Annotated in this window: 55 protein-coding genes and 1 pseudogene (1 of these 56 cut by a window edge); 42 read left to right on the top strand and 14 right to left on the bottom strand. The window is 64.8% G+C overall.

From position 1 onward, the window contains the following. Both ligD and V6M49_RS00535 read left to right on the top strand, forming a co-directional pair. Positions 1–263: the final stretch of a non-homologous end-joining DNA ligase gene (gene ligD / locus V6M49_RS00540; RefSeq protein WP_332759423.1), read on the top strand. It extends 982 nt beyond the left edge of the window; the window shows 263 of its 1245 coding nt (coding positions 983–1245); the start codon falls outside the window, past its left edge; the stop codon is at positions 261–263. A 107-nt stretch (positions 264–370) separates the two neighbouring features. Continuing rightward, positions 371–589 (top strand): three-helix bundle dimerization domain-containing protein, encoded by a 219-nt coding sequence (locus V6M49_RS00535; RefSeq protein WP_252598706.1) that lies wholly within the window; start codon positions 371–373, stop codon positions 587–589. Positions 590–1259: 670 nt separating this feature from the next. Here the strand turns inward: V6M49_RS00535 and V6M49_RS00530 are convergent. The 6 genes from V6M49_RS00530 to V6M49_RS00510 all read right to left on the bottom strand — a co-directional run bounded on the left by V6M49_RS00530 (position 1260) and on the right by V6M49_RS00510 (position 4861). Then, positions 1260–1433 (bottom strand): hypothetical protein, encoded by a 174-nt coding sequence (locus tag V6M49_RS00530; protein ID WP_332759422.1) that lies wholly within the window; start codon positions 1431–1433, stop codon positions 1260–1262. 260 nt (positions 1434–1693) lie between these two features. Beyond that, positions 1694–2029, bottom strand: coding sequence for a DUF202 domain-containing protein (locus tag V6M49_RS00525; protein ID WP_332759421.1), 336 nt, complete (start codon positions 2027–2029; stop codon positions 1694–1696). Beyond that, positions 2029–2409 (bottom strand): YidH family protein, encoded by a 381-nt coding sequence (locus tag V6M49_RS00520; protein WP_141140490.1) that lies wholly within the window; start codon positions 2407–2409, stop codon positions 2029–2031. Before V6M49_RS00520 ends, V6M49_RS00525 begins: the two co-directional genes overlap by 1 nt. 89 nt (positions 2410–2498) lie before the next feature. Continuing rightward, positions 2499–2777 carry a carboxypeptidase-like regulatory domain-containing protein gene (locus V6M49_RS19865; RefSeq protein WP_442959679.1) on the bottom strand — a complete coding sequence of 93 codons (279 nt, stop codon included), beginning with the start codon at positions 2775–2777 and terminating at the stop codon, positions 2499–2501. Positions 2778–2884: 107 nt separating this feature from the next. Further along, complete coding sequence (locus V6M49_RS00515) at positions 2885–3958, bottom strand: DNA polymerase IV (protein ID WP_442959678.1); 1074 nt, start codon at positions 3956–3958, stop codon at positions 2885–2887. A gap of 150 nt (positions 3959–4108) precedes the next feature. Next, on the bottom strand, positions 4109–4861 hold the full coding sequence (locus V6M49_RS00510; protein ID WP_332759420.1) for an SAM-dependent methyltransferase: 753 nt from the start codon (positions 4859–4861) through the stop codon (positions 4109–4111). Between the two features lie 312 nt (positions 4862–5173). On the opposite strand from V6M49_RS00510, the gene bioB reads away from it, so the two are divergent. Genes bioB through V6M49_RS00485 form a run of 6 tightly spaced genes read left to right on the top strand, consistent with a single transcriptional unit; the run spans position 5174 to position 10937 of the window. Continuing rightward, the gene (gene bioB, locus V6M49_RS00505) at positions 5174–6199 is read left to right on the top strand and encodes a biotin synthase BioB (RefSeq protein WP_332759419.1); all 1026 of its coding nucleotides are present in this window, start codon (positions 5174–5176) and stop codon (positions 6197–6199) included. Next, positions 6196–6447 (top strand): biotin synthase auxiliary protein BsaP, encoded by a 252-nt coding sequence (gene bsaP / locus V6M49_RS19860; RefSeq protein ID WP_442959677.1) that lies wholly within the window; start codon positions 6196–6198, stop codon positions 6445–6447. Before bioB ends, bsaP begins: the two co-directional genes overlap by 4 nt. After that, complete coding sequence (locus V6M49_RS00500) at positions 6444–7820, top strand: adenosylmethionine--8-amino-7-oxononanoate transaminase (protein WP_332759418.1); 1377 nt, start codon at positions 6444–6446, stop codon at positions 7818–7820. The genes bsaP and V6M49_RS00500 overlap by 4 nt, the downstream gene beginning before the upstream one ends. Positions 7821–7828: 8 nt before the next feature. Further along, positions 7829–9016, top strand: coding sequence for an 8-amino-7-oxononanoate synthase (locus V6M49_RS00495; RefSeq protein WP_442959680.1), 1188 nt, complete (start codon positions 7829–7831; stop codon positions 9014–9016). Then, a complete protein-coding gene (bioD, locus tag V6M49_RS00490; RefSeq protein WP_332759416.1) occupies positions 9013–9690 on the top strand; it encodes a dethiobiotin synthase in 678 nt (225 codons plus the stop codon). Before V6M49_RS00495 ends, bioD begins: the two co-directional genes overlap by 4 nt. Continuing rightward, the gene (locus tag V6M49_RS00485; RefSeq protein ID WP_332759415.1) at positions 9687–10937 is read left to right on the top strand and encodes a cytochrome P450; all 1251 of its coding nucleotides are present in this window, start codon (positions 9687–9689) and stop codon (positions 10935–10937) included. The genes bioD and V6M49_RS00485 overlap by 4 nt, the downstream gene beginning before the upstream one ends. A 227-nt stretch (positions 10938–11164) precedes the next feature. Here the strand turns inward: V6M49_RS00485 and V6M49_RS00480 are convergent, their stop codons facing one another. Next, positions 11165–11368: a hypothetical protein gene (locus V6M49_RS00480; protein ID WP_104061341.1), complete on the bottom strand. Its 204-nt coding sequence runs from the start codon at positions 11366–11368 to the stop codon at positions 11165–11167. Positions 11369–11666: 298 nt separating this feature from the next. On the opposite strand from V6M49_RS00480, the gene V6M49_RS00475 reads away from it, so the two are divergent. The 7 genes from V6M49_RS00475 to V6M49_RS00445 all read left to right on the top strand — a co-directional run bounded on the left by V6M49_RS00475 (position 11667) and on the right by V6M49_RS00445 (position 20097). Further along, positions 11667–12935 (top strand): 3-hydroxyacyl-CoA dehydrogenase family protein, encoded by a 1269-nt coding sequence (locus V6M49_RS00475; RefSeq protein WP_332759414.1) that lies wholly within the window; start codon positions 11667–11669, stop codon positions 12933–12935. Between the two features lie 86 nt (positions 12936–13021). Then, positions 13022–14203 carry an acyl-CoA dehydrogenase family protein gene (locus V6M49_RS00470; RefSeq protein ID WP_332759413.1) on the top strand — a complete coding sequence of 394 codons (1182 nt, stop codon included), beginning with the start codon at positions 13022–13024 and terminating at the stop codon, positions 14201–14203. 9 nt (positions 14204–14212) lie between these two features. Beyond that, on the top strand, positions 14213–15847 hold the full coding sequence (locus V6M49_RS00465; protein ID WP_332759412.1) for an AMP-binding protein: 1635 nt from the start codon (positions 14213–14215) through the stop codon (positions 15845–15847). Continuing rightward, on the top strand, positions 15844–17043 hold the full coding sequence (locus tag V6M49_RS00460) for an acetyl-CoA C-acyltransferase (protein ID WP_332759411.1): 1200 nt from the start codon (positions 15844–15846) through the stop codon (positions 17041–17043). The genes V6M49_RS00465 and V6M49_RS00460 overlap by 4 nt, the downstream gene beginning before the upstream one ends. Further along, positions 17027–17710: a TetR/AcrR family transcriptional regulator gene (locus V6M49_RS00455; RefSeq protein WP_332759410.1), complete on the top strand. Its 684-nt coding sequence runs from the start codon at positions 17027–17029 to the stop codon at positions 17708–17710. Before V6M49_RS00460 ends, V6M49_RS00455 begins: the two co-directional genes overlap by 17 nt. Positions 17711–17765: 55 nt before the next feature. Continuing rightward, positions 17766–18623, top strand: coding sequence for a LuxR C-terminal-related transcriptional regulator (locus tag V6M49_RS00450; RefSeq protein WP_141140477.1), 858 nt, complete (start codon positions 17766–17768; stop codon positions 18621–18623). A gap of 118 nt (positions 18624–18741) precedes the next feature. Further along, a complete protein-coding gene (locus tag V6M49_RS00445; protein WP_332759409.1) occupies positions 18742–20097 on the top strand; it encodes an MFS transporter in 1356 nt (451 codons plus the stop codon). A 236-nt stretch (positions 20098–20333) separates the two neighbouring features. Here the strand turns inward: V6M49_RS00445 and V6M49_RS00440 are convergent, their stop codons facing one another. The 3 genes from V6M49_RS00440 to V6M49_RS00430 all read right to left on the bottom strand — a co-directional run bounded on the left by V6M49_RS00440 (position 20334) and on the right by V6M49_RS00430 (position 24223). Beyond that, positions 20334–20729: a response regulator transcription factor gene (locus tag V6M49_RS00440; RefSeq protein ID WP_332759407.1), complete on the bottom strand. Its 396-nt coding sequence runs from the start codon at positions 20727–20729 to the stop codon at positions 20334–20336. 217 nt (positions 20730–20946) lie between these two features. Continuing rightward, a complete protein-coding gene (locus V6M49_RS00435) occupies positions 20947–22167 on the bottom strand; it encodes an NADP-dependent isocitrate dehydrogenase (RefSeq protein ID WP_332759406.1) in 1221 nt (406 codons plus the stop codon). A 196-nt stretch (positions 22168–22363) separates the two neighbouring features. Further along, positions 22364–24223, bottom strand: coding sequence for a phosphoenolpyruvate carboxykinase (GTP) (locus V6M49_RS00430; protein ID WP_332759405.1), 1860 nt, complete (start codon positions 24221–24223; stop codon positions 22364–22366). Between the two features lie 794 nt (positions 24224–25017). On the opposite strand from V6M49_RS00430, the gene V6M49_RS00425 reads away from it, so the two are divergent. The 13 genes from V6M49_RS00425 to V6M49_RS00365 all read left to right on the top strand — a co-directional run bounded on the left by V6M49_RS00425 (position 25018) and on the right by V6M49_RS00365 (position 40727). Next, the gene (locus tag V6M49_RS00425; protein WP_141140472.1) at positions 25018–25398 is read left to right on the top strand and encodes an ArsR/SmtB family transcription factor; all 381 of its coding nucleotides are present in this window, start codon (positions 25018–25020) and stop codon (positions 25396–25398) included. Beyond that, the gene (locus V6M49_RS00420; RefSeq protein ID WP_246848503.1) at positions 25395–27116 is read left to right on the top strand and encodes a SulP family inorganic anion transporter; all 1722 of its coding nucleotides are present in this window, start codon (positions 25395–25397) and stop codon (positions 27114–27116) included. Before V6M49_RS00425 ends, V6M49_RS00420 begins: the two co-directional genes overlap by 4 nt. Positions 27117–27392: 276 nt before the next feature. Further along, complete coding sequence (locus tag V6M49_RS00415) at positions 27393–28112, top strand: class I SAM-dependent methyltransferase (RefSeq protein ID WP_332759403.1); 720 nt, start codon at positions 27393–27395, stop codon at positions 28110–28112. Further along, the gene (gene ctaD / locus V6M49_RS00410; protein ID WP_141140471.1) at positions 28109–29848 is read left to right on the top strand and encodes an aa3-type cytochrome oxidase subunit I; all 1740 of its coding nucleotides are present in this window, start codon (positions 28109–28111) and stop codon (positions 29846–29848) included. Before V6M49_RS00415 ends, ctaD begins: the two co-directional genes overlap by 4 nt. A gap of 54 nt (positions 29849–29902) precedes the next feature. Next, the gene (locus V6M49_RS00405; RefSeq protein ID WP_141140470.1) at positions 29903–30142 is read left to right on the top strand and encodes a hypothetical protein; all 240 of its coding nucleotides are present in this window, start codon (positions 29903–29905) and stop codon (positions 30140–30142) included. A gap of 21 nt (positions 30143–30163) precedes the next feature. After that, on the top strand, positions 30164–30439 hold the full coding sequence (locus tag V6M49_RS00400) for an ion channel (RefSeq protein WP_141140469.1): 276 nt from the start codon (positions 30164–30166) through the stop codon (positions 30437–30439). A gap of 43 nt (positions 30440–30482) precedes the next feature. Further along, complete coding sequence (locus tag V6M49_RS00395; RefSeq protein ID WP_246848502.1) at positions 30483–31502, top strand: beta-ketoacyl-ACP synthase III; 1020 nt, start codon at positions 30483–30485, stop codon at positions 31500–31502. A gap of 467 nt (positions 31503–31969) precedes the next feature. Beyond that, positions 31970–32395 (top strand): pyridoxamine 5'-phosphate oxidase family protein, encoded by a 426-nt coding sequence (locus V6M49_RS00390; protein WP_141140468.1) that lies wholly within the window; start codon positions 31970–31972, stop codon positions 32393–32395. 252 nt (positions 32396–32647) lie between these two features. Beyond that, positions 32648–36358, top strand: a complete 3711-nt coding sequence (locus V6M49_RS00385) for a nitrate reductase subunit alpha (protein WP_332759400.1) — start codon at positions 32648–32650, stop codon at positions 36356–36358. Continuing rightward, complete coding sequence (gene narH, locus V6M49_RS00380; RefSeq protein ID WP_332759399.1) at positions 36358–38070, top strand: nitrate reductase subunit beta; 1713 nt, start codon at positions 36358–36360, stop codon at positions 38068–38070. Before V6M49_RS00385 ends, narH begins: the two co-directional genes overlap by 1 nt. Continuing rightward, a complete protein-coding gene (gene narJ, locus V6M49_RS00375) occupies positions 38067–38687 on the top strand; it encodes a nitrate reductase molybdenum cofactor assembly chaperone (RefSeq protein WP_332759398.1) in 621 nt (206 codons plus the stop codon). The genes narH and narJ overlap by 4 nt, the downstream gene beginning before the upstream one ends. 2 nt (positions 38688–38689) lie before the next feature. After that, entirely contained in the window at positions 38690–39490 is an 801-nt protein-coding gene (gene narI, locus V6M49_RS00370) for a respiratory nitrate reductase subunit gamma (RefSeq protein ID WP_141140464.1), read from the top strand. 16 nt (positions 39491–39506) lie between these two features. Then, a complete protein-coding gene (locus tag V6M49_RS00365) occupies positions 39507–40727 on the top strand; it encodes an MFS transporter (RefSeq protein WP_332759397.1) in 1221 nt (406 codons plus the stop codon). Positions 40728–41661: 934 nt separating this feature from the next. On the opposite strand, the gene ppk2 is transcribed toward V6M49_RS00365, so the two are convergent. Beyond that, the gene (gene ppk2, locus V6M49_RS00360; RefSeq protein WP_141140462.1) at positions 41662–42597 is read right to left on the bottom strand and encodes a polyphosphate kinase 2; all 936 of its coding nucleotides are present in this window, start codon (positions 42595–42597) and stop codon (positions 41662–41664) included. A 70-nt stretch (positions 42598–42667) separates the two neighbouring features. Between ppk2 and V6M49_RS00355 the strand changes: the two genes are divergently transcribed. The 7 genes from V6M49_RS00355 (at position 42668) to V6M49_RS00325 (ending at position 48693) form a co-directional block, all read left to right on the top strand. Beyond that, positions 42668–43240: a LacI family DNA-binding transcriptional regulator gene (locus tag V6M49_RS00355; RefSeq protein ID WP_332759429.1), complete on the top strand. Its 573-nt coding sequence runs from the start codon at positions 42668–42670 to the stop codon at positions 43238–43240. A gap of 201 nt (positions 43241–43441) precedes the next feature. Beyond that, on the top strand, positions 43442–44518 hold the full coding sequence (locus V6M49_RS00350; RefSeq protein WP_332759396.1) for an alkene reductase: 1077 nt from the start codon (positions 43442–43444) through the stop codon (positions 44516–44518). Between the two features lie 58 nt (positions 44519–44576). Further along, complete coding sequence (locus tag V6M49_RS00345) at positions 44577–45290, top strand: SDR family oxidoreductase (RefSeq protein WP_332759395.1); 714 nt, start codon at positions 44577–44579, stop codon at positions 45288–45290. Positions 45291–45414: 124 nt separating this feature from the next. Then, a complete protein-coding gene (locus tag V6M49_RS00340; protein ID WP_332759428.1) occupies positions 45415–46413 on the top strand; it encodes an NADP-dependent oxidoreductase in 999 nt (332 codons plus the stop codon). Positions 46414–46461: 48 nt separating this feature from the next. Further along, complete coding sequence (locus V6M49_RS00335; RefSeq protein ID WP_332759394.1) at positions 46462–47328, top strand: alpha/beta fold hydrolase; 867 nt, start codon at positions 46462–46464, stop codon at positions 47326–47328. A 28-nt stretch (positions 47329–47356) separates the two neighbouring features. Beyond that, a complete protein-coding gene (locus tag V6M49_RS00330) occupies positions 47357–48007 on the top strand; it encodes a strictosidine synthase (RefSeq protein ID WP_332759393.1) in 651 nt (216 codons plus the stop codon). An 83-nt stretch (positions 48008–48090) separates the two neighbouring features. Further along, positions 48091–48693, top strand: coding sequence for a TetR/AcrR family transcriptional regulator (locus V6M49_RS00325; RefSeq protein ID WP_332759392.1), 603 nt, complete (start codon positions 48091–48093; stop codon positions 48691–48693). 300 nt (positions 48694–48993) lie between these two features. On the opposite strand, the gene V6M49_RS00320 is transcribed toward V6M49_RS00325, so the two are convergent. After that, positions 48994–49374 carry a hypothetical protein gene (locus V6M49_RS00320; protein WP_332759391.1) on the bottom strand — a complete coding sequence of 127 codons (381 nt, stop codon included), beginning with the start codon at positions 49372–49374 and terminating at the stop codon, positions 48994–48996. Between the two features lie 197 nt (positions 49375–49571). Here V6M49_RS00320 and V6M49_RS00315 point away from each other — a divergent pair, with 197 nt between their 5' ends. After that, positions 49572–50213 (top strand): NADPH-dependent F420 reductase, encoded by a 642-nt coding sequence (locus V6M49_RS00315; protein WP_332759390.1) that lies wholly within the window; start codon positions 49572–49574, stop codon positions 50211–50213. On the opposite strand, the gene V6M49_RS00310 is transcribed toward V6M49_RS00315, so the two are convergent. Beyond that, a complete protein-coding gene (locus V6M49_RS00310) occupies positions 50210–50509 on the bottom strand; it encodes a hypothetical protein (protein WP_442959675.1) in 300 nt (99 codons plus the stop codon). The genes V6M49_RS00315 and V6M49_RS00310 overlap by 4 nt on opposite strands. A 44-nt stretch (positions 50510–50553) precedes the next feature. Between V6M49_RS00310 and V6M49_RS00305 the strand changes: the two are divergent. After that, positions 50554–51106: pseudogene (locus V6M49_RS00305) on the top strand (response regulator); the annotation flags it as partial. Positions 51107–51109: 3 nt separating this feature from the next. Here the strand turns inward: V6M49_RS00305 and V6M49_RS00300 are convergent. Further along, complete coding sequence (locus V6M49_RS00300) at positions 51110–52828, bottom strand: sensor histidine kinase (protein ID WP_332759389.1); 1719 nt, start codon at positions 52826–52828, stop codon at positions 51110–51112. A gap of 227 nt (positions 52829–53055) precedes the next feature. On the opposite strand from V6M49_RS00300, the gene V6M49_RS19855 reads away from it, so the two are divergent. The 5 genes from V6M49_RS19855 to V6M49_RS00275 all read left to right on the top strand — a co-directional run. Beyond that, on the top strand, positions 53056–54528 hold the full coding sequence (locus tag V6M49_RS19855; protein ID WP_442959674.1) for a pyridoxamine 5'-phosphate oxidase family protein: 1473 nt from the start codon (positions 53056–53058) through the stop codon (positions 54526–54528). Between the two features lie 6 nt (positions 54529–54534). Continuing rightward, on the top strand, positions 54535–55539 hold the full coding sequence (locus V6M49_RS00290; protein WP_332759388.1) for a zinc-dependent alcohol dehydrogenase family protein: 1005 nt from the start codon (positions 54535–54537) through the stop codon (positions 55537–55539). A 78-nt stretch (positions 55540–55617) separates the two neighbouring features. Continuing rightward, positions 55618–56085 (top strand): universal stress protein, encoded by a 468-nt coding sequence (locus tag V6M49_RS00285; RefSeq protein WP_332759387.1) that lies wholly within the window; start codon positions 55618–55620, stop codon positions 56083–56085. Further along, positions 56063–56572, top strand: a complete 510-nt coding sequence (locus V6M49_RS00280; RefSeq protein WP_332759386.1) for a universal stress protein — start codon at positions 56063–56065, stop codon at positions 56570–56572. Before V6M49_RS00285 ends, V6M49_RS00280 begins: the two co-directional genes overlap by 23 nt. After that, a partial coding sequence (locus V6M49_RS00275; RefSeq protein ID WP_332759384.1) for a universal stress protein occupies positions 56569–56860 on the top strand: 292 nt, incomplete at its 3' end. The genes V6M49_RS00280 and V6M49_RS00275, both read left to right, overlap by 4 nt.

Genomic DNA, 56860 nt, shown 5'->3' with positions numbered 1-56860 from the left:
TCATCGAGGTTGCCCGCACCAGGACCAAGCCCGAGGCCCTCGCGGCACTCGATGAGTGGAAGTCCCGGCACGTGGACCTCGTCCCGGCCCTGCACCCCGCCGACGTGCTCGTCGACGGAATGCGCGGATCAAGCTCGCTCTGGTACCGGGTGCGGGTGAACCTGCAGCACGTCCCCGACTCGGAGCGTCCGCCACAGGAGGGGCTCATCGCCAACTACGACCCGTGGGCCGGCAAGGAGTGGCCCGGGCGCCCGGGATCCTGACACCGCAACGGAAACCGGACGTGCGCGCGCCGAGCGGGTCTTCAGCGCTCCCCCCATCCCAGCAAAATGTGATAGACGCCACACGTCTCCGGTATCAAACTAGTTGGATGGAAGATACGGAGAAGCACGACACCATCGCCAAAGTCAGCGACCTGCTCGCCGCACGCTATCCCGACGCACCCCGGCCGCTGGTTGTCCGGGTCGTCACAGAGGAGTACGAAACACTGGATGCCGGCCGGATCCGGACCTACATCCCGACCCTTGTCGAACACGGCGCCAGGAACAAACTCCACCGCCAGTTCTCCCGGCGGAACAGGGAAACCTGACGTCCCGCCGAACCTCGTCCTCAGCTGGTCAGGGTCGCGCCATCTCGCTCGCAGGTCCCTGATCGCCTCCGCTGACCGATGATCCCACCGGCCGCGCAACATGCCATGGCGGGACGAGCCGGGTGGACCCGCGGGCTAACGCTTTCGCCCACCGCGATCGTCAGTACGACTTCCTGATCGTGTCCCAGCGGGAGGTGGCTGTTATGGCGCCATCCCCAACAGTGGCGGTAGCTTTGGATTACTTTTCCTTCGAAGCAGCCGAGCTACCGGAGGTACCTCCGATGGATGGCTTGTCGACGTCAATGGTTCTGATCGCCTTGAAATTGTCCTCGGAATCAGGCTCGGCCCCAGCCTGTTGGCGTGGATCCACCCGCCCAGTTCACGGATACGCTCGCCGATTTCGGGCTGGCCATGCTCTTCTTCGTTGCCGGTAACGAGATAGATTTCGCCCGCATCCGCGGCCGGCCCGCCAACCGTGCGTCTGCTGGCTGGGTCAATTCCCTGGCGGCAGGCATTGGCGCTGGCCTATTCGGTGCGGGTGGGGAGTTCGGTCCCCTCGTTGCGATCTCGCTGTTCTTTAGCGGCCGGCAGCTGGGCCCGGCAACAGCGGTACTTCTCGGGTTTGTCCTCCTGACCGGCCTGGCGATCTATCTCGGGTCGCGCACGGCGCTCACTGCTCCACTCCCAGGTCACCAGGACCCTCCACACCAGCGGCCAGTTCGCCGTCCGGTCCATCATCTTCATCCTCACTGTGCTCGTTGTGCTCAGCATGGTCCTGGGACTCGAAATGCTGCTGGGTGCATTCGCGGAATGCTATCGGTGCTCCTGTTTCCGCTGCTCGCACTCCGCCAGCATCAACGCAAACCATCGGAGACGTCGGCCCGGCAGAAGGAAAGCCCCTGGGAGACCGGACGAGGCGGGACTCGCGGCTCAGCGTGCGCCAGGCCAGCCGGTATAGGCCTCCGCCACGTAGGCCTTGCCGTGCCGCCGTCCGCGGCGTCAATGCCACAGTGGAAATGGCGAACGACGGCGGCAGCCGCCACGGCGCGGATCTCACCAGAGTTGTCGGCTGAGTCCCCGGGATGAGGATCCTGACTCTGGACGCTAGCCCGTGAGCAGGATGATCAGGCCCAGGATCCCCATCAGCACAACGGAGCCGCTGGTCCAGAAGACGGCAGCCACATCTGAGTGAAACCGTTCCGCCGCGATGCCCCTCACGCGCGCGGAATAGCGGCCGCGCTGTGTGGCGTAAATGCTGACCGCGATAGTGCCCGCCACCCCGATGAGAATCAGAATCCAGAAACCGTAATGAGGCAGCCAGCGCAGGAAAACCAGCGCGGCGGCAAAAAGAGCCGTGCTGGTCCGGCCCCAGGAAAGCACCGTGCGCTCGGGTTGGAGCCCGGGGTCTTGGTGCGTGGGAGCAGCCGGAGCTCCTGGCATCAGTTCAGCGCGATCAGGATGATCACGACGGCTGCAGTGACTGCGCCGCCCAGGCCGAGGAGGGGAACAATAATCGGCAGGGGAAGTGGTTTTCCGTGCCGCATGCTCGACTCGATGGAGACCCACCGCACTGCGGCGCCGGCACTGATCAGCATCCCGGTAGCCACCAGGAACATTGCCAGTGCTTTGCGCAAGGGTTCGGGGAAGGCCTCAATCGCGAAGGCTTCCAGCGCCAGCCCGCCGGCGAGGAAGGCCAGGGCCGTGCGGACCCAAGCCAGGAAGGTCCGCTCGTTGGCCAGAGTGAACCGCGGGTCCGGCTCTTCGCCGCCGGGCAGCACTCTGCGGGCCAACCAGCCGCGTCCTTGATCCGGCTCGGTCATCGTTCTCCTTACGGTGCGGGTTTCCCCATCGTATGCCGCCGGAATAGCTTGCTTCGGTGCCGACAGCTGCCGGCCCTGCCGGATCAGGCCTAGCGAATCCCGCTGTCAACAACCAGCGTGATGTGAACGGGCCTGTCCGAGATGACCACAAGCTCGGTAGCCGTCGAAGCGTAACCGCCGGCGTTGGTCGCCTTGATCACATAACGACCGTCAGGCAGCGTCAGATGGAAGGCACCGGTGCTATCGGTTTGTGTTGAGCCCCGGACGGCGTCCCCGTCCAAGGCCACAACCGCGGCCCCTGATACTGGGCGCGGTGGACACTCCTGGCCAACACGTTCGACGGGACAGACGGGGGCGGTCAGGACCACCCCGGCAACTTCCCCGGAATGCCCCGTGACCGGACCGCTTGGACTGGTGCACCCGCACAACCACAGGACGGCGGCCAACAAAACCCAGACGGAACACTTCACCTCACTCACCAACCGCCTCGTGTAGGCGTATGTCCCTTTCGGGCATCGTCCGGCATGGCCATTTCGGCCCGCAGGCCGAGGAGTCGGATCGGACGGCCCGCTTCGATTCCTGCTGCGAGGTCCAAAGCCCTCGCGAGGATTTCCTCCCGGTCGAATGTCTCGGGAATCTTCCGCCCGTGGTTCTTGGTCTCGAACGGCGCGTACCGAACCTTCAGAGTCAGCCCAACCACGGGGCGTCCTTCAGCCACAACATCCTCAAGGACGCGCGCTGTCAGCTCCCTCACGGCGTCGTACACCTGGGCGGGCTCGGTGAGGTCCCGCTGGAAGGTGGTCTCCCGGCTGTGCCCGCGGGCAACCCACGGAGTATCGTCCACAACGCTGGCGCCGTCCCCGCGTCCGAGCTCCGCGTACCAAGGACCCATCCTGGGGCCAAACTCCGGAACCAGGTTCTGGGGGTCGGACGCGGCGAGCTCGGCCACTGTATTGATGCCGAGCTTGGCCAGCCGGCCCGACACCTTGGTTCCGACACCCCACAAGTCCTTGGTGGGCCGACTGCCCATAACGTCGAGCCAGTTCCCGGCAGTGAGACGGAAGACGCCGGCCGGCTTGCCGAAACCGGTGGCGACCTTGGCTCGGACCAACGTGTCACCGATGCCCACGCTGCAATGCAGCCGCGTTCGCTCCAGGACAGCGGCCTGCACCTGCCGGGCGTAGGCTTCCGGATTCTCTGTCTCAGTGCCCATAAAGGCTTCATCCCAACCCAGCACCTGCACGGTGGCGCCGGGCTGCGCTCGCAGGGTGGCCATCACCGTTTCAGACGCCGCGAGGTAAGCCTCCTGATCGACGGGCAGGATCACAGCGTCGGGCACTTTCCGGGCCGCAATGCGTAAGGGCATTCCGGAACCCACACCGAACGCCCTGGCCTCGTAGGATGCGGTCGACACCACCGCTCGTTCCGTGGGGTCCCCCCGACCGCCGACAATGATCGGCTTCCCCGCAAGCTCCGGCCGCCGGAGCACTTCGACCGCCGCGATGAACTGGTCGAGATCGACATGCAGCACCCACCGGATTCCGCTCACGCCACCAGTCTGCCCTAAACATCCCTGCCAAGCATGGGTCACCACCGGGCGTGGCCTCTGATGCCATCGCCAAACAAGCAGTCAGCTAAACCAGGGAATCGTCGACAACAAAGATTGACCTCGGCATTACAGGGGTCTTTCGGCGTCTGATCACCCGTCCTTGGCAAGAACGAAGGTGACGAAGCCCATAACGTCCCGGTGGCCTCGCAACCACATCATTCTTGCCTTATCCAACTCGTCCCGAATTTCTGTCGCCGCCTCGTGCTCGGGGTGAGTCACAAGCCACTGCTCCCGATTTCGGAGATGGCCGCACTCGAATTCTTCCCATTCTTGACTGGTTGAGGTCCGCAGATCCAGAACGCGCCACCCAGCGCTGGTGACCTTGTCGACAAGGTCGGGAAGGAGTAAAGCATCATCCACTGTTGTCCCTGGCCACATGTGAGCCAACTGATTATCCGTTGGGACAACAGACCAGATCTCGGCACCAAAAACTAGACGTCCGGAAGGGGCGGTCGAGTTGCGAAGACGGGACAGGGCTTCGCTGATCGTCCCAAAAGCTTGGTACGAACCTACGTTGAGCACGAGGTCAGCGCTCTCCGCGCAGTCGGCAGACGATTCCGCCTGGAATAGGGCCCGGTCAGCAAGCCCCCGTTGCTCGGCTGCCATGCGTGCCTGCTCAATGTAGGACTCATTAATGTCAATGCCCGTGCCGCTGGTATTCGGCATCGCCTCAAGAATGTCCATGAGCATTCCACCCCATCCGCACCCATGATCCAAGACCGTTCGTGGTCGATTAGTTGCGAGATCGTTGATCAAGCGGTCGAAGGACTGCCGTCCGATCGGCGAATTGGTTCTGAGAACGGACGCTCCGCCACGGGCAGGTGGCGTGTTGGGATCAGTCATGACGCTCAACCTAACATCCGATTGGTAAACATCAATCGCTCTCGCGCACTACCCGGCTCCAATTTCCCTATCGCGACTAATCAGAGTGCACGTCCTGCTACGGCCCAGCCCGGACCGATCTGCCACCATCACCACATTGCCCGGCTGCAGGTAGTCAAAGACATTCCGTCCAGCGTCCCCTCTCTTGGGCATTGGTCCTTCTAACTTCAGCTTCACCACTTTGTCGAAACCCAACAAAATCTCGCTTGTAACTGGGAACTAGCGTTTCTTCCGAGGCATTATCCGCAGCTATACACCCCCAAAGGACTATCGATGACGATGCAGCCAGAGCTCCAGGCCAACCCCGGCCCCATCCTCGAGACCGCCCGGAAGCAGGTTCTGGAGCAGGGCATCGGCCTCTCCGAAAGCCAACTGGTGGAAATCCTCAGGCTGCCGGACCAGGATCTGCCCGCGACCCTGCAGCTGGCCCACGAGGTCCGGCTCAAGCACTGCGGCGAGGACGTCGAAGTCGAGGGCATCATCTCCATCAAGACCGGCGGCTGCCCCGAGGACTGCCACTTCTGCAGCCAGTCCGGCCTGTTCGACTCCCCCGTCCGCGGCGTCTGGCTCGACATCCCCGAACTCGTCAAAGCCGCGAAGGAAACCGCCGCGACGGGAGCCACCGAGTTCTGCATCGTCGCCGCCGTCCGCGGCCCCGACATCAAGCTCATGAACCAGATCAAGTTCGCGATCGACCGGATCAACGAAGCCGTGGACATCAACATCGCCTGCTCCCTGGGCATGCTCACCCAGCGCCAGGTGGACCAGCTCGCCAGCTGGGGCGTGCACCGCTACAACCACAACCTCGAAACCGCTCGCAGCTACTTCCCCGAGGTCGTCACTACCCACAGCTACGAGGAGCGCCTCGACACCTGCAACATGGTTAAAGACGCCGGCATGGAGCTGTGCTGCGGCGCCTTGATCGGCATGGGCGAAAGTCTTGAACAGCGCGCGGAACTCGCCGCCCAGCTCGCGGCCCTGGAACCCCACGAAGTCCCGCTGAACTTCCTCAACCCCCGCCCTGGAACCCCGCTGGAAAACCAGGGCATCATGGACGGCAAGGACGCCCTCCGCGCGATCGCCGCGTTCCGGCTGGCGATGCCCCGGACCGTGCTGCGCTACGCCGGCGGACGGGAGCTGACCCTCGGCGACCTCGGAACCAAGGCAGGACTCATGGGCGGCATCAACGCCGTCATCGTCGGCAACTACTTGACCACTTTGGGCCGCCCGGCAGACGCCGACCTGAACCTGCTCGTCGAGCTGAACATGCCCATCAAGGAACTCCAGAAGACACTATGAACGGGGTTTCGACGAGGTTAACCACCGGCGATCCAGCAACCGCAACCACGGTTGAGTTCTGCGGGCACTGTGGTGAACCGTCCGACGGCGGCGCCAGCCCGGCGTCGGGCGTTCACCGCCGTTGCGGCGAGCATCTCGCGATGGAGCCGCCGCGGTACTGCGCCGCCTGCCGGCGCCGCATGAAAGTCCAGGTGACTCCGTTGGGCTGGACCGCGGAATGCTCCCGCCACGGGGTGCTTGCACCATGACGACAGCTTCGGCGCAGCCGGGCCTGATCCAGCGGGACCGCGCACGGTTGTGGCACCCTTACGCGCCGGCGTCCCCGGACCTTCCGCTGTGGGAGGTCGAGGCGGCCGACGGCGTGCGGCTGCGGCTTAGGGCCGAGGACGGCACCCGCCATGAGGTGGTTGATGCGATGTCCTCGTGGTGGTCGGTGATCCACGGCTACCGCAACCCGGTGCTGGACGCCGCTGCGCGGAGGCAGCTGGAGAGGTTCAGCCATGTGATGTTCGGCGGACTCACGCACGCCCCGGCGGTGGAACTGGCCGAGCGGCTGGTGGACATGGCCCCTTCCGTGCCAGGGAGGCCGGGTTTGGAGCGGGTGTTCCTTGCGGATTCGGGTTCGGTGGCCGTGGAGGTTGCGCTGAAGCTGGCGGTGCAGTTCCAGACCGCGTCCGGGCACCCCCGGAGGCAGCGGTTCCTGAGCCTCCGCGGCGGGTACCACGGCGACACGTTCGCGGCGATGGGGGTCTGTGATCCTGTGGACGGGATGCACTCCGCGTTCCCGGGCCTGCTGGCGGGCAACGTGTTTGCGCCGCGTCCCCCGGCGGCCGCCTCCGCGACCCCGGAAACCGTGCGTGCGTGGGCGTCCGAACTCGGGGGCATCGCGGCTGCGCATTCCGGGGAGCTGGCCGCGGTCATCGTCGAACCGGTCCTGCAGGGTGCCGGCGGGATGCACGCCTACCCGGCCGAATGCCTGACAGTACTGCGGGAGGTGGCGGACCGGCATGGCCTGCTGCTCATCTTCGATGAGATCGCCACCGGATTCGGGCGCACAGGTGAGCTGTTCGCGGCCGATCATGCCGGCGTCGTACCGGACATCATGTGCGTGGGCAAGGCCCTGACCGGCGGGTACCTGACTCTCGCCGCCATGCTCTGCACGGCAGACGTGGCCGCGACGGTCTCCGACGGCCGGGCCGGTGCGCTGCTGCACGGCCCCACGTTTATGGGCAACCCGCTGGCATGTGCGGTTGCCAACGCCAGCCTCGGCATCATCGGCGACGGCGGCTGGCGGCCCGACGTCGCCCGGATCGGCGCCGGCCTCGAATCAGGGCTCGCCCCCGCCCTGGAACTTGAGGCCGTGCAGGACGTCCGCACCATCGGCGCCGTCGGAGTCATCGAGCTGCACAACGCCGTCGACGTCACCGCGGTCACCACCGCGGCCATCCGGCACGGGGTCTGGGTCCGGCCGTTCCGGAACCTCGTCTACACCATGCCCCCGTACATCAGCACCGCGGCGGATGTTGAGCAGATCACCGCGGGCATGACGGCGGCCGTCGCCGAAGTGCACGGGCGCGTCGTACATGAGCGCGTCCCCGCACGGTCCCGAGGCGAGGCATGAGTAACTCGATGACACAGTGGCTCGAGCGGCAGGCCGCGGTCCGGGACCGTCGGGGCCTGGTCCGCCGCCCGCTCCCCCGTGCCGCGGACGAACGGTTCATCGACCTGGCCAGCAACGACTATCTGGGCCTCACGGCGGACCCTCGGGTTGCCGAGGCCGCTGCGGCCGCCGCTTCGGTGTGGGGTGCGGGCGCCACGTCCTCCCGTCTGGTGGCCGGAACCACCCGGCTGCATCTGGACCTCGAGCAGGAACTGGCCGCGCTGGCGGGGATGGAGGCGGCGCTGGTGTTCTCCTCCGGCTACCTCGCCAACATCGGTGTGATCACGGCGCTCGGCGGCCCCGGGACCCTGATCGTCGCGGACGAACACTGCCACGCCTCGATGATCGACGGTTTCCGGCTCAGCCGCTCCCGCACCGAATCGTTCACCCACAACAGCGTGGAGGACGCCGGCCGGCTGCTCGCCGACCGGCAGGAGCCGCGGGCACTGATCGCCGTCGAATCCCTCTACAGCGTCCTGGGCGACGAGGCCCCGCTCGCTGCCCTGCTGGCCCTGGCCGAGGACCACGACGCCGTGCTGCTCATCGACGAGGCCCACAGCCTCGGGGTCACCGGCACCGGCACGTTCCAGGGCCGCGGCGCGGTGGCCGGAACCTTCCTTGCCGGGCATCCGAATGTGGTCGTGACCGCGACGCTGTCCAAGGCCCTGGGCAGCCAGGGCGGAGCCGTCCTGGGATCTGCCCTGCTGCGGGAACACCTGCTCAACCGGGCCCGGAGCTTCATCTTCGACACCGGGCTCGCGCCCGCATCCGCCGCCGCAGCCCTCGCGGCGGTGCGGATCATCCGGGACGAGCCGTGGCGGGCGGAATCCGTCCGAAGCAACGCGGCAGCGCTGGCCGCCGGACTCGCCCCGGCCCTTGCAGCCCGTGGCGCCGCCGTCGAGCAGACAGCGGCCGACCGGTCCGCCGTCGAGCAAACGGCGGGGGCCGTCCAGTCCATCGCCATGCCGTCCGCCGCATCAGCCCTGGCAGCTGCCGAGGCCGCTCGCACCGCCGGTGTCCGGATCGGGTGCTTCCGCCCGCCGTCCGTTCCGGACGGGATTTCACGGCTGCGGCTCACCGCCCGTGCCACCCTTACCCGCGCGGACATCGACGACAGCTGCGCAGTGCTGCGTGGCATTTTGGAGGAACTTCTATGAACCTGCCCGGCATCATCCTGGTCACTGGTACGGACACCGGTGTCGGCAAGACAATGACGACGGCGGCCCTCGCCGCCGTCCTCCACGGAACGGGGCGCAGCGTCGCAGTGTACAAACCGTGCCAGTCAGGCGCAGCCGACGGCGATTCCGACGCTGCCGAGATTGTCCGGCTCGCCGGCGCCGTGACAGCAGAAACCGGAGTTGTCCTGCAGGAGCCGCTGGCCCCCGTCGCCGCTGCCGCCCTCGACGGAACGCCGCTCCCAACGCTGGCTGCGCACGCCAAGAAGGTCCACGAGCTCGCAGCGTCCCACGACCACGTCCTGGTTGAGGGCGCGGGCGGCCTGCTGGTGGAGCTGGATTCCGACGGCGGCACCCTGGCGGAGCTTGGATCACTCCTCGCGGCCGCATTTGTCCTCGTCGCCCGGCCGGGGCTCGGTACCCTGAACCACACCGCCCTGACCCTCGAAGCGCTGGACGCGCGGGACCTGCAGGTCATCGGCGTCGTGCTCGGCAGCTGGCCACGCAACCCGGACGTTGTGCACCACAGCAACCGGCACGTGCTCGGATCGCTGGGGGTGCCCTTGCTCGGCGCCCTTCCCGAGCAGGCGGCGGATCTGTCCCCGGCGGATTTCCGCGCCGGTGCAGCTGCCTGGCTGAACGGCCTGCCCGCATGAACCCGGCGATGATGACCGCCCGCCCCGTTGAGCCGCTGGTGCCCGGTCCGGGACAGACTGAGAGCCCAGGACAGGCCGGCGGCGCCAGCTGCCCGTACCTCGTGGTGCGGGACCCGGACGCGGTCCGTGAGGTGCTGCACCGTCCTGCCGACTTCAGCCCCGGCAATGCGCTGGTCGCGGTCACGCCCCTGGAAGGACCGGCCCTGCGGGTGCTGCAGCGCGTGGGCTTTGCGTTGCCGCCTGTGCTGGCGAGCAACGACACGGGCACGCACGCCGGGATCCGCAAGGTCGTGGCGGGCTATTTCACCCCCGCCACAGTCGCCGCCATGGAACCACGGATCCGGGAACTGGCCCAGGAAGCGGCACGGAACGCCGCGGACCAACTCGACTCTTCCGGCCAGGCGGAACTCGTTCAGGCGGTCGCGGCTTTTCCCCCAGCAGTCGTCATGCTCGAACTCCTCGGACTGCCTGTCCGGGACCTTGCTGACCTCAAGCGGTGGGGCCTGGACTCCATGGAGCTGTTCTGGGGCTGGCCGGATGAAGACCGGCAACTCGAACTGGCCCACAGCGCCGCCGATTTCTACGTCTGGCTTCGGCAGCTCGTTGCGGAATCCAGGGCGGCCCCCGGACAGAACCTGTTCAAATCCCTGGCCGACCACGGCCTGTCGACGACTGAAATCTGCTCGCTGGGCTACTTCCTGCTGATCGCCGGACAGGAAACAACCACCCAACTGATCAGCACCACGCTGTTCCGGCTCCTGGAAGGGTCCGCGCCCGTGGGCTGGAAGGACGCGGCCACCGACGCCGGTTCCAGGGCCATGGTCAGACACGTGCTGGCCACCGAATCATCCGTCCCCACGTGGCGCCGGGTGGCAGCCCACAGCACGAACCTCGGCGAAGTTCTGATCCCTGCCGGCACCGAAATCCTCCTCGAACTGAGCGGCAACCACATCACCTCACCGGCCAGGCATGAACGCCAGTCCTCGGCTCCAGGGACGGCTCCGCAGGCGGATCTGCGGGGGTCCTCTGCGTCCCCGGGCCTGGTGTTTGGATCAGGCATCCACCGCTGCCTCGGCGCCAAGCTCGCCGAACTGGAGGCCGCCATAGTTGTCCAGGAGACCGCCACTGCACTGCCAGACGTACACCTGCAGGACCACCAGCCCGATTGGATCCAGCTCCTGTCCTTCCAGGCACCCCGGACCGTCAGGGTGGCGAACAATCCAGGTAACTCTGCGCGTTATTCGTAAGATGTTCCTGCCCCGTGCTGCTTCTAGACGGCACTGTTGACGCGACAGGTGATGCAGGTTACCCGGCGGAATGCGTCCCTCGAGTCCGTAGAGTCCAGGAGTGTGGTGTGAGCGTCGGGCCGGTGGAACAGCCGGAGGTGACTTCCGTCGGTTATTAGGGTATGCGGTTGGCGGCCACCCGACGTTGTCCAGGGAGAGGGCCCGGGACCGTTGCTGTCCTTTCGCTGCTAACTGACAGGCGCCACGACGTCCTCAAGCATCGACCTGTCGAAAAAACGGACCTCGCCAGTTGCCTCGAAGAACACCGGAACCACTGACGTGTTCGGGTCTTTGGACGTTTCGTAGATGTCAGGTCCGCTTCCATGCTTCCGGGCGATTGTTCCAACCAGCCCGGTACCGCGAACGCGGACGGTCCGATATTTGTAGCTCATGTTGACCCCTTCGTCGACTAGGGCAACCCTACTCCTGAGACGTATTCGCAGGATCCATAGGAGCAGTCGAGGCACAGGAATCGCCAAATTCATTCTGCTCATCCGTCGATCCTGATCTGGATTTTCACCCAGCTGGTGTTCGTGCCCTTTAGCATTCTCCAAGCGGCCTACTTTGCCGCCGGGGATGGCTGAACTTGGCTTCCTCCTGCTGCGGACCTAGCCCTTACCAAGGCCACAAACACCTAGTGAACCTGAGTATCAGTTGACTTGACACTCAGTCTCACTGTAGAACGGTGACATGGTTCCTGACAATGTCGTAGAAACTGCCTCACTCACGGGCGCTGCCGTCGACGCCGGCAAGTCGCCCGGAAAATCGGCGCAGGCGTATGCCGCGGCCCTACTGGACACCCAACGGCAGCGGCCGGCGGGCGCACCCAGCGCCGATCCGCGCCCCGTCCGAAGCGTTGGCCTAATCGGGGCCGGGCTCATGGCGAGCCAGCTTGCCCTTGTTTTTGCCAAACAGCTCGGCGTTCCGGTCCTGATCACGGATCTTTCCCAGGCAAAGGTGGATGGCGCGCTTGGCTGGATCGCCGGGCACTTGGAGAAGCTGGTGAGCCGGGGGCAACTCAGCGAAATGGCGGCCCGCGACCTGGGCAGTCTTGTCCGCGGCACCGTGGATAAGCGCGAGTACCGGGACTGCGATGTGGTCATCGAGGCGGTGTTCGAGGAGTTGGCCGTCAAACGCGCCGTCTTCGCGGAGATCGAGCCACTGCTGCGCACTGATGCGCTGCTCCTGACGAATACGTCGTCCCTATCCGTCGCGGCGATGGGCCACGGCCTCGCCCATCCGGAACGCCTGGTGGGACTGCATTTCTTCAATCCGGTGGCTGTGCTGCCGCTCGTGGAAATCATCAGCACTGAAAACAACGACGACGTCAGCGTCGCCACCGCTTGTTCGCTTGCCCGGCTTCTGGGCAAGCGTGCGGTCCTGGTTACGGACACGCCGGGCTTTGTGGTGAACCGGATCCTGACGCGGCTGTTCTGCGAACTGCTGCAGGTCATTGATGACGGGACGGATATCGAACTGGCGGACCATGCCTTCGACCCGCTCGGGCTACCCATGACTCCGCTGACGCTGCTGGGTTTCATCGGACCCGCCGTCCAGCTGCACATCTGCGAGACCATGCACGCCGCCTACCCTGACCGGTTTTATGTCAGCAGCAGCCTGGCAGCCATTGCGGATGCCCGGCTGCGCGGCTACCTGGCTAAGTCCGGCAGGGTGCTTCCCGAGGCGGCCGCCCTGCTGCCGTCTGCCGATGCCGGAGGTTCAGTGCCGGCACGGGACGCGGAGGCCATCAGGGCACGGATACTTGACGCCCTGGCCGAGGAGGTGGGCCTGATGCTCGCCGAACAGGTGGTGGCCGGTCCGGCGGAAGTGGATTTGTGCATGCTGCTGGGCGCCAACTTCCCCCAGCGTCTGGGGGGCCTCACCCCGCTGCTAGACCAAAGCGGCGCCTCCCGGCGTGTGTGGGGTAGGGATTTCCACCCCGGGTCCGGCTTCGCCTGATAGCCCGGGACGCGCGGCCCGCCTCAAACAAGCGGCGCCACGTCCGCGCCATTTCTCAATTCCTCCCCAAAAAAGGATGTAAGCCCATGCCCGACTATGACGTCGCTGAACCGCTGGACACGGACTACTACTCCGTGTTCGCCAACATTTCCGCACCCGACCGCGAAGCGTGGAGGCGTGCCCGGGATTTCACCGCGGAGGCCCTGCCGCAGATGAACGACTACTGGGAACGGGCCGAGTTCCCCGCCCACCTGGCGAAGCGGATGGGCACCATGAACCTCCTGGCCGATGGCATTGACGTACAGGGCCTGGAGCCCATGTCCGCGCTGGCAGCCGGCCTGGTCAACATGGAGGTCTCCCGCGGGGACGGTTCCCTGGGCACTGTCATCGCAGTGCAGGGCGGCCTGGTACTGCGGTCGATTGCCCTTTTTGGCTCCGACACCCAGCGCCGGACCTGGCTCGGTCCGCTTGCCCGAGGCGAAAAGCTCGGCGCCTTCGCCCTGACGGAACCGGACCACGGATCCGATTCGGTGGCACTGGAAACCACCGCCTCGCTCGACGGGGAGGACTACGTCCTCAATGGCGAGAAGAAGTGGATCGGCAACGGCTCCGTAGGCGATGTCACGGTGGTCTGGGCACGCGATGACGACGGCGATGTCCGCGGTTTCCTGGTGGAACAGGACCGGGAGGGTTACGAGGCCGAAACCATCACCGGAAAGGCCTCGCTGCGCGCAATCCACCAGGCCCGGATCAAGCTCAACAACGTCCGCATTCCAAAGGCCAATCTTCTCCCCGGTGCCCGCACTTTCAAGGACACGTCCGAAATCCTTGTTGCCACGCGTTTGGGGGTGGCCTGGTCCGCTCTCGGCCACGCCACCGCCGTCTACGAAGCCGCGTTGAACTATGCCACGCAGCGGACACAGTTCGGCAAGCCGCTGGCAAAGTTCCAACTTGTCCAGGAGCGACTGGCGTACATGCTCTCGGAGCTGACCAGCATGCAGCTGCACTGTTTCCACCTCGCGGGGCTTGATGCGGCCGGCGAGATGCGCCCCACCCAGGCCTCGATGGCGAAGTACCACAACACCCGCAAGGCCCGCGAGCTGGCGTCCATTGCCCGCGACATGTTGGGTGGCAACGGCATCCTGCTGGAAAACCACGTGATCCGGCACCTTCTCGACATCGAATCCATCCATACCTACGAAGGCACGCAGAGCATTCAGACCCTATTGATCGGCCGCGATGTCACCGGACAAAGCGCCTTCGCCTAAGGATTCGCCATGACCACAATTGAGCTTCCCAATGAAACCCCACTGAGCCCCCTGCGGTTCCTGCAGCGCTCCGCCGAGGTGTTCGGACAGAAAACGGCGATCATCCACGGTGACCGCTCCTATACTTACCTGGACTTCGCTGCCGAAGCCCAGGGGCTGGCCAAAGCGATCAAGAGCAGGATCCAGCCCGGTGACCGGGTGGCCTTCCTGTGTCCTAATGTGCCGGAACTGCTGATTGCCCATTACGCCGTCCCCCTGGCCGGCGGCGTCCTGGTGGCCCTGAACTCGCGGATGTCCGCCCGGGAACTCCAATACATCCTGGAGCATTCCGAAGCCAGGCTGCTGTTTGCCGATTCGGAACTGCTGGCCACCGTGGCGGGAATGGACCTGGGCCTGACACAACTGGCTGAGGTGATCGAAGTGCCTGACAGCACCATCCCGTATCCGGAGGTCCCGGCAGGCATCGGCACGACGCAGTACGCAGACTTCCTCGCCGCGTCCGGACACCAGGACGCAGATCTTCCGTGGAGCGTAGAGGACGAACACGCCCCGATCACGCTCAACTACACCTCCGGCACGACGGGCAAGCCCAAGGGCGTGCTGTATTCGCATCGCGGTGCCTACCTGAACTCGCTCGGGGAAACCTTCCACAATCACTTCACCGGCGACACGCGCTACCTCTGGACCCTTCCGATGTTCCACTGCAACGGTTGGTGCACCACTTGGGCCGTGACGGCGGCCGCAGGCGTCCACATCTGCCTGCGAGCAGTGCGCGCCGACGCCGTCTGGGACGCCATCGACACTCTCGGAGTCACCAACCTCTGTGGCGCCCCCACGGTTTGCAGCATCATTGCCGGCGCACCCCAGGCCCACGAGCTGAAGGTGCCGCTGCGCATCACGACGGCGGGCGCACCGCCGTCGCCCGCGATCATCACGTCCCTGGAGTCAATCGGGATCAGCGTGGTCCACGTTTATGGGTTGACCGAGGTGTACGGCCCGTACACGATCTGTGAGCATCAAACAGAGTGGGATGATCTTTCCGCCCAGGACAGGGCCGTCAAGATCTCCCGCCAGGGGGTGGGGATGCTGCAGGCCGAGACGGCGCGCATCGTGGACCTGGACATGCTCGATGTCCCGGCCGACGGCGCAACGCTGGGCGAAATCGTGCTTCGGGGCAACAACGTGATGCTCGGTTACTTCAAGGATCCCGAGGCCACGGCCGACGCCTTCCGCGGCGGCTGGTTCCATACCGGCGACCTCGGCGTGATGCATCCCGACGGCTACATCCAGCTCAAGGACCGGGCCAAGGACATCATCATCTCCGGCGGAGAAAACATCTCCACAATTGAGGTGGAGCAAGCCATCATGAGCCATCCGGCAGTGCTGAACGTGGCCGTGATCGGCGTCGCGCACGAGAAATGGGGCGAACGCCCGGTGGCCTTTGTCATCCGCAGCAGCTCCAGCTCGGTCACGGCCGAGGAGATCCGCTCGCACGTCAAGGGCCTGCTCTCAGGATTCAAGGTTCCGGACAGGATACTTTTCCCCGAAGAGCTCCCCCACAACTCCACCGGCAAAGTCCTGAAGTCGCGCCTACGTGCCCTGGACCTCAGTGCCCCCGCCCCCAGCAAGGAACCCACCAAATGAGTAGCCAGGACATAGTTGTTGTGGGCGCGGCCCGCACCCCTCAAGGAAAGCTGATGGGCCAGCTGGCTTCACAAAGCGCTGTGCAGCTGGGCGCCGCGGCCATCGCCGCGGCCCTGGAGCGCTCCGGGATCGGACCGGCGTCCGTCGACGCGGTCATTGTGGGTCAGGTCCTGACGGCCGGCGCGGGCCAGAACCCCGCGCGGCAAAGCGCCGTCGCGGCAGGAATACCGCTCAGCGCCCCCGCCGTCACGGTGAACAAGGTCTGCCTCTCCGGGCTGAGTGCCATCATCCAGGGCGTCCGGTTGCTCAAACTGGGCGAGGCGGATGTGGTGGTCGCCGGCGGCCAGGAATCCATGAGCCAGGCGCCGCACCTGCTCACCGGCTCGCGCGCCGGCTACCTCTACGGCGGCATCACGGCCGTGGACTCGGCCGGCCATGATGGGCTCACGGATGCCTTTGACCAGGAGCTCATGGGCATTGCCACGGACCGCGCCAACGCGGACCTTCAGCTCTCCCGCGAGGTGCAGGACACTATCGCGGCGCTGTCCCACCAGCGGGCAGCCGCGGCCCGGGCAGGGGGAATGTTCAGCGCCGAGATTGCCCCCATTTCGGTGCCACAGAAGCGCGGCGCGCCCGTACTGGTAAGCGATGACGAGGGCGTCCGCCCGCAATCCACGCAGGAGGTGCTGGCCGCGCTGAAGCCGGCCTTCACCGCGGAGGGAACAGTCACCGCCGGAAATGCTTCACCGCTGAGCGACGGCGCCGCCGCCGTCGTGCTGGTGACCCGCGCGTACGCCGATGCCCACGGGCTCGAGGTGCTGGCCGTCGTCGGGCCCGCCGGGCAGATCGCCGGGCCCGACACAACACTGCCGGACAAGCCGGCACAGGCAATCACCGCGGCCCTGGCCCGCGCCGGCTGGACGGCCGGGGATCTTGACTTTGTGGAGATCAACGAGGCCTTCGCCTCGGTGGTGGCCCACTCCGCAGCAGCCCTGGGCGTCGGTTTGGACAAGGTGAACGTCAACGGCGGAGCCATCGCGATCGGACATCCGATCGGCGCCTCCGGAGCCCGGCTGGTGGTCTCGGCCGTCCATGAGCTGATGCGGCGCGGGAGCGGCAAATCCGCCGTCGCGCTTTGTGGCGGCGGCGGACAGGGTGACGCGCTGCTACTGTACCGGGATGGCATCAGTGGCTAATTTCCGTTCCGGCGTGGCCGAGGCCGCGCTGGATCTGTTCACCGACAATGGCTACGACCCGACCAGCGTGGACGATATTGCCCTCGCTGCCGGAATCTCCCGCAGCACCTTCTTCCGTCAGTTCCGCGCCAAGGAAGACGTGATCTTTGCGGACCACGAAGCCCTGCTCGCCGAGCTGACGGTCTACCTGGCAGCCAGCCATCCCGATCCGTGGGAGGCTGTGTGCCAGGCTGCAGAGCTGGTCTTCGTGAAATTTTCCGAACGCCGGAAGCTGTCCCAAAAGCGCTACCACGTGGTGCAGGCGGTGCCCGCGCTGCGGGACCGGGAAACGATCATGGTGTCCCGCTATGAACGGCTTTTCTCGGACTACCTTCGCCAGGCACTGCCGGGCATATCAACTCTTGATGCAATCCGGTTCGCCGCGGCTGTCACCTCAACCCATAACTATGTGCTGCGCGAAATGATGCTGGACTCCGCCCGCGGTTCCCTCCAGAACCTGGAACACGAACTGCTGGCGGTGCGCCGTATGTTCGGGGTACTGCCGCAGGGCGACCCCGCATCCGTCCCGGCGGGGGACGACCTGGTTGTGGCCGTTTTTCCCCGCTCGATACCCACTGCTGAGCTGGCGCGTCGCATCCAGGACAAGCTCGACGGCCGCTCCGTCTAGCCTGCTCCACCCAGCTGCTCAGTCCAACTGCTCCATCTAACCGGAGAAGGGCCCTATGACAGGGCATGACAACGACGTCTACCGTCCGAGCGACCGCGACCTGCTGAAGCGGGCGATCCGGGAAACCGCAGCCCGGACTGGCTCGGCCGTGTTCTTCGCTGGCCTCGTCAATCGCACCGAGCTCACCATCACCGAGTTCCTCGGCACGACGACGCACGGTCTGAAGAACCTCAGCGTGCAGCCCGGCGAGGGCGTGGGCGGGCGGGCCCTCTCCCAGGCGCGCACGGTCGGGGTGGCCGATTACTTCGACTCCGACAGCATCACTCATCATCACGACGACGCCGTACGCATCGAGGGGCTGCGGACCATGGTGGCGCTCCCCATCCTCGTGGACGGCCGCGCCCGGTGTGTCCTCTACGCGGCAACCCGGGAGCGCACATCGATCGGCGAGTGCGTGGTGACGGAACTCAGCGCTGGCGCCTCGAGGATCTCGCGGGAACTGGCCATTCGGGACGAGGTGGACCACCGGGTCGCGATTCTCCGAGTCGTCCAAAGCCTGGCCGCGGAGCCACCGGACCGGAACCTCATCGAGACCGTCCGGCTCGCGCATGCCGAGCTCCTCTCGGTGGCCAGCACCACGACTGATCCCGAGCTCGCCCAGCGCATCCTCGCCGTGACCGCACGGCTCGAGGGCTCCGACGCGGCGCCGGCCGGCGTCCCGCACCTCACCCGACGGGAGACGGATGTGCTCGCCCAAGTGGCGCTCGGCTGTTCCTATGCCGAAACCGGCAAACGGCTCTCACTCAAGGCAGTCACCGTGAAGAGCTACATGCAGACGATCATGGCGAAACTGGACGGGCACAGCCGTGCGGAGGCCGTAGTGGCCGCACGCCGGCTCCGCCTTTTGCCCTGACCGGTGGCGCGAAAACACCTCCATCGGGAGGTGGTGGCGAACGCACGGCGCTGGCACGATGACATCTTCGCGTCGAAACAAACCTCGTTTCGACGACCGATGTCAAAGGAGATATCGCATGCTCGAAAGCCTCGCACCGGTTGCGAACCGGTCCGGTCCGCGCCCCACCTCGATGGCCAGGGTCGCCGTCGCCAGCTCGATGGGCAGCATCATCGAGTTCTACGACTTCCTCATCTACGGTACGGCTGCGGCCCTCGTCTTCCCCCAGGTCTTCTTCCCGGCGCTCGGCCCGGCCGCCGGCACCCTCGCCTCATTCGGAACCTTTGCCGTGGCCTTCGTCTCGCGCCCCCTTGGTGCCGTCCTGTTCGGCCACTTCGGTGACAGGCTGGGGCGCAAGAAAACGCTCGTCAGCACACTGCTCATCATGGGCATCGCGACCGTCACCATCGGGCTGCTGCCCGACGCCAGCGTAATCGGGATCGCCGCGCCGATCATCCTCGTTGTTCTCCGCTTTCTTCAGGGATTCGCTGTCGGCGGCGAATGGGCCGGCGCGGCACTGATGGCCGCCGAGTACGCCCCGCCCAAACACCGGGGCCTCTTCGCAGCCTTCCCCCAACTGGGCCCGTCGATTGGCTTCGCCCTCGCGAGTGCAACCTTCCTCATCATCAATCTGTCACTCGGCGACAAGTCGGAGGCATTCCTCACGTTCGGCTGGCGCATTCCGTTCATCGGAAGTGCCGTGCTCGTTATGATCGGTCTCTACATCCGCCTCAAGATCGAAGAGACTCCGGTCTTCAAGGAGGCCAGCAACTCGAGCGCCGTCCCGGCCGGGCCCCGCAAGCTGCCCGTGTGGGAGTCGGTGCGAAACCAGCCACGCCAGATCCTCCTGGGCGGCGCCTCCACCATGATGCTCTTCGCCTTCTTCTACATCGGCACAGCCTTTCTCAGCAGCTATGGCACAAGTGCCGAGGGCCTTGGCCACAGCCGGCCCACCATCCTCTCGCTGGGAATCGTCGGCGCGATGTTCTTCGCAGCAGGAACTATTGGCAGCGCAATGCTCTCCGACCGGATCGGCCGCCGAGCCGTGATCGTTGGCTCGTGCGTCGTGGCGATCCCCTGGTCGCTCCTGCTCTTCCCGATCCTCGACATCGGCACCACCTGGTCGTTTGCAGTCGGGCTGTCCGGCACGCTGCTGATCGTCGCCGGCATCTACGGTCCGGTGGGCGCCTTCCTGCCGGAGCTCTTCGCCACCCGCTACCGCTACACGGGTGCCGGAATGGCCTACAACCTCGGAGCGCTCGTCGGCGGCGGCATCACACCGCTGGTGGCGGCATCGCTCGGCGCCAGCCTGGGAAGTCCCGCCATCGGGCTGCTTCTGGCCGGCGTGAGCCTGGTGAGCCTCTTCGCCACGTTCGGCCTCCCGGAAACCCGTGGCATCGACCTCGCAACCTCCGGAACCGCCGCCGCAAAGTGACCGCAGCGGGCGCCCTTTTCACCAGATTCGTCGGCATCGACGAACTCGATTTTCCTGCTCCCGGCCCAGGGTGTGCGCATTGTGCACAATACAGCTCAGTCAGCTGGGTGTTGACTGTGCGCAGTGCGTGCAGCCCTGACCTTGCGCTTTACGAACAGGCACTGCCTCCTTTTTGCAAAGCCGTCGAAGAGTACGCCGAGGGGCCAATATCCTTCCACGAGCACAAGCTCGCTCAGTCAAGGAGTCAACAAAACCGGGGCAGTCCCTTCCACCGGGCAGAGCAGGTCGACTAGTTCTCTGAGCTGTTTCGGCAGGAACGGTTTGGCCAGGTAGGCGGCTGCGCCAGAGGCCATGCCGGCCATCTCGTCGTCGGGCTCGGCGCGGGCCGTGATGAAGAGCATCGGGGCTTCTGACAGGTCCCGGATCCGGTGTGCCACCTCGTGGCCATCGATGTCAGGCAGCCCGAGATCCAGCGTCACCAGCACCGGATGCAGGGTCCTGGCAGCGGCTAGGCCCTCTGCTCCCGAAGCGACAGCATGGACGTCGAACCCCATCTGGGTCAGAATGACGCAGATCAAACTTCGAATGTCCTGGTCATCTTCGATGACCAGGACAACTCCTCGTGATTTCATGGCATCTCCCGGTGCTGTCTGCGAAGTGTAGGACCGAAGCCGCCGCTGCACGTCCTAGGCCCGCCTAAGCCCACACTCACAGACAACTTCGGAATGATTCAATGCTGTTGCGCCGGTGATGTAGGCCCAGTTTAGCGCCGGGTTTGACCTGTGGAGCTTATTTCGTGCAGCCGGCGGATACGGAGCAGCAGCACCGAACGGGCAAACTCCTCCGGGGCTAGCCCAGGCTTGTTTTGAGGTTGTCGTCCAGAGCTGCGAGGAAGTCCTCGGTGGTAAGCCATTTCTGGTGCGGGCCCACCAGAAGCGCGAGGTCCTTAGTCATCTTGCCGGATTCGACCGTCTTAATGACGACGTCTTCGAGGGTGCCGGCAAAGTCTATGACGGCGGGGGTGCCGTCCAGTTTGCCGCGGTGCATGATGCCCCGGGTCCAGGCGAAGATCGAGGCGATCGGGTTGGTCGAGGTCGGCTTGCCTTGCTGGTGCTGACGGTAGTGGCGGGTGACGGTGCCGTGCGCGGCTTCGGCCTCTACGGTCTTGCCGTCCGGGGTCATCAGCACGGAGGTCATGAGACCGAGCGAGCCGTAGCCCTGGGCGATGGTATCCGATTGGACGTCGCCGTCGTAGTTCTTGCAGGCCCAGACGTAGCCGCCGTCCCACTTCATCGCCGATGCCACCATGTCATCGATCAGGCGGTGTTCGTAGCTGATGCCGGCTGCTACGAACTGATCCTTGAACTCGGCGTCGAACACTTCCTGGAACACGTCCTTGAACTGGCCGTCGTAGGCCTTCAGGATCGTGTTCTTGGTGGAGAGGTACACCGGGTAGTTCCGCTGCAGCCCGTAAGCGAAGGAGGCACGGGCGAAGTCGCGGATGGAGTCGTTGAAGTTATACATGCCCATGGCCACGCCACCGCCGTCGGGGTATACGACCACCGTCTGCTTGATCTCTTCGCCGCCGCCGGAGGGTGTGAAGGTCATGGTCAGCGTGCCCGGACCCGGGACCTTGAAGTTGGTGGCCATGTACTGGTCGCCGAAGGCATGGCGGCCAATGATGATCGGCTTGTTCCAGCCCGGGACCAGACGGGGGATGTTCGAGATGATGATCGGCTCGCGGAAGACCACCCCGCCCAGGATGTTGCGGATGGTTCCGTTCGGGGAAGCCCACATCTTCTTCAGGCCGAATTCCTCGACCCGGGCCTCGTCGGGGGTGATCGTGGCGCACTTGACGCCCACATTGTGTTCCTTGATGGCGTTTGCGGCGTCGATCGTGACCTGGTCATCGGTGGCGTCGCGGTTCTGGATGGACAAGTCGAAGTACTTCAGGTCCACGTCCAGGTGCGGGAGGATGAGGCGGTCCTTGATGAACTGCCAGATGATGCGGGTCATCTCGTCGCCGTCAAGCTCCACAATGGAGCCAACAACCTTGATCTTTTCGTTCATACCGTCTCCTTGATTCATGGGCATATTGACCCACACCGATGGTGGTCTCTGACATCTGAAGCCCTCGCGGTGGGTCTGACGTCGCGGGCCGGCGCGGATGACGCCGGATCACCTGGTTCTTTCCGGTTACACGCTGGCAGGCGAAGCCGGAAGTGGTGCCCGGTGCGCGGAGGGCACCGGGCACCACGTCTGGCACCTATCGGGAGCTGATGCGCGGCGTCCCCCGTCGGGCGGCGAAGCGGTTTTTTAGGCGTTGCAGCTCGGCCGGCAGTTCGGGGGGCAAAGAGTCGCCGAACCGGGCATACCACTGGTCGATGCTGTCAATTTCCTGGGCCCATTCCTGCGAATCGACCGCCGACGCGGCCCGGAGGTGTCCGGGTGTGATGTCGAGGCCTTCGATATCGAGGCAATCCAGCGCTGGGACGAAACCGATTGGGGTTTCAATGGCGGCAGCTGTCCCCTCGAGCCGTTCAATGGCCCATTTCAGGACACGGGAGTTGTCTCCGAATCCAGGCCAGAGGAAACTACCGTCGCTGTCGCGGCGGAACCAGTTGACCAGGAAGATCCGGGGCAGTCTGGCGGGATTGGCCGTCCGGCCGATCTCCAGCCAGTGTTTGAGGTAGTCCCCGGCGTCGTAGCCGATGAAGGGGAGCATCGCCATCGGATCGCGGCGGACTACCCCGACCTGACCGGCCGCTGCTGCTGTCGTCTCGGAGGAGAGAGTTGATCCCATGAAGACGCCCCCCGTCCAGTCCCTGGACTCGGTGACGAGGGGGATGGTTGTCTTCCGGCGGCCACCGAAGAAGATGGCGGAGAGCCGCACGCCTTCGGGTTGGTAGTATTCCTCGGCCAGGATACTGACCTGGCTGATGGGGGTGCAGAACCGTGAGTTGGGGTGCGCTGCGGGCCGGCCGGAGGCGGGGGTCCAGTCCTGTCCGGTCCAGTCGGTCAGGTGCTCCGGGGTCTCCCGGGTCATGCCTTCCCACCAGACGCCGCCGTCATCGGTGAGGGCGACGTTGGTGAAGATAGTGTTGCCCTTGGCGATGGCGTCCATCGCGTTGGGGTTGGTGTGCCAGCCGGTGCCCGGTGCGACGCCGAAGAGGCCCGCCTCCGGGTTGGTGGCGCGCAGTTCCCCGTCCTTGCCCGGACGTATCCAGGCGATGTCATCCCCGAGGGTTTCCACCGTCCAGCCCTCCACGGTGGGGTTGAGCAAGGCGAGGTTGGTTTTACCGCAGGCCGAGGGGAAGGCGGCGGAGATGTAGTAGACCTTCCGTGCCGGGCTGGTGAGTTTGAGGATGAGCATGTGTTCCGCGAGCCAGCCCTCCTGACGGGACATCGCGGAGGCGATGCGCAGCGAGTAGCATTTCTTGCCCAGCAGCGCGTTGCCCCCGTATCCGGAACCGTAGGACCAGATGGACTTTTCCTCAGGAAAGTGGACGATCCATTTATCGTCATTGGAGGGCCAGCTGACATCCTGTTGACCTGGCTCCAGCGGTGCGCCGACGGAGTGCAGTGCTGGGACAAAATCCGCGTCCAGTTCGACCATTTTGGCCAGGACATCGTTACCGGTGTGGGCCATGATGCGCATGGACGCGACGACGTAGGCGCTGTCGGTGATCTCCACCCCGAATTTGGGGTCCTCCGCGTCCAGGTGGCCCATCACAAAAGGAATCACGTACATGGTGCGCCCCCGCATGGCCCCGCGGAAGAGCCCGTGCAGGTTCTCCTTCATCCGTGCCGGCTCCATCCAGTTGTTGGTGAAGCCCGCGTCGCGTTCGTGTTCGGAACAAATGTAGGTCTGCTCCTCGACCCGGGCGACGTCCTTGGGGTCGGAGAAGGCGGCAAACGAGCTGGGAAACCTGTCTTCGTCCAGGCGGACCAGGGTTCCGGCCGCAACGAGCCCGTCGGTGATCGTGCGGTATTCGGCATCTGAGCCGTTGACCCAGTGGATGCTGTCCGGCCGGGTCAGGCCGGCAACTTCGCTGACCCAGTCCGAGAGGCGGGCAAGGGCGGCCGGGGCGGTATCCGTGACGGTGGACTGTGTGGAATTTGGCAAGGTTCTCTTCCTTCCCCCGCGCTTTGTACCGTTGGCGGGGACGATCCTAGAAGGTCATGGAGTAGTTCATCGGAGCACCGCAGTCAGGGGCAGATGAGAGTCCAGGAGCGGCTGCGAATCCTTCGAAGGTTGGCCACATGCCTTCAGGCACTTAACTATTTGATGGTTTCATCATTTTATATAATAGTCCATATGGGGACGCCGGTTCTCCTGAATCCGGCGTTCCGGGGCGCCGTCATGCCGCCCCGTGACGCATCGCCAAGTGAAAGCGACTGTTCCGATGGACCGAATTCCCGTCGGTACCTTGGTGAAAGAGATTGCATAGTCTCGGACGGTGCCCGCGCCCGGGTTGTGCCTAAAAATCCGCGGGGCGTCCGCTCATCACCCGAGGCCTCCCGGCGTCACCAGGGGCAGCGATACCGCGGTCCTCACCGAACCCGGCCAGGGAGGCCCGCGGGAAGAGCGCCGTGACGAACACACCCGCAGGACGGGGCGCCGCGGCGGCGCAGAGTGCGGGTGCTGGTCCCAAATTCGCAGGTCGTCAGGCCGGTGCCGCGCCCCACGGATACTGACCGTGACGTGCCTGGTCGCGGTCCGGTCCGCGTCGCCTGCGCGGAGCCCGACCAGGCAGCTCCCCCCGCCGGCCGGCGCGTTCCGCAGTGTGAAACGGGAGCGGACCGGTCCGTGGAAACCGGACCTGGCGGGGACGAAATGCTCCGACCCCTGTTATATTGGATGATGGATCTATAAAGTAGTCAAGCAAGCGTTTATTGTGATCGGCCGGGGAGGCAGACATGGAAGAATTCTCGGATTTCCGGGCACCGTTGTACGAGGTGAAGGCCAACCTTTTCAAGGGCTTGGCGCACCCGGTCCGGATCCGCGTGCTGGAGCTCTTGTGTGAGGCTCCGGAGGTGTCGGTGACGGAGCTGTTGGCGGCGACGGGCCTGGAGGCCTCGCATCTGTCCCAGCACCTGTCTGTGTTGCGCCGGTACCATCTGGTCCGGGGGGAGCGGCGGGCGCTGCAGATGTTCTATTCGTTGGCGTACCCGCAGGTCGCCGACCTGCTGTCCGTGGCGAGGTTGCTGCTCAACGACATCCTGCACGCTACCCGTGAGCAGCTCGAACATTCAGCCGCCACGTCCCCTCTGACTGCGGCAGCCGGAAGTTCAAAATGAAGGCACTGACGGCGGCGCGCGCGCTGCTGCCGGGGTGGAAGGACTATGCAGATCTGCCCCGCACCTGGAAAGGCGACCTGATCGCCGGGGTCACCGTGGGTATCGTCGCCCTGCCGCTGGCACTGGCCTTCGGGGTCAGCTCCGGCGCCGGAGCGGCCAGCGGACTGATCACCGCCGTCATCGCCGGCATAGTTGCCGCCGTCTTCGGCGGTTCCAACATCCAGGTTTCCGGCCCCACCGGGGCGATGGTCGTGGTCCTGGGCCCGGTCATCGCCACGCACGGCGGCGGGGCCCTGGCAGCCGTGGCGGTCCTCGCCGGGGTCATCGTCGTCGCCGCCGGGGTGCTGAAGCTCGGCAGAGTCGTGACGTTGCTGCCGTGGCCTGTCATCGAGGGCTTCACCCTCGGGATTGCGATGATCATTTTCCTCCAGCAAGTCCCGGCCGCTTTCGGCGTCAAAGCCGGCCCGAGCAGCAACGCCGCTGTTTCGGCCGTCCAGGGACTCGCAACAACGTCCCCAGCCGCACTCCTGGCCCCAGTGGCACTGGTGGCACTGGTCGCGGTGATAATGATTGCTTCACCCCGGATCCACCCGCAGATCCCCGGTTCCCTCGTCGCCATAGTCGTGGCGAGCATCGCCGCCCAGGTACTCGACCTGCCCGTGGCCCGGATCGGCGCCCTGCCCGACACCCTGCCGGCCCCTGTCATCCCCGCTCTGGACTGGGGCACCATGACCGCCCTGGCCGCACCGGCGGCGACCATCGCGGCGCTGGCGGCGATCGAGTCGCTGCTCTCGGCCCGGGTTGCCGCGTCGATCTCCGATACCGGCCCCTACGACGCCGACCGTGAGCTCCTGGGCCAGGGCCTCGCCTCTGTGGCATCCGGGTTTTTCGGCGGCATGCCGGCCACCGGGGCCATCGCCCGCACCGCGGTGAACATCCGCTCCGGCGGCCGGACCCGGCTGGCTGCCATCACGCACGCCCTGGTGCTGCTGGCTGTGGTCTATCTGGCCACTGGTCCGGTCTCGAGGATCCCGCTGGCGGCGCTGGCCGGGGTTCTAATGGTCACCGCCACCCGCATGGTCTCCCTCGGCACGCTGCGCAGCGTGATCGGCTCAACCCGGGCCGACACCGTAGTGTTCTTCGTCACTGCCCTGATCACCGTGTCCTTCGACCTGATCGAGGCAGTGGCAATCGGCATCGCCGTCGCTTCCTTCTTCGCCCTGCGCGCCCTGGTCAAGTCCAGCGGCGTGCATCGCGAAGAGATCCCCGGCCCCGCCCGGGACGGGGATGAGCACATCGCTGTCTTCCGCCTCGATGGGGCCCTGTTTTTCGCCGCAGCCGAGCGCGTCCTGGACCGGGTCAGTACGATCCGAAACGTCGATGTCGTCATCATCCGCATGTCCCAGCTCCAAGTCCTGGACGCGACCGGGGCCCGGGTCATCACCGACATCGTCAATGCCCTCGAACGCCGCGGCATTACCGTGCTGATCAAAGGCATCCAGGACCGCCACCTGGCCTTGGTCACCCGGGTCGGCGTCCTGGAATCCCTGCGCCACCACAAACACCTCTTCGCGGACCTGCCCCCGGCCGTGGAACACGCCCGCAGCCACGTTGCCCGCGCCCAGGCCGAACGCGCCGGACAAAACCCCGGACAGGACGCCGCGCCTGGCGCCGGCACGGCGGAGGCCACCGGCATGCCCACGGCGCGCAATGAATGATATGGAGCACCCATTGCCGTCAACAGCGCCCGTGCAATCCCGGCCGGAACGGGACCGCATGCCGCAGTACCTCATGGTTTTCGGACTGGCGGCCCTTCTTCTGCTCGACGGCCCGGCACTCGTCACAGTGCCCGGGAGCCCGGCATGGATGGCAGGGGTTGTACTGACCGGCCCGATCGTCGGCATCCCCGTAGGGATCGCCGTTTTCCGACTCCACAACCGGGCGGGCCGCCGCTCAGACGGAACAGCCGCCCGGCGTCCGAATGGGAGCCGGCCATGAGTGTGGACGGCATGCCGTTGCCGGCGTGGAAGCACGCAGGGCGGGGCCGGCCCGGCTACCCCGCCGACGCCCCGGCCTGGAACCGCTGGTACGCCGAAACGGACTACGGCTGGGCCCCTGCCAGCTCGTCGGTGCGCTCAGAACTCAACGGACTGGCCCCGGGACGGGCGCTGGACCTGGGGGCCGGGGACGGGCGCCACGCGGTGTGGCTGGCCGGCCGCGGCTGGCGCGTGCAGGCCATGGACTTTTCGTCCGAGGCCCTGGCGATCGGACGCGAACGTGCCTTCGCCGAGGGCGTGACCGGCCTGATCACCTGGTCGGTGGCCGACGTCACCGCCCACACCCCTGACCCGGGGAGCCTGGACCTGGTCCTGGCCGCCTTCCTTCACCTGCCCGGACCGGAGCTCGAAGGAACCATCGCCCGCAGCGCTCGGAGCCTGGTCCCCGGGGGGCTGTTCCTGTACATCGGCCACGCCCCGGCGGACCCCCGCGAAAGCGCCTCCGTGCCACGGACCGCAGCCGTGCTGCACGACAGCGCCCGCGTGGCCGCCTGGGCCCGGAGGGCCGGACTGTACGTTGAATCAGCCGGAACCCGGTCCCGGCCCGTTCCCGGTTCCCGCCGCCCCGCGCTGGACTGCGTCGTTCTGGCCCGCTGCCCGCCCCCTCCAGACCCGTCTCCGTCCACCGAACACTCTCACCGCGAGGTCCCGTCATGACAGCACGCACCAGCACCGCCACGGTCCCTGTTTCTGTGGTTCCCAGGTCCAAGGGCAAGATTGTCGTCAGCTGGATCACGACCACAGATCACAAGACCATCGGGTACATGTACCTCATCGCGTCCTTCACATTCTTCTGCCTGGGCGGTGTAATGGCCCTGCTGATCCGGGCCGAGCTCTTCGAGCCCGGGATGCAGATCCTGCAGACCAAGGAACAGTACAACCAGCTGTTCACCATGCACGGCACGATCATGCTCCTGATGTTCGCCACGCCCCTCTTCGCCGGGTTCGCCAACGTCATGATGCCCCTGCAGATCGGCGCCCCCGACGTCGCGTTCCCGCGGCTGAACGCCCTGGCCTTCTGGTTCTTCCTCTTCGGTTCCCTCATCGCCGTGTCCGGCTTCATCACACCCCAGGGCGCAGCGTCGTTCGGCTGGTTCGCTTACGCGCCGCTGTCCAACACCACGTTCAGCCCGGGGGTCGGTGGTGACCTATGGGTCTTCGGCCTTGCCCTGTCCGGCTTCGGCACCATCCTTGGTGCGGTGAACTTCATCACTACCATCATCTGTATGCGCGCACCGGGCATGACCATGTGGCGGATGCCAATCTTCACCTGGAACACGCTGGTCACGGCCATCCTGATCCTGATGGCCTTCCCGCCCCTGGCCGCGGCCCTGTTCGCGCTGGGCGCCGATCGCCGCTTCGGCGCGCACATCTTCGACCCCGAAAACGGCGGACCTGTACTGTGGCAGCACCTGTTCTGGTTCTTCGGCCATCCCGAGGTCTACATCATCGCGCTGCCGTTCTTCGGCATCGTCTCCGAGATCTTCCCGGTCTTCAGCCGTAAGCCGATCTTCGGCTACAAGGGCATCGTCTACGCGACCATCTCCATCGCCGCCCTGTCCGTGACTGTGTGGGCACACCACATGTACGTGACCGGCTCGGTGCTGCTGCCGTTCTTCGCCTTCATGACCATGCTCATCGCCGTACCTACAGGCGTGAAGTTCTTCAACTGGATCGGCACCATGTGGGGCGGCTCGCTGACCTTCGAAACGCCCATGCTCTGGAGCCTGGGCTTCATCGTCACATTCCTCTTCGGCGGCCTGACCGGCATCATCCTGGCCTCCCCGCCACTGAACTTCCATGTCTCCGACACGTACTTCGTGGTGGCACACTTCCACTACACCGTCTTCGGCACCGTCGTCTTCGCCATGTTCGCCGGCTTCTACTTCTGGTGGCCCAAGTGGACCGGCAAGATGCTCAACGAGCGCCTCGGAAAGATCCACTTCTGGATGCTCTTCCTGGGCTTCCACGGCACCTTCCTCATCCAGCACTGGCTCGGCGTCGAGGGCATGCCCAGGCGCTACGCAGACTACCTTCCGCAGGACAACTTCGCCGTGATGAACCAGTTCTCCACCGCCTCTTCCTTCCTCCTTGGCGCGTCCTTGATCCCGTTCTTCTGGAATATCCACATCACCTGGCGCCGCGGGGAAAACGTGGAGGTGGATGATCCGTGGGGCTTCGGCGCCTCCCTGGAGTGGGCCACGTCCTGCCCGCCGCCGCGCCACAACTTCACGTCCCTGCCGCGAATCCGCTCCGAACGCCCGGCCCTTGACCTGCACCACCCTGAACTGGCCCCTCGGACACACGACACCGCCCGGACGCCGGCCGCGGCCGCCCTGGGTGCCGCAGATATCGGAGAACGGGATGTCCCTTCCCCCGACATCAAAGTCTGACCTTCTCCCGGCCTCTGCCATATCCCCGACCCGCCCGCCCACAGGAGGACAGCCATGGACAAATACCTGAGGAACATCTGGTCCGCTTCGGCGGAGCTGGAAATGATCCAGTTCCAGACCGACCAGGCCCACGACGGGCTCGTCCAGGCCATGTGCGAGGCGATGGCGGCACGGATGTCCCCCGCCGACGTCGCAGCGGCTGCCAACATGAGCCTGAGCGAACTGTTCGACACGCTCCGCAGGCGCAGCACCGTTCCCTCCGCGGAGAACAACCATGCGGTACACGACTCGTAAGCCCGGTCCCCTGCGCCTGGCGTGGAGCAAAACACCCCCGGAGCGAACATCACCACTTTCGGCGAAGCCCTCTGGTGGGCCGTGGCCACTATCACGACGGTCGGCGACAGCAATTTCTACCTCGTCACGGAGCTTGGCCGGTTTGTCGCCGCTGAAACCGCCGCCGCCGAAGCCCCTCACGAAGAACTCACCCGGCTCACCGCCCGCATCAAAGAACTAACAGCCTGCATCTACCAGCTCAATGCCCCTTCCCTGGGGCATGCCGGCGCCGAACACGTTCCCACTCACCGGCGCTGACGGGCCCGTCATGCCATACCGCACCCAGACCCAGGAGCCACCCATGAACCCGTCCCTGCCCCGCAGTATGCCGGACCCGCCTGTCCGCGGATCCCGTGTCGTCGGCGTCGGATCCTACCAACCGGCCAGGATCCTGACGAACAGTGAGCTGAGCCTGATGGTGGACACCAGTGACGATTGGATCCGCAGCAGGACGGGCATCGAAACGCGCCGCATCGCCGATGCCGAATCCGTGGCCGACATGGCCATCCGGGCCGGACAGGACGCCCTTCAGCACGCCGGGATGGACGCCGGGAACCTGGACCTGATCATCGTTGCCACCGTCACGGCCAAGGACCGCTCCCCCAGCACCGCAGGCCGGGTCTCAGCCAGCATCGGCGCCGGCTCGCCAGCCGTTTTCGACGTCAACGCCGCCTGTTCCGGTTTCACCCATGCGATGGCCATCGCCGATCAGGCGATCAGGGCCGGGTCCGCGACCACGGCGCTGGTCATCGGAGCGGAAAAACTCAGCGCCTTCACTGACTGGGCCGACCGGAGCACCTGCGTCCTGGTCGGAGACGGTGCCGGCGCGGCACTCCTGACTGCCACCGACGAACCCGGGGTAGGGCCGGTCCACTGGGGCTCAATACCTGCCCTCGCACAGGCAGTCAGAATAGAAGAACCCTCCCTGCACCTGGAACAGGAGGGCCTCACTGTCTACCGCTGGGCCATCACACAGGCAGCGCAACTGGCACGCCGCACCTGCGAACTGGCAGGAATCCGCCCTCAGGACCTCGCCGCGTTCATTCCGCACCAGGCGAATCTGCGGATCATCGAACCCCTTGCTGACCAGCTCGGCATCCCCCGGGCAATTACCGCCCGCGACGTGATCCACTCCGGAAACACCTCATCAGCCAGCATCCCGATCGCACTTGCCAAACTCGTCCGCTCCGGGGAAGTCCCCCCGGACAGCCCGGCCCTGCTCTTCGGATTCGGCGGCGGTTTCGCCTTCGCCGGCCAGGTCATCCGCACCCCTCGGAACACCGCAGCTGCTCCCCCGGCAGGCGACCCGGACCTCTCCTGACCGCCGAGAACAGTGCCGGGGCAGGACCATCGGCACTCACGGCCAAACGAAGTACCGAAACTTTTATGGGCACGGCGACGATTCAGGACGAGGAAGAAACAGAATCATCAGGAAACGAAGCCAGCCCTTCAACGACACCCGTACCGGGCATCATATGATTCTGGCCCGCCTGCCTTCCGTTCGCGAGGGGGCTCGGGTACTTCGGGACAATGAAAGGTTCAGGCCAACGCACACGGCCGGTTCCGCAGCGAAACCCTGCCGCAGGTCCTGAGCCTACGGCCGGACGGTGCCGTGGTGGACATCCGACTGGAGGACGTACCGAAGTCGAATTCTGCCGCTGTCAGTTTCCGAAGTCGCCTGCACTCGGACGGGGCAATGAATGGCACGGCCGACTCGCGCGGCGCCTTGGGGAATGTAACCAGGAAAATCCCTTACATTTTTCTACGAACCGTAGAAAGATGGGGGACATGTTGTTCATACACGATGACCCGATCCTTATCCTTGACGAAGAGCAGTCCTGGAAGCTCCTCGAACACACCCAGCATGGGCGCATTGTTCTGACCGCCGCAGGCGAGACCGATATATTCCCGATCAACTACCGCGCCCACGACGGCGTCCTGCTGCTGCGCACTGCCCCGGGCACTAAGCTCGCCGAACTCACTATCAATGAGAACGTGCTCCTCGAAGCCGACGGCATCACCAGCGAGGAAGCCTGGAGCGTAGTGGTCAAGGGAACGGCCCGCGCGCTTACCCTGGGCCAGGAGATCGCCGATGCGGAGGCACTGAACCTGAAGACGTGGGTGCCCACGTTCAAAGACTTCTATGTCGAAATCAAACCGTCGCGGATCAGCGGGCGGCACTTCAACTTTGGCGAGCAGCCGGAACGGTTCTAACGCATTCCGACTAGACTGCATCGCACCCGGCCTCGGCGTACCTGGCCAATAGAGGCGGGGAAACGCTAGCCAAATCTGTGGTCATCTTGGCCCTCCGTCGGCAGACCTCAGCAAACGCGAAATCATCAGGTGCCGCTCAAGCTCCGAGCTATGTTGTCTACAGAACGTTTGTATGCCGGTTGACCATCAACGGGAGCAACGCGACATGCATCCCCCTAGCGCGGGACGCAGCCTTTCACTTAGTGTGTGCGCATGGCTGCCGGACCTTTTGTAGCGGGGCTCGATGGGCCCGCCTCGGATGCAATGTTGAAGCTGGGCCGTTTTTTTACGAAATGGGACCAGACCGACGATGGCAGGGCTGTGTTCCGGGAGGGTGGCCGCAAGGGCGATATTTTCTACCGCGACCGGTGGAGCCACGACAAGGTGGTCCGCTCCACGCACGGGGTGAACTGCACAGGCTCCTGTTCCTGGAAGGTGTATGTCAAGGACGGCATCATCACGTGGGAATCCCAGCAGACGGACTACCCCTCGGTGGGGCCGGACAGTCCGGAATACGAGCCGAGGGGCTGTCCGCGCGGGGCGGCATTTTCCTGGTACACCTACTCGCCCACGCGCGTCCGGTTCCCGTACGCCCGCGGCGTGCTGGTGGAGATGTACCGCGAGGCGAAGGCCCGGCTGGGCGATCCGGTGTTGGCCTTCGCCGAGATTGCCGGTGACCCGGGAAAGCGGCGCCGCTACCAGCAGGCCCGCGGCAAGGGCGGCCTGGTGCGGGTGTCCTGGCAGGAAGCGATCGAAATCGCGGCCGCCGCGCACGTGAACACGATCAAGGCCTACGGCCCGGACCGCTGCGCCGGCTTCTCGCCTATCCCGGCGATGTCCATGGTCTCGCACGCTGTGGGGACCCGTTTCATTCAGCTGATCGGCGGGGTGATGACGTCCTTCTACGACTGGTACGCCGACCTGCCCGTGGCCAGCCCGCAGGTCTTCGGCGACCAGACCGACGTCCCGGAATCAGGCGACTGGTGGGACGCGGGCTACCTCATGATGTGGGGCTCCAACGTCCCGGTGACCCGGACCCCGGACGCGCACTGGATGGCCGAGGTGCGCTACCGCGGCACCAAGGTGGTGACCATCAGCCCGGACTACGCCGACAACACGAAGTTCGCCGACGAATGGCTCCCCGCGCAAGCCGGAACGGACGCCGCACTGGCGATGGCCATGGGGCACGTCATGCTCAAGGAATTCTTCATCGACCGTGACGTGCCCTTCTTTTCCGACTACGTTCGCCAGTACACTGACCTGCCCTTTCTGGTCCGGCTGGAAAGGCGCGACGACGGTTCCCTCACGCCGTCGAAATTCCTCACCGCCAAGGACCTCACCCTGGAGTCCGGGGCCGAGGACGCGGCGTTCCGCACCGTGCTGTTCGACAAGAAGACCGGGCTCCCCGCCGTGCCCAACGGCTCGATGGGCTTCCGCTACTCGGGCAGCGGCGAGGGCAAATGGAACCTGGACCTCGAGGGGATCGAGCCCGCACTGTCGCTGCGCGAGGTCTCCGGGGAAAGCGCGGAGATCCTGCTGCCCTGCTTCGAAGACGCCGGCGGGGCCGGTAGCGTACTGAGGCGCGGAGTGCCGGTCCTCGAGGTCGATGGCCGGCTGGTCACCACCGTGTTCGACCTCATGCTGGCCCAGTACGGCGTCGGCCGCGAAGGGCTCCCGGGTGACTGGGCCACGGGTTACGAGGACGCCTCGACGCCCTACACTCCGGCATGGCAGGAGGAGATCACGTCCGTCCCGGCGCAGGCCTGCATCCGGGTGGCCCGCGAGTTTGCCCGGAACGCAGAGCAGTCCAAGGGCCGCTCCATGATCATCATGGGCGCCGGGATCTGCCAGTGGTTCCACGGCGACACGACCTACCGGGCGGTCCTGGCCCTCGTGATGCTGACCGGCTGCATGGGCCGCAACGGCGGCGGCTGGGCGCACTACGTGGGCCAGGAAAAGACCCGGCCGGCCACAGGCTGGGTGTCGCTGGCGAATGCCCTGGACTGGTCCCGGCCGCCGCGGACCATGATCGGCACCGGGTACTGGTACATGCACACGGACCAGTGGCGCCAGGACGGCTACTCCGCGGACGCCCTGAAGTCACCGCTCTCCACCGGAGCCCTGGACGGGATGCACACCGCGGACGCGCTGGCCCAGTCCGCGCGGCTCGGTTGGATGCCCTTCTATCCTCAGTTCGACCGGAACCCGCTGGACCTCGCGGACGAGGCGGAAGCCGCAGTCGCTGCCGGCACCGCGAAGGACACCCCCAGCTACATCGCGGACGCGCTGAAAAACCGCACACTGAATCCAGCGATCGAAGACGTCGATGCCCCGGAGAACTGGCCGCGGACGCTGGTGCTGTGGCGCTCCAACCTGTTCGGCTCCTCCGCCAAGGGCAATGAGTACTTCCTCCGCAACCTGCTGGGAACCCATAACAATGTCCTGAAAGACCACGCCGAAGGGCTTAAGCCCAAGGACGTGAAATGGCATGAGCAGGCGCCGGAAGGAAAGCTGGACCTGCTGGTCTCCGCGGACTTCCGGATGACCTCCACCACACTGCTGTCCGACGTCGTGTTCCCGGCCGCCACCTGGTACGAGAAGCACGATCTGTCCTCCACCGACATGCACCCTTTCGTGCACGCCTTCAGCCCCGCGATCGACCCGCCCTGGGAAACCAAGACGGATTTCGACACTTTCCACCTGCTGGCCCAGGAGTTCTCCCGCCTGGCGAAAACCCACCTGGGCGTCCGCCGGGACCTGGTCAGCGTGCCGCTGCAGCACGACACCCCCGGCCAGCTCGCCCAGCCCGGCGGGATAGTCCGGGACTGGCGGGACACGTCCATCGCCGCGGTTCCCGGTCAGAACATGCCCATCTTTTCCATGGTCGAGCGCGACTACACCGCCATCGCGGACAAGCTCGCCGCCGTCGGGCCGCTCGCCGACAAACTGGGCTTCACGGTCAAGAACGTCACCTACAAACTCGCCGGCCCGTTGGAGAGGCTCAGCCGCTCCAACGGTGTGATGCTCGGCGGCGCCGCGGACGGCCGCCCAGCGATCGACACCGACGCGAAAATGGCCGAGGCCATTCTGGCCTTCTCCGGCACCACCAACGGCGCCCTGTCCGTGCAGGGCTTCAAGGACTTGGAAGTCCGCACCGGCCGGAAACTGGCGGACCTGTCCGAAGGCTCCGAAGAAAAGTTCATCACCTTCGCCCAGACCCAGGCCGGTCCCGTACCGGTGATCACCTCGCCGGAATGGTCCGGTTCCGAAACGGGGGGCCGCCGCTACGCCCCGTTCACCATCAACGTCGAGCGACTCAAGCCCTGGCACACCCTGACCGGGCGGATGCACTTCTTCCTGGACCACGACTGGATGATCGATATCGGCGAGGCCCTGCCGATATACCGGCCACCGCTGGACATGCACCGCCTCTTCGGTGAGCCGAAGCTCGGCCAGGACGGGGCCATGGAGGTGGTGGTCCGCTACCTGACACCGCACTCCAAGTGGTCCATCCACTCCGAATACCAGGACAACCTGCTGATGCTTTCACTGTCCCGCGGCGGGCCCACGGTCTGGATGAGCCCCTCCGACGCGGCCGCCATCCAGGTCAAGGACAACGACTGGGTGGAGTGCGTGAACATCAACGGCGTCCTCGTGGCCCGGGCGATCGTCAGCCACCGGATGCCCGCCGGTGTGGTCTACGTCCACCACGCGCAGGAACGCACCATCGACGTGCCGAAGTCCGAGGCGACTGGCCGGCGCGGCGGTATCCACAACTCCGTAACCAGGCTGCTGGTCAAACCCTCGCACCTGATCGGCGGCTACGCCCAGCTGGCCTACGCGTTCAACTACCTTGGCCCCACCGGAAACCAGCGCGACATGGTTGCCACCGTCCGCCGTCGTTCACAGGAGGTGCAGTACTGATGCGTGTTATGGCTCAAATGGGCATGGTCATGAACCTGGACAAATGCATCGGCTGCCACACCTGTTCCGTGACCTGCAAACAGGCCTGGACCAACCGCGCGGGCACCGAATACGTCTGGTTCAACAACGTCGAAACGCGCCCCGGGCAGGGGTACCCGCGCCGCTACGAGGACCAGGAGAAATGGCAGGGCGGCTGGGAGCTGAACAAGCGCGGCAAGCTGGTGCTCAAGGCCGGCGGCCGGGTGAAGAAGCTCCTGGGAATCTTCGCCAGCCCGATCCAGCCCGAGCTCAAGGACTACTACGAGCCCTGGACCTACGACTACAAGACCCTTGTGGACGCGCCGCTGGGCGACGACTTCCCGGTGGCGCGGCCCAAGTCCCTGATCACCGGGGAGGACACCAAAATCACGTGGTCCGCGAACTGGGACGATGATTTGGGCGGCTCCGCCGAATACGGCCACCTGGACCCGATCGTGGAAAAGGTCCGCCGCGAGTCCGAGGACAAGATCAAGTTCGCGTACGAGCAGACCTTCATGTTCTATCTCCCGCGGATCTGCGAGCATTGCCTGAACCCGTCCTGCATGGCCTCCTGCCCCTCCGGCGCCATCTACAAACGGGTGGAGGACGGGATTGTCCTGGTGGACCAGGACAAGTGCCGCGGCTGGCGGCAGTGCGTCACAGGGTGCCCCTACAAGAAGATCTACTTCAACCACAAGACGGGCAAAGCCGAAAAGTGCACCTTCTGCTACCCACGGGTGGAGGTGGGGCTGCCGACGGTCTGCTCGGAGACCTGCGTGGGGAGGCTGCGGTATCTGGGGTTGTTCCTGTACGACGCCGATGCCGTCACCGCTGCGGCGTCCGTCACTGACCCCCAGGAGCTTTACGACGCCCAGATGGACGTACTGCTGGATCCGAACGATCCCGCGGTCCAGGCCGAGGCTCGGGCCCACGGCATCCCGGAGGACTGGATCGATGCCGCCCGGCGCTCGCCGGTCTACGCCCTGGCCAAGGTCTACAAAGTGGCACTTCCGCTGCACCCCGAATACCGGACCATGCCCATGGTCTGGTACGTGCCGCCGCTTTCGCCGGTGGTGGACCTGCTGCGGGACCAGGGGCACGACGGCGAGGATCACGGCAATCTGTTCGGCGCCATCGACGCGCTGCGGATCCCGGTGGAGTACCTCGCGGAACTTTTCACCGCCGGGGACGCGGACCGGGTCACAGCAGTGCTGAAGAAGCTCGCGGCCATGCGCTCCTTCATGCGCGGCATCAGCATGGGCAACGACCCCGACGACTCCATCCCGGAGGCTGTGGGCATGGACAGCCAAACCATGTACGAGATGTACCGGCTGATGGCGATCGCCAAGTATGAGGAACGCTACGTGATCCCGAAGGCGCACGTTGAACAGGCCCATGACCTTGAGGAGATGGGCTGTTCACTTGATTTCGACGGGGGCCCGGGCATGCAGGACTCCTCACCGTTCGGTGAGGCCAGCGGAAGGCCCGTCCCGGTGGCGGTGGAGACTTTCAACGCACTTCGGGACCGGCAGACCTCCGGCTCCGCGCCCGGCGAAACCACCCTGCGCGGCAGGGTAAACCTGCTTAACTGGGACGGTACCGGCGCCCCTTCGGGGCTGTTCCCGGAGAAGCCTCCGCTTCCCAGGGCAACCGGCGGCGCGGCCGGAACCCCGGCATCGGGGGCGCAGCCGTGACCCGACGTCTTCAGGTCCTCTACCTCGCGGCAGCTTGGTGCCTGTCCTACCCGGACGAGGAACTCATCGGCCGGGTCCCGCTGATGCGCGCCGCGCTGGCCGAGTTTCCCGGCACCGTGGCGGACTTCCAGGAGGTCCTGCACCGGCTGGAATCCACGCCGCCCATGGAGATCCAGGCCGACTATGTTCGCGAGTTCGACCTCGGCCGGCGCCATGCCCTCCACTTGTCCTACTGGACCGACGGGGATACCCGGCGCCGCGGCGAAGTCCTGGGCGCCTTCAAACAGGCCTACCGTCAAAGCGACATCCTGGTGGACACCCACGGAGAACTGCCTGACTACCTGCCGATGGTCCTGGAATACGCCGCACTGGTGGACTTAGCGGCGGGGCGTGACTTGCTGATCCGGTACCGCGCGAGCCTTGAGATGCTCCGCTTTGGCCTGCTGCGGGACGAACTCCCGCATGCGTGCATCCTCCAGGCCATCTGCGCCACCCTGCCCGGGAAATCCCCCGCCGACGAGCAGGCCGTCATGCGGATGGCCGGTTACGGTCCGCCCACCGAAGCCGTGGGCCTGGACCCCTACGATCCGCGGCTGCTGCCCGTGAAGGGGGCCTGACCATGCTGACTTTCGAAACCGAGCCCAGCTCCGCCGCCGAACTCTCCGCCCTGGACATTGTGCTGTGGGGCGTCTTGCCGTTCGTCATGGTGGTGGTGCTGGTGGGAGGCCTCATCTGGCGGTACAAATACGACCAGTTCGGCTGGACCACGAGGTCCTCCCAGCTCTACGAATCCCGGCTGCTGCGCATTGCGTCGCCGCTGTTCCACTTCGGTCTGCTTGCCGTGATCGCCGGGCACTTTTTCGGACTTGTCATCCCTATGGCCTGGACGCAGGCAGTGGGGATGAGTCAGGAGTTCTACCATTTCAACGCCCTGCTGGTGGGCGGCATCGCAGGACTCGGAACGCTTGGTGGGATCCTCCTGCTGATTTACCGCCGCCGCACCACGGGGCCGGTTTTTATGGCCACCACGAAAAATGACAAGACGATGTACGTCGTGCTGACGGCTGCCATCGTTTTCGGGCTCTGGACAACCTTGGCCAGTGTGTTTGAGGGCGAGCACGGGCACAACTACCGCGAAACGGTGGCTCCGTGGTTCCGTTCCCTTTTTGTCTTCCAGCCGGACATCGGGGCCATGGCGGCAGCGCCGTTCTCCTTCCATCTGCACACCCTGATAGGCATGGCCTTGTTCGTGATCTGGCCGTTCACCCGGCTGGTGCACGCGTTTACGGCGCCGCTGCACTACCTCTTCCGGCCCTACATCGTCTACCGCTCCCGGGACAAGCACAGGACTTCCAGCACCCCGGTGCGGCGAGGCTGGTCGCCGGTGGGAACCAAGGACAGAGATACCCGCAGCCGTTGAGCTGAAGGAGGAAACCGTGGCCGGATCAGTGTCGCTTCCCACGTCCGCCCCCGCTGGCCGGACACTCAACCTGGTGCTCGCCACCTCAGCCTCGGTGGTGTGTTTCTGGGCCTGGAACTCCGTCGCCACGTTGGGCTCGTTCTACACACAAAACCTCCACCTGAATCCGGCATCCACCGGCGTGCTCGTGGCCATGCCCGTGTTCGTCGGCTCGCTGGGACGGATCGCCGTCGGCGCCCTCACGGACAAGCACGGGGGCCGTACCATGTTCACTTTCGTGCTGCTGGCGTCCATCCTGCCGATCCTGCTGGTCGCTGTAGGCGGAACCATCAACTCATTTGCCCTGGTCCTCGGCGCCGGACTGCTGCTCGGGGTGGCGGGAACCGTATTCGCTGTCGGGATTCCGTTCGTGAGCGGCTGGTACGAACCTTCGCGGAGAGGCTTTGCCACCGGTGTGTTCGGCGCCGGAATGGGCGGAACGGCCCTTGCCGCGTTCCTGAATCCGCGGTTGGTGGCCTGGATCGGGTACTTCCCCACACACCTGCTGATCGCCGCGGTCCTGGCAGGAATGGCCGGCCTGGTTTGGTTCCTCATAAAGGAATCACCGGGCTGGACCAGCAACAATGCTCCCGTTCTCCCCAAACTCATTGACGCCGCCAGGACACCAGTCACGTGGAAGATGTGCTTCCTGTACGCTGTCGTCTTCGGCGGCTTCGTCTCCTTCGCCACATACCTGCCAACTTACCTGCGGGATGTTTACAGCTTTGACCCCGCTGGGGCCGGCGCCCGCACAGCCGGGTTCGCCCTCGCCGCGGTTCTGGCCAGGCCAATCGGTGGTGTGCTCGCGGACAAGACGGGGCCCAAACCCGTCGTGGTCACCTCGCTCGCCGGCGTCGCGGTGCTGGCCTGGGTGGTGAACTTGCAGCCCGACGGCGAAGTCCCCGCAGGCCTGACCTTCGTGGCGATGGCAGCAGCCCTGGGCTTAGGCGCCGGAGGAGTTTTCGCTTGGGTGGGGGTGCTTGCGCCGCAAGGCAAGGTCGGCAGCATCAGCGGCGTGGTCAGCGCAGCGGGCGGCCTGGGCGGGTACTTTCCGCCCCTTGTCATGGGGGCAACGTACGACGCCGCGACCCACAGCTACTCAATCGGCCTTATGCTGCTCGTGGCCACCGCCCTGGTGGCCTTGCTCTTTACTCCGCTAGCGTTGCGTGGTCCCTCGAAGCGGCCTGTCTCGGCGTAAGTCAGATGAGCGGCCGATATCGAACCCTTGCCCTTCTGAGTCGCTGCTCCCGTTATTTTCGGTGAACAGCTGGTCCGGAACATCCTCTTCGGTCCTCATCACGAGGTCCAGGGTATTGCGTGCGTCACAGTTCAAGCCTGCGCGTGTCCTCCAGCCGTCTCAAAATGAGACTTCCACAGCCATCTTGAAAAACGAGTGGGAGCAGATGCGGGTGGTGCCCTGTCTCAATTTGGTTGGCCACGTTGACGCGCGAAAATGCCATCTAAATTGAGACAGACCGGGTGGAACCTTCTCAATAGGTCATGCTGTATTCAACAAATGGACGTTCGGTACCGTTCTTGAGAGTGCGGATCGCCTTGTGGAGACTGACTGGCAGGAGGCCGGGCCTTCCGCTGGCACGTGGTTGAAAAGGATGTCGAAATGGTTCTCTTCCTTGAGGATTTGAATCGCCGATCCCCACGGTACAAGAGTGGTGACGCCCGTCGGTGCCTCACTAAGCGGCGCGATCAGCCCCGGCTCAGGCAGGGCGACGGTGACTTCGGCTGGAGCCGACCGCCACTGTCGTACGCCAAGATGCGAGCCGTCGTAGCCGCAAGGAACCCACTCGCAATAATTCGTCTGACAGGTTGCACGTAGCGGATCGCGTCCTCACGACTGAGATAGCGAGGACCGGATTCCGCCAACGAACGCTGATGGCATTCACCGTGCAGCAATCGGCGCCCTACTTGCGCGTAGCCCAGCCTTGATCGCCCGGCTGTACGCGTGCTCGCCCACAACTTCGACGTTCGGCCATTCCGAACAGCCGAGCGACATACGATACCGCGGCCCGCTTGGAGAAACGGGCCGAGGGGATCGAGATATCGTGCAGATGGGTCAGCGCATATTGGGATGCGCCTGCTAGCTGGCCCGAACGAATGGATTCCACGGCGGAAGTTCAGTCGCCGACGGCTATCCGGCCTCGGCGCACGATCAGCGGGTCGGGGTCGTGGACAACTGCGGTGTTCTTGCCGTCGTAGTCGAACTGATTTAGGAAGTAGCGCATGGCGTTGATACGTCCGCGCTTCTTGTCGTTGGATTTGATGGTGATCCAGGGTGCGTGATCTGTGTCGGTGCGGAGAAAGGTTTGCTCTTTGGCCTCGGTGTAGGCCTCCCACCGGTCCAGGGAGGCAAGGTCCACGGGCGAGAGTTTCCAGCGCCGGACGGGGTCGATCTGGCGGATGGCGAAGCGGGTGCGCTGCTCGTGGCGGGTCACGGAAAACCAAAACTTATTCAGGTGGATCCCGGAGTTGACGAGCATTTCCTCGAAGACGGGCGCCTGCGTCATGAAGGCCTGGTATTCCGCGTCGGTGCAGAATCCCATGACGCGTTCGACGTTCGCACGGTTGTACCAGGAGCGATCGAACATCACGATTTCACCTGCCGTGGGCAGGTGCTGGATGTATCGCTGGAAGTACCACTGGCCCTGTTCACGGTCCGACGGTTTGCCCAGCGCGACGGTCCGGGCGGAGCGGGGATCGAGGTGCTCGGTGAAGCGCTTGATTGTCCCTCCTTTGCCCGCCGCGTCGCGGCCCTCGAAAACGATCACATTCTTGAGACCGCGGTCCTGGCCCCAGTACTGGAATTTGAGCAGTTCGATCTGCAGGAGGTATTTCTCCGCCTCGTAGGCCTCGCGGGTCATCCGCTCGTCGTAGGGGTAGTCCTCCCGCCACGTCTCAACAGCCGAGCCGCCGGGGTCGATGAGCTCCGGGTCCTCGCCTTGCCCGCCGCGGACTGTGTATCCCAGCTCGACGAGGCGGTCGATGGCGTGGCGAAGATTATCCCTGACCCACCACGGGTCCTCGGGGGTCCACGGTTGCCCTTCCTCCACCATCCGGGCCTCCCTATGGCGCCGCGAAGTGTCGCCCGCAGTCTAACAGGACAATAGGCGTGCCAGGCAGGTCATTTTCGCCCCGACAGGCCTGCCTGACATCTCCGGCTCGGGCTCCGGCCAAGTCAACAGTTCGGACTTTGAACAGGGCGCCGCCCTTGGCGTCCAGCACCTGATCGGACACGGGCATCGGGATATCGGCATATTGGTGGGTGGGGACATTGACCCTTCACGCGTAGACCCGCGACAAAATGGCTGGAAGAAGGCCCTCAACGAGGCAGGCCTACCTGAGGGGCCGGCCGAACTCACCGACTTCACCCGCCAGGGCGGATACGAAGCGACCCGCCGGCTGCTGGCATTGCCTAAGCCGCCGACAGCGATCTTCGCCAGCTCCGACCTGCTTGCCGTGGGCGCACTGCGCGCCATTCACGAAGCCAACCTGTCCATACCGGATGATGTTGCCGTCGTTTCGTTCGATGGAACATCTGAATCGGAATTCAGCTGGCCCCAGCTGACCACAGCGCGTCAGCCCATCGATCGGATCGCAGAGAGGGTTCTGGCAGCAGCCCTGTCACCGGAAGAGCCGGGCGGCGGGATCGAGCTCCTCACCACCGAACTCATCGTTCGCAAGTCTTGTGGCTGCTGACCCTTGTGTCCAGGCAGCCTACCCGCAGTTTCTTACGTTTTTGCCTTCCTGATTCTCATGGGAATATATCCTGAGCATACTCAGTTATGAGTGTAGTCACCATCGCGTAGACGCGGCCGCCAGGCCTAGCGTCCACGGCAGCCGAACATCGGCTGGACCGGCGGTGATGCTCTGATACATCGAAAGAAGAAGGACTAACCCATGACCCTTTCCGCCCTGTGGCAACCACTGACTCTGGGCCGCCTTGACCTATCCCATCGGCTGGCGCTGGCACCCATGACCCGAAGCCGCTCCAACCCGGATGGCACGCCGGGCGACTTGGCGGCCGAGTACTACGGGCAGCGCGCCTCATTGGGATTGATCATCACCGAGGGCACGCAGCCGTCGGCAGACGGACAGGGCTATGCCAACACGCCGGGGATCTACACCCCCGAGCATGTCGAGGGCTGGCGAAGCGTCACCGAAGCAGTTCACGCCCGCGGCGGGGCGATGTTCATCCAACTCATGCATGTGGGCCGCATGTCCCACCCGGACAACAGTCCTCACCACCATCAGCCCGTGGCGCCCTCGGCGATCTCCGCAGACCAGGATATTTTCACGCCGACCGGACCCCAGAAGACGCCGACACCGCGAGAGCTGAGCCCGGAGGATATCCACGCCACCGTGGCTGACTTCCGCCACGCGGCAGCTTCGGCCATTGCAGCCGGCGCCGACGGAGTTGAAATCCATGGGGCGAACGGTTATCTCCTGCACCAGTTCCTCTCCCCCAACGCAAACCACCGCACCGACGCATACGGCGGATCAATAGAAAACCGGTCGAGGTTCGTGATCGAACTCGCCCAGGCCCTGGCCGATGAAATCGGCGCAGACAGGGTTGGCATCCGCCTCTCCCCCGCCATGCCATTAGGTGGAATCAACGAGGGCGACACCGAGAGTGTGCGCGCCCAGTACCGGCACCTGGTAGGCGAGCTCGCGACCCTGAACCTGGCGTACCTGCACCTTCACCATGTAGGCGACGACGAACTGCTCCGCTCCCTCAGGGATATATGGCCGACGGCGGTGCTCGTGGTCCGCTACGGACGCAACCGTGAGCAGATAGCCGACGACGTCGCGGCCGGACTTGCGGACGTTGCCCCACTGGGCCGTTATGCGCTGGCCAATCCCGACATCGTTGAGCGCCTGCGTTCAAACGCACCCCTTAACGAGGTGGATCCCAGCACTCTCTACGGCGGCGGGGCAGCCGGATACACCGACTACCCGGCCCTTGCCCACGCCTAATCCCGCACCATCCACGCCGACCGGCGCGGATGGAAATCAACACCAGAAAGTTCGTGAAATGCACTCACTCAATGGAGCAGTCGTCCTCGTCACCGGCGCAAACGGCGGCATCGGAACCCACTTCGTCCACGGCGCCCTCGCACGCGGCGCCAGCAAGGTTTACGCCACCGCCCGCACCCCCCGCACCTGGGAGGACGAGCGCATCGTCCCCCTTACCCTCGACATCACAGACCCGGCCTCCATACGGGCCGCAGTCGAGGCTGCGGGTGACGTCACGGTGTTGATTAACAACGCTGGAGCGTCCGTTGCAACCCCAGGCATCCTTACCCACACCGACGAGGAAATCCGGACCAATGTCGAGACGAACTTCCTCGGCCCACTATTCCTCGCCCGCGCCTTCGCGCCGATCCTGTCAGCGAAGGCCAAATCCGTAATCATCGACATCCACTCCGCAATGAGCTGGTACGCCGTCGGTGGCATTTACAGTGCCACCAAGGCCGCCCTCTGGTCGGCCACCAACTCGCTACGCCTGGAACTCGCCCCCGAAGGGGTACACGTGGTGGGCGTCCACGTCGGGTGGGTCGACACGGCAATGGCTGCGCACACCAACGACCCCAGGATGGACCCGGCTGAACTGGTCACCACGGTATTGGATGCCGTCGAAGCCGGCGAGTACGAGGTCCTCGCCGACGAAACGTCCGTGCAGCTCAAGGCCGGACTCAGCGCCCCCATCGAGGCGCTCTACCCCCAACTTGCGCTCAGCAAGTCCTAGAAACAGCGGCCGCGTCGTGGTGATGGGTCAAGCCCATCACCACGGCGCTTTCCGTTATCGCTTGACACTTAACTGAGTCGAGTCATAATTGATTATAGTCACTTTACAGAAGGAGCATCGCGGCATGCGGGCATTCGTTATCAACAAGTACAAGGAACCGCTGCGCGAAGCCGAGGTTGCTGAACCCACCGTCGGCGAACGGGACGTGCTCGTGCAGGTGCAAGCTGCCGGCCTGAACCAGCTGGACGAGAAGATCCGCATGGGCGAGTTCAAGCAGATCCTTCCCTACAAGCTCCAGTTGGTCCTCGGCAACGACGTAGCCGGCACCGTCCTGCGCGTCGGGGTAAAAGTGAAGGGGTTCAAGCCCGGCGATGAGGTCTACGCCCGTCCCAACGAGGACCGCATCGGCACATTTGCCGAACGTATTGCCGTCGCCGAGGAAGACCTTGCGCTCAAGCCCGTGTCGGCCACCATGGAGGAGGCCGGCTCGCTGCCACTGGTGGCTCTTACCGCATGGCAGGCCATCGTCGAGCAGGGCAATGTGCAGCCAGGGCAGAAAGTTCTCATTCATGCCGGCGCAGGCGGGGTCGGTTCCATCGCCATCCAGCTCGCCAAGCATCTCGGCGCGACCGTTGCAACCACCGCCAGCAGCTCCAACGCCGGGTTCGTGCGGGACCTCGGCGCTGACATCGTCGTCGACTACCGCACCCAGGACTTCGAGCAGCTCCTGAGCGGATACGATCTGGTGCTGGATAGCCTCGGGGGGCAAAACCTGCAGAAATCACTGCGCATCCTCAAGCCCGGTGGGAAGGCGATTGGGATCGCCGGCCCGCCCGATCCGGCCTTCGCCCGCAAAGCAGGCCTAAACCCCGTGCTGCGCCTGGCGATCACCGGGCTCAGCAGCAAGATTCGAAGGCAAGCCAGGAAGCTCGGCGTCAGCTATGAGTTCCTCTTCATGCGTGCCAGCGGCAACCAACTACGCCAGATCAGCGCGCTGGTGGACGCCGGCGCACTGCGCCCCATCGTAGGGAAGGTCTTCACCTTCGGCCAGGCTCCAGAGGCACTGCAATCCCTGGCCGCAGGGGGCTTCCGGGGCAAAGCAGTGCTCACCGTCACCAGCTGACCCGCCGATACCCACTATTCACGCAGAGAATCCAGGAGAACAACCGTCATGGACAACACCGACGCCCCCAACGAACCAGTCGTCACCTCGTACGCGAAGGCACCTGCCAGCACTGTCACCGCCGGAGGCGTCAGCTACGCCTATCGCGAGCTTGGGCCGAAGGGCGGCATCCCCGTCGTGTTCTTCGTGCACCTGGCAGCCACCCTCGATAACTGGGACCCCCGTATCATCGACCCCATTGCCAAGAACCGCCACGTCATTACCTTCGACCAGCCCGGCGTTGGCGCTTCCACGGGACAAGTTCCCAACAGTATCGAAGCAATGGCCGACGACGCCTACACGTTCATCAAGGCCCTCGGATTCGACAAGATTGATGTGTTCTCCTTCTCACTGGGCGGCATGGTCGCCCAGGACCTGACCATCAAACATCCCAATCTTGTCCGCAGGCTCGTGCTGACCGGAACCGGTCCGCGGGGAGGCAAAGACATCGATAAGGTCGTCGGCACCACCTACTGGGACATCTTCCGGGCAACCCTGACCAGGTCCGACCCCAAGGAATTCCTGTTCTTCAACCGCAACGCCACCGGCAAACCCGCTGCGAAAGCGTTCATCAAACGCCTGCAGGAGCGAACCGAGAACCGTGACAAGCCAATCAGCCCCCGCGCATTTCAGACGCAGCTGAAGGCAATCCAGAAGTTCGGCCGCTCGGCGCCGTCGAACCTGTCCACTCTCACTCAGCCCACCCTCATCGCCAATGGCGACAATGACCGCATGGTGCCCTCCGCGCTCTCCGAAGAACTGCATCACCGCATCAAGGGATCCGAACTGATCATCTACCCCGACTCCGGCCACGGTGGTATCTTCCAGTACCACACCCGGTTCGCACCCGCCGTCGTCGAATTCCTCGCCCCCTGACCACCACGCTCGCGATAAGAAAGCACCAATGGGATTCTCACCACCAACTACCGGACCGCACGTGGAAAAGCACTTTACGTCCTCAGTCCTGCTCTGGGTGCGCAGCGAGCAGTCCCGCCAAACCGGCATGGACTACTGGAAAGGCCCGCACTCGGGCATCATCGCCGCCACACCTGGGCTGGAGGAGTACCGGCAGATTCACCTCGCCGAACACAACCCCGGCCTATGGCCCGCAACCACAGGGGTGGAGACCACCATCCCTGCGGACCGGAAGATCGACGGCATAGCGGAAGTCACCTTCCAATCCGCGCTTTCGCCGCTCAAGGGGCGCAAGCAGACCGCCTTGGCCTATAAGGACGAGGTCAACGTATTCCGCCGCACGCTTCTCTACACTGGGATGCTGAAGGAATTGCGCACTCAGTCATTCATGCCATGGATTAAGAAGACGTGGGATACACCCAACGTCGCCCACGACAACCCGGCGGACCAACGCTTCCACGCATCAATCATCCTGGGATTTGCTGACTCGGCAGCCCGTGACGCCTTCTTTAGCAGCACAGCTGTACGCAACCTCTCCCATCAGCTGAACCCGGTTGCCTCCGCCATCCATGCCTATGAGGTTGACGCAGCACTGACGTATGTCAAGGGTGGCCGGATCCTCCCCCACTACGAAGAGTAGCGCCGCCGACCGGAGGGCACGGTCTCCGCAGCTTCGATATACTCATTATTGAGTCCAGTCAGTTTACGCCCAGAGGAAACCACATGCCTGTCACAACCCAGCCGCTCGGACGGCGCGAGCGGAACAAGCAGGAGAAGCTGGACCGCATCACCGCCGCAGCCACTGAACTGTTCGCCGAATACGGGGTGGAGGACGTCACCACCCAGCAGATCGCCGACAAAGCCGACATCGGCACCGGAACCCTATTCCTCTACGCCAAAACCAAGGGAGAACTCCTCCTCCTTGTTCAGAACGCCCACTACGCCGAAGCTCTCGAGCGGGGCCAGGCGGATGCTGAAACCATCCAGGATGCCCTGGGTGCGGTGATGGCCGTGGTGCGGCCGATCGTGGAGTGCAACCGAACCCAGATCGACAACGGACGCTTCTATCTGCGGGAAATGGTCTTCGGCGACCCCACGGAGCCACACCACAGCGCAGCTCTGACCATCGTTGCGCAGACCGAGGAGGCCATTGCCGCCATACTGGACCGGGAAAAACTGGTCGACGCGGGTGACGCCGCGACGACGGCGCGCATCGTCTCGGCGATCATGTTTGTCAGCATGGCAGCAAGTGTGAACGCTGGGTTGGACATTGAGGCACTGGTGCAGGACATCAGGACACAAGTCAGCCTGCTGATACCCCGCTGACGCGGCCGGCAAACACGATCTGGACGGCAGTCACTCACTACGGTTGCGGTCGACGAGACAAACCTCCGGCCTCTGGCCATAGCGACTTGGCACGATCAAGTTCGGGTCGCGGCGCCCTTTCAGGACAGCACCGCCGAACTCGATTTCTGAGACCCCGGTCCTTGTCGCGATCTCATAGTGGTCCACTAAGAGTGCACAGGCGTCCTCGGCAACTCATCCGGCTGTTTGCCCGACAGTTGAGGGTTGGGTCGTTCGTGTGGGAGGCCATAGGGGTGTCGACATAGCCGACATGCATTCCGGTCACGAGTACCCCATGGGGCGCGAGCTCGAGTCTGCCGAGTGGGTCAATCCGTCGATGCCAACCACAACGCCTGCCTGGTTCGCCGTCCTGCGGCCCGGGATGACAGCGACGGGACTTTGGCAGAGGACAGCGGCCTGGAAGCTCACCGAACCGAACCCTGCGCCTCGCCGGTCCCCTGAACGGTCCGAACCGAGAACTGCCATCTCGGCTCCAACGGACAGCTTGCTCAGGACCGGCGCAGCCTCCCCCGGTTGCCAGCAGGTGAGGTTCTGTAGCGTTGGATGCCTTGCGGCCAGCCGGTCGCGCTCACTGCCCAGCAGGGCCTGTGCCTCGGCGACCGCACCACTCGGCGGCCCCACGGCCGGTTTCGGAACCATCAAGCCCGGACAGGACCTCACGCCCTTTCAAAGCCTGCCTCCTCGCACTGCCACTCACCCAGTGCACCGCTGAGGCGCTGAACTGCCAGTGCCTTAAGCCCCTGCCATGGTTCCCGGGGCTTTCGTCCCTGTTGCCCGGCCCGCGGAAGGCTGTCTACTGGATGGACACGCAGTTCCAGGCGTTCCAGCGAAGGAAGATCATGACCAACATCAGCATCATCGGCAGCGGGCACATGGCCCGCGCGCTGGCCACTGTCATGCTGCGAGGGAACAACCCGGTACAGATTCTGGGTCGTGATGGCTCCAGGACGCGGGACCTGGTGGAGAGCCTCGGCCCGGGCGCCACCGGAGGCGTAACCGGGGCCGCCGTCACAGGAGCAATTGTTTTCCTCGCCATCCCGCACAAGGAAGTGCATGACGCCATCCTGGAGATCGGTGACTCCCTCGACGGACGCGTCGTGGTGGACATCAGCAACACCGTGGACGTCTCCAATTTCGACCGGTTGACCACGGAGCCCGGCGTGTCTGCCGCCGAAGAAACGGCCCGCCTGCTGAACGGACGCGCAGAGGTGGTCAAGGCGTTCAACACGACGTTCCCCACCACCTTGGAAGCCGGAAAAGTCGGTGGGCAGCACCTGGACGTTTTTATTGCCGGCGACTCGGAACAGGCCAAGGAGAAGGTCAGCGCCGTGGCAGCCGCGGCAGGTTTGCGCCCCATTGACGTCGGGCCGCTGCGGCGGTCGCGCGAACTCGAGTCCTTCATGCTGGTTGTCATGGGCCTGCAGGTCAGCCCCGAGCATCAGCATTTCAACTGGGACACCGCGCTCAGGATATTTCCTTAGGAGGTGCCGGCGGTCCCCCGCAGGCGTTCCTCGGCGCGCCCGGCGGTCCGGATGGCCATGGGGCTGTTGAGGTAAATGGGGATGTCCGGGATCGCCCCGCGCCGGCAGAGGCGCGCGCGATGCAGCATCAGGGTCTCGGCCCTTCCCACCGCGAAGGCAGCGACCAGGACAACCCCGCCCCGCTTGGCTGCCCTCACGATGATGTCGCCTAATTCGTCCTCCGGATTCCTCTCCGGGTGGGTCCGGTTGCCGTAGGTGGATTCGGCCACCAGGATGTCAGTGGCTTCGAGCGGCATTGGGGTGCATCAGTGGATCGTGGAGCCTGCCCAGGTCACCGGTTGTGGTGGGGATGTCCGGCTCTGCAGCAGAGGCGGCCCGCCGAATTCCTGCGTTGCGCCCGGACTTGGCAATTCTTGATGCCCGTTTGCCGGACGGCACGGGGATCGAGGTTTGCCGTGATGTCCATTCAGTGGACGAAACAGTCAATTGCCTCATCCTGACAAGCTACGACGACGAGCAGGCGCTTCGGGGCGCCGTCCTGGCTGGGGCGTCCGGGTACGTCCTGAAGGAAAATTGGCGGGTCGGACCTGATCGGCGCCCTGCGCCGGGCGGCCAGGGGTGAGCCCCTGTTTGATGCCGAGCTGAAGGCCAGGATTGTCCAGGGACTGGCGGAACCGGAGCGCGTCGACCCCAGGCTAGCGTCGCTGACCCGGCAGGAGCGCAGGGTTCTGGAGCTCGTCGGGGAAGGGCTGACCAACCGGCAGATCGGCGGCGAACGGATGCTCCTGGCGGAGAAGACGGTCAAGAATTACGTATCGTCGCTGCCGGCGAAGCTGGGATTTGAACGGCGGACGCAGGCAGCGGTCCATGTGGCACAGCATCATGAGCAGTAAGACTCAAAAGACCGGAGCCCTCCAGGTGACTGATGTTCCCGAGTGCGGTGAGCTGGAGACCTTGAAAGACCCGCCCAGCGAGTTCGCCCTGCGTTCCATGTTCACGAGGCCGTTGCCTGATGCGGGAGAAGTGAACCCCGCACCGTTGTCCTGAATGCTGACTGTGGCCTGTCCATCGTTCACCGCCACTTTCACTTGGATGGTGTCACCCCCCGAATGGCGAACGGCGTTGCTCAGCCCCTCAGTTATCACCGCCAGGATGTTCAAAGCGGTTTCTTCATCCCGGATGTCGTCGATGGGCCCGGTAAGGGTCAGCAGGGGAACAAATGGCAGGGAATGCGAGCCGCTGCGGACCGTCTGCAGGACACGGCTACTGAGGAGTTCCGTCTCCGGGGCCGCTTCGCTGAGTGAATAGATGGTGTTGCGGAGTTCGCGGATGGTTTCGTCGAGTTCGGCGGTCACAGCCTGGATGGTCCTGGCAGCGGAATCTCCGCTCATGTACCGCCGGAGACTCTGGATACTGAGCCCGGCAGCGAACAGGCGCTGTATGACGAGGTCATGGAGGTCACGGGCAATCCTGTCCCTGTCGCTGAAGACTGCAATCTGTTCCCGCATCCGGTGTGCACGTGCCAGTTCGAGGGCCAGTGCTACATGCGAACCGAAGACCGTGCCCATTTCCAGGTCTGTCGAGCTGAACGTGCCGGCTCCCTCGCGAACGAGGACCAGGAGCCCATGGTGGGTGCCCCTGGCACTCAGGTCTATGACCAGGAGCCGGCCGGCGGGCAGCCCTTCGGCGACGCCGAGCGCAGACGGTGCGTCCTCAATGACAGCGGCTTTGCCAGTGGCCAGAACGGCCTGAATCTCCCTTGGGTCCAACGATAGAGCCCGTCCAACCCACTGCGGGGCGCGGCTGCCCGCAGCTCCTGCGACGCGGAACCCGGTGGGCGGCTCCTCCTGGACGAGGATGAGCGCAAGGAATGAGCCGGACTCGCGGAGTGCCCTGGCGGCGATCATGTCCAGTTCCCCGTTCTGGCCGTCCGGCGTCTCCTCGTCGCCCATCATCCTGCCGGTCACCTCCATGCAGGCCTGCAGCCAAGCGGTCCTGCGCCGGGCATCGTCGTAGAGCCTGGCGTTTTCGATCGCGACGCCGGCGGCTGCAGCAAACGCTTCGGCCAGTTCCTCGTCTTCTTCCGTGAAGTCCCCGCCGCCTCTTTTTTGGGTGAGGTATAGGTTCCCGAACACAACGTCGCGGACGCGGATCGGCACGCCGAGGAAGGATTTCATCGGTGGGTGGTTCTTGGGAAACCCGTAGGCGTCCGGATGCTGGCTAAGGTTATGCAGCCTGAGCGGCTTCGGGTCGCGGATCAACAGGCCGAGAACGCCATGTCCTGTGGGGAGCGGGCCGATCTTACGGGCCACTTCCTCATCGATTCCCACGGTGATGAAATGGCTCAGCGCCCGGTCGTGTCCAATGACTCCCAAAGCACCATATTCGGCCTGGAGAAGGTGGCAGGCTGAGCTGACCACCCTGTGCAGCACGGCCTCCAGGCTCAGGTCCTCGGCCAGGGCCACGACCGCGCTCAGTAGCCCCTGCATCCGTTGCTGGGCACTCACCAACTCCCCGGCACGGTCAACAAAGTCGGTGAGGAGCTCATCGATCCATGAACTGGCAACGGTTTGCGGGGCACCCGTTCCCCGGTGGGGTTGCTGGGGTTCATTCAACGAAAAGCCGCCTTCCGTTGGACAGACATCCACACGGGGCCGGCCGACTGCAGCCAGTGCCTCCAGACTACCCCCGGCAGGCACCGGTATTCCAGCCATCGCGTTGACTGACTCATCAAAGATGCCCGCGTAGCTGCTATCGAAGAATCATTTGAGAATGCCCGCGTAGCGGCGCGTCTGCTGGGGCGGTATCTGCTGGCCCTGCACTGTGAGCCATGGAGCTTTCGATGAGCGAACGGAAGGCCGTCACGAAAACCACCGCCCTCCGATATGCCCGGACCGATCGTGCGGCCAAGAAGACCATCCTGGACGAGCTGTGTGCCCTGACGCTTTGGCACCGGGATCATGCGCGGAAGGCGCTGCGGCAGGCTCTGGTACTCAAGCAGGTCAAGGCCCGGCCGCCCAGGGCCCCGGTCTACGGGGACGACGTGATCGAGTCGCTGCGGTTCTGCTGGGCTGTCCAGGGCACCCCGTGCGGGCGCCTGCTCGCAGCAGCGCTGCCGGATCTGGTGCCGCGGCTGCGCCGGTTCAAGGAGCTGAGTATCGAGGACGGGACGGCGGCGTTGCTGCTGAATATCGCCCCGGCGACCATCGACCGCCGGCTCAAGGCAGACCGGGGCAAACTCGGCCCAAGGGGCCGCTCCCATACCAAGCCCGGGACACTGCTCAAGGACTCCATCCCGATGCGGACCTGGGCCGAATGGGACGATGCGCGGCCCGGATTTGTGGAGATTGATCTGGTCGGCCACGAGGGCGGAAATTCCAGGGGTGAGTTCTGCTTCACCCTGACGATCACTGACATTTCCACGGGGTGGACCGAGACCCGGTCGGTGAGGAACAAGGCCCCAGAAATGGGTGTTCGCCGCGATCAAGGAAGCCACCGCGGCGTTCCCGTACCCGATCCGGGGGATCGATCCGAATTGTGCCGATGTCTGCACAATTCGGACAACGCGGGCGAGTTCATCAATTGGGGGCTGCTGCGGTGGTGCGAACAGGAGCAACTGACCTTCACCAGGTCCCGGTCCGGGAACAAAAATGACGGCGCCCATATGGAACAGAAGAACTGGCATGTGGTCCGCCAAACCGTCGGATACCACCGTTACGACACGGCGGCAGAACTTGAGCTGCTGAACCGGATCTGGGCGTTGCAAGGGCAGCTGACCAACCACTTTGGACCCCAGCAGAAACTCGTCCAAAAGATCCGGACCGGCGCAAAGATCAACAAGAAATATGACCGACCGGCAACCCCGTACCAGCGGGTCTTGACCGACGAGGGCACGGTCCAGAAAGGTGTGAAAGCGAAGCTGTTGGATTGGGGGGTCTTTGTGCCCTACATCCGGATGCACCCGCTTCCTAGGATCACAGACATGACCACAGATGCACCCCTGACGGAGACCGCCGTGCTGCCAATTGAAGAATGCTGGGATTGGCTGCGGGGTGATTCCGTGGGCCGGCTTGCCGTCTGGGCGAACGATCACCCCGAGATCTTTCCCATCAACTACAAAGTTGACCGTGGGTCGCTGATCTTTCGAACAGGTGCTGGAACCAAGCTCGCGTCCGCCTTGGGCAAGCTGGTGGCGCTTGAGGACCATTTCCTTCGTATTGTCCCCGAGAGTGTGACTGGGCGTCGTTTCAAGCTCGCTGCCCCGCTGACCTGGGGCGGCCCCTTGGACGAGGCCACCCGCGCCGGGCTGGAATGACCCTCTATGAGGGCATGGTGGGTTGAAGAGCCTGGCCCCATAGCGTCAGGACCGCTGCAACTGGGCGAACGTCCGGATCCATCCCCGGGCGCGTCGGAGATTCTGCTCTCGGTACTTGCCTGTGGTGTATGCCGCACGGATCTTCACCTTGCCGAAGGAGACCTCCGGCCCAAGGCCGTCCGACGAATCCCTGGCCATGAAGTCGTCGGGGAAGTCATCGGGCTGGGTGCCGGCAGCTCCCGGTTCCGCCTTGGCGAGCGCGTGGGAGCAGCCTGGCTGGCCCGCACCTGCGGCGCCTGCAGATTCTGCCAGCGCGGATCGGAGAACCTCTGCCTTACCCCAACATTCAACGGCTGGGATATCGACGGCGGCTACGCGGAACTGATGACTGTGCACCAGGACTACGCTTACCCCATACCGGATGTGTTCACCGATGAGCAGGCCGCGCCCTTGCTGTGCGCAGGAATCATAGGATATCGGGCGCTGAGGTGCTCAGGTCTTCCACCCGGAGGAAGGCTCGGAATCTACGGTTTTGGCGGGTCCGCCCATCTGACGGCGCAGATGGCTTTGTTCGAAGGTGCACGCGTCTACGTGATGACCCGATCTTCAGCTGCGCAGAGCCTGGCCCTCAGGCTTGGGGCGGAATTCGCCGGACCCGCTGAGGCCGAGCCACCCGCTCTGCTGGACGCAGCCATTCTCTTCGCTCCTGCGGGCGGACTGGTCCCGGTTGCGCTGCGCGCCCTGGACCGGGGCGGGACCCTCGCCGTCGCCGGCATCCATTTGAGCGACATACCGGCCTTGGACTATCAGAAAGACCTCTTCCAGGAGCGCCACCTCCGCAGTGTCACGGCCAACACCCGGGCCGACGGTCGGGAATTTCTGTCGCTGGCAGAACGGATACCCCTCCGTCCCACCACTGTTTCTTACGCGTGGACAAGCGCAGATAAGGCTCTGCTGGACCTGTCCGCAGACGCCTACTCGGGAGCCGCCGTGTTGCTTCGGCGGAGCTGACGGGCAGAAGGAAAGCCGGGCCCCCAGGGGTGACCTTCGACCCTAGGCGCGCCGCCGGATCCCAGGGAAAGTACTGCCATGGCGGATAGCGGACCCATGGTTGTGGGAATCGACGGTTCTGAATACTCCCCGGCAGCCCTGCGCCTTGCCGGTCGGTTGGCGTCCGCCCTGGCCTCCCCATTGCATGTCATCACGTGCCTCGGCCTTTCCGACTTCTACCTTCCGGCGCACTTGCCACCCGGGTACATTGACAGCGCCGCTGAGCTTGAGGCCATTGCACGGCGGCTCATGGAACAGGCTATTGACAGGGCCTTCGGCCCGGAACGCCCGGAACACCTCACGGCCGTTGTCAAGGTGGGGTCGCCGTCGAAGGTTCTTGTGGAGGAAAGCCGGAACGCCCAAATGCTTGTAGTCGGCCGGCGGGGCCATGGCGGCTTGCTCGGCCAGCTCATGGGCTCAGTAAGCGCTGCCTGCGCAGCACACGCACATTGCCCAGTACTGGTGGTCAGCCAGGACACCGAGAATGACCATGGAACCAACACCTGAGCTGCCTGCAATAGTCGTGGGCGTGGACGGAAGCGCTCCGTCCATACTCGCCCTGCGGTGGGCCGGGGCCTTGGCACCGCTGCTCAAGGCCCACATCCGGGCGGTGGCCTGCTGGCAATTCCAGATCGCAGTCGGTACCTTCACGCCGGTTGTGTGGAACCCTGAAGATGAGGCCAGGCGGATCTGTGCTGCGGCCGTGGACCAGGCCTTCGACGGCACACCCCCTGCCGGACTCGAAGTGGTCGCCTTACAGGGTCAGGCGGCGAAGGTACTGATCGAAGAAAGCAGGAATGCCCAAATCGTTGTTCTGGGCAGTCGCGGCCACGGAGGATTTGAAGGGCTCCTCCTCGGTGCGGTCAGCGCAACGGTCGCTGAGCACGCAAAATGCCCGGTCCTGGTGGCGCACGGTACCGACTTGCCGCCAGGGCTCTCGGATACTTCCGGACAGCCTCGCGAAAGGCGGCGGCCAGACCGGGTCCAGCCATGACCTCTCCTGACAGAGTAGTTGTCGGCTACGACGGGTCAACCGAGGCGGCCCTCGCTGTACGTTGGGCTGCCCGGCACGCAGCGCTCATGGACTGTGAGCTGCACGTGGTCCACTGCTCGCTCTGGCCGTTGCTGACCAACGACCTTGGACCCGTCAAAGGCATAGCCGGCAGCGGGCTGCAACATCAGGCGCAGGCCATCCTTGATGAGGGGCAAGCTGAGGCGCTGTCCGTGGCGCCCCGGGTCAGGATCCGGAGCAGCCTCCTGTACGGACTCCCCGCGGTCCATC

It is taken from the genome of Pseudarthrobacter sp. (assembly GCF_036675385.1).
GTDB lineage: Bacteria > Actinomycetota > Actinomycetes > Actinomycetales > Micrococcaceae > Arthrobacter.
The sequence above is the reverse complement of the archived record's forward strand: the minus strand, read 5'-3'. Positions and strand labels throughout refer to the sequence as shown.

What these genes read in the sequence shown, in the direction of transcription:
- V6M49_RS00315 (WP_332759390.1), top strand. Translation starts at nt 49,572, where the DNA reads ATGACCAACATCAGCATCATCGGCAGCGGGCACATGGCCCGCGCGCTG.
- V6M49_RS00290 (WP_332759388.1), top strand. Translation starts at nt 54,535, where the DNA reads ATGAGGGCATGGTGGGTTGAAGAGCCTGGCCCCATAGCGTCAGGACCG.
- V6M49_RS00425 (WP_141140472.1), top strand. Translation starts at nt 25,018, where the DNA reads ATGGAAGAATTCTCGGATTTCCGGGCACCGTTGTACGAGGTGAAGGCC.
- V6M49_RS00485 (WP_332759415.1), top strand. Translation starts at nt 9,687, where the DNA reads ATGAACCCGGCGATGATGACCGCCCGCCCCGTTGAGCCGCTGGTGCCC.
- V6M49_RS00480 (WP_104061341.1), bottom strand. Translation starts at nt 11,368, where the DNA reads ATGAGCTACAAATATCGGACCGTCCGCGTTCGCGGTACCGGGCTGGTT.
- V6M49_RS00495 (WP_442959680.1), top strand. Translation starts at nt 7,829, where the DNA reads ATGACACAGTGGCTCGAGCGGCAGGCCGCGGTCCGGGACCGTCGGGGC.
- ctaD (WP_141140471.1), top strand. Translation starts at nt 28,109, where the DNA reads ATGACAGCACGCACCAGCACCGCCACGGTCCCTGTTTCTGTGGTTCCC.
- V6M49_RS00500 (WP_332759418.1), top strand. Translation starts at nt 6,444, where the DNA reads ATGACGACAGCTTCGGCGCAGCCGGGCCTGATCCAGCGGGACCGCGCA.
- V6M49_RS00535 (WP_252598706.1), top strand. Translation starts at nt 371, where the DNA reads ATGGAAGATACGGAGAAGCACGACACCATCGCCAAAGTCAGCGACCTG.
- bioB (WP_332759419.1), top strand. Translation starts at nt 5,174, where the DNA reads ATGACGATGCAGCCAGAGCTCCAGGCCAACCCCGGCCCCATCCTCGAG.
- V6M49_RS00520 (WP_141140490.1), bottom strand. Translation starts at nt 2,409, where the DNA reads ATGACCGAGCCGGATCAAGGACGCGGCTGGTTGGCCCGCAGAGTGCTG.
- V6M49_RS00405 (WP_141140470.1), top strand. Translation starts at nt 29,903, where the DNA reads ATGGACAAATACCTGAGGAACATCTGGTCCGCTTCGGCGGAGCTGGAA.
- V6M49_RS00435 (WP_332759406.1), bottom strand. Translation starts at nt 22,167, where the DNA reads ATGAACGAAAAGATCAAGGTTGTTGGCTCCATTGTGGAGCTTGACGGC.
- V6M49_RS00395 (WP_246848502.1), top strand. Translation starts at nt 30,483, where the DNA reads ATGAACCCGTCCCTGCCCCGCAGTATGCCGGACCCGCCTGTCCGCGGA.
- V6M49_RS00445 (WP_332759409.1), top strand. Translation starts at nt 18,742, where the DNA reads ATGCTCGAAAGCCTCGCACCGGTTGCGAACCGGTCCGGTCCGCGCCCC.
- V6M49_RS00420 (WP_246848503.1), top strand. Translation starts at nt 25,395, where the DNA reads ATGAAGGCACTGACGGCGGCGCGCGCGCTGCTGCCGGGGTGGAAGGAC.
- bsaP (WP_442959677.1), top strand. Translation starts at nt 6,196, where the DNA reads ATGAACGGGGTTTCGACGAGGTTAACCACCGGCGATCCAGCAACCGCA.
- V6M49_RS00390 (WP_141140468.1), top strand. Translation starts at nt 31,970, where the DNA reads ATGTTGTTCATACACGATGACCCGATCCTTATCCTTGACGAAGAGCAG.
- V6M49_RS00470 (WP_332759413.1), top strand. Translation starts at nt 13,022, where the DNA reads ATGCCCGACTATGACGTCGCTGAACCGCTGGACACGGACTACTACTCC.
- V6M49_RS00450 (WP_141140477.1), top strand. Translation starts at nt 17,766, where the DNA reads ATGACAGGGCATGACAACGACGTCTACCGTCCGAGCGACCGCGACCTG.
- V6M49_RS00465 (WP_332759412.1), top strand. Translation starts at nt 14,213, where the DNA reads ATGACCACAATTGAGCTTCCCAATGAAACCCCACTGAGCCCCCTGCGG.
- narI (WP_141140464.1), top strand. Translation starts at nt 38,690, where the DNA reads ATGCTGACTTTCGAAACCGAGCCCAGCTCCGCCGCCGAACTCTCCGCC.
- V6M49_RS00330 (WP_332759393.1), top strand. Translation starts at nt 47,357, where the DNA reads ATGGGATTCTCACCACCAACTACCGGACCGCACGTGGAAAAGCACTTT.
- V6M49_RS00285 (WP_332759387.1), top strand. Translation starts at nt 55,618, where the DNA reads ATGGCGGATAGCGGACCCATGGTTGTGGGAATCGACGGTTCTGAATAC.
- bioD (WP_332759416.1), top strand. Translation starts at nt 9,013, where the DNA reads ATGAACCTGCCCGGCATCATCCTGGTCACTGGTACGGACACCGGTGTC.
- V6M49_RS00310 (WP_442959675.1), bottom strand. Translation starts at nt 50,509, where the DNA reads ATGCCGCTCGAAGCCACTGACATCCTGGTGGCCGAATCCACCTACGGC.
- V6M49_RS00325 (WP_332759392.1), top strand. Translation starts at nt 48,091, where the DNA reads ATGCCTGTCACAACCCAGCCGCTCGGACGGCGCGAGCGGAACAAGCAG.
- ppk2 (WP_141140462.1), bottom strand. Translation starts at nt 42,597, where the DNA reads ATGGTGGAGGAAGGGCAACCGTGGACCCCCGAGGACCCGTGGTGGGTC.
- V6M49_RS00460 (WP_332759411.1), top strand. Translation starts at nt 15,844, where the DNA reads ATGAGTAGCCAGGACATAGTTGTTGTGGGCGCGGCCCGCACCCCTCAA.
- V6M49_RS00280 (WP_332759386.1), top strand. Translation starts at nt 56,063, where the DNA reads ATGACCATGGAACCAACACCTGAGCTGCCTGCAATAGTCGTGGGCGTG.
- narH (WP_332759399.1), top strand. Translation starts at nt 36,358, where the DNA reads ATGCGTGTTATGGCTCAAATGGGCATGGTCATGAACCTGGACAAATGC.
- V6M49_RS00440 (WP_332759407.1), bottom strand. Translation starts at nt 20,729, where the DNA reads ATGAAATCACGAGGAGTTGTCCTGGTCATCGAAGATGACCAGGACATT.
- V6M49_RS00385 (WP_332759400.1), top strand. Translation starts at nt 32,648, where the DNA reads ATGGCTGCCGGACCTTTTGTAGCGGGGCTCGATGGGCCCGCCTCGGAT.
- V6M49_RS00415 (WP_332759403.1), top strand. Translation starts at nt 27,393, where the DNA reads ATGAGTGTGGACGGCATGCCGTTGCCGGCGTGGAAGCACGCAGGGCGG.
- V6M49_RS00455 (WP_332759410.1), top strand. Translation starts at nt 17,027, where the DNA reads ATGGCATCAGTGGCTAATTTCCGTTCCGGCGTGGCCGAGGCCGCGCTG.
- V6M49_RS00475 (WP_332759414.1), top strand. Translation starts at nt 11,667, where the DNA reads ATGGTTCCTGACAATGTCGTAGAAACTGCCTCACTCACGGGCGCTGCC.
- V6M49_RS19855 (WP_442959674.1), top strand. Translation starts at nt 53,056, where the DNA reads ATGAGCGAACGGAAGGCCGTCACGAAAACCACCGCCCTCCGATATGCC.
- V6M49_RS00340 (WP_332759428.1), top strand. Translation starts at nt 45,415, where the DNA reads ATGCGGGCATTCGTTATCAACAAGTACAAGGAACCGCTGCGCGAAGCC.
- V6M49_RS00335 (WP_332759394.1), top strand. Translation starts at nt 46,462, where the DNA reads ATGGACAACACCGACGCCCCCAACGAACCAGTCGTCACCTCGTACGCG.
- V6M49_RS00350 (WP_332759396.1), top strand. Translation starts at nt 43,442, where the DNA reads ATGACCCTTTCCGCCCTGTGGCAACCACTGACTCTGGGCCGCCTTGAC.
- V6M49_RS00510 (WP_332759420.1), bottom strand. Translation starts at nt 4,861, where the DNA reads ATGACTGATCCCAACACGCCACCTGCCCGTGGCGGAGCGTCCGTTCTC.
- V6M49_RS00345 (WP_332759395.1), top strand. Translation starts at nt 44,577, where the DNA reads ATGCACTCACTCAATGGAGCAGTCGTCCTCGTCACCGGCGCAAACGGC.
- V6M49_RS00525 (WP_332759421.1), bottom strand. Translation starts at nt 2,029, where the DNA reads ATGCCAGGAGCTCCGGCTGCTCCCACGCACCAAGACCCCGGGCTCCAA.